Genomic DNA, 57671 nt, shown 5'->3' on the forward strand with positions numbered 1-57671 from the left:
AAAATGAAGGTAAAAAGGCTAAAATTGATGAACTCGAGCCCTCGCTACGCCCCTCGCCTTCTCAAACAGAATCAATTTTTTAACGCCTTTTTATCTTCATTTTTTAACGCCACGAAAATGAGGTCGACTCCATTGGATGGTTGATGGTGTTTGGTATTTTGTTTCTAGTTGAGGTTGGTGGTTATTTATATGTTCTTTTCCTTGATGAAAAGAACCAAAAATCAAGACTGCATTTTCCTTGGCTAAAATGAAGGTAAAAAGGCTAAAATTGATGAACTCGAGCCCCCGCTTTACCCCTCGCCTTCTCAAACAGAATCAATTTTTTAACGCCTTTTTATCTTCATTTTTTAACGCCACGAAAATGAGGTCGACTCCATTGGGGGTTGTTGGTGTTTGGTTTTTAGTGTTTTGTTTTTAGTGTTTTGTTTTTAGTGTTTGGTGTCTAGTTGAGGGTTGGTGGTAAGTGGTTTGTTTATTTGTTCTTTTCCTTGATGAAAAGAACCAAAAATCAAGACTGCATTTTCTTTGGCTAAAATGAAGGTAAAAAGGCTAAAATTGATGAACTCGAGCCCTCGCTTTACCCCTCGCCTTCTCAAACAGAATCAATTTTTTAACGCCTTTTTATCTTCATTTTTTAACGCCACGAAAATGAGGCCGACTCCATTGGATGGTTGATGGTGTTTGGTTTTTAGTGTTTGGTGTCTAGTTGAGGGTTGGTGGTAAGTGGTTTGCTTATTTGTTCTTTTCCTTGATGAAAAGAACCAAAAATCAAGACTGCATTTTCTTTGGCTAAAATAAAGTTAAAAAGGCTAAAATTGATGAACTCGAGCCCTCGCTTTACCCCTCGCCTTCTCAAACAGAATCAATTTTTAACGCCTTTTTATCTTCATTTTTTAACGCCACGAAAATGAGGTCGACTCCATTGGATGGTTGATGGTGTTTGGTGTTTTGGTGTTTGGAGTTGGGTTGGAAGTGTTACTAAGAATGGGAAGATTGCATGAACAGTAAAAATTATTAAAATAAAAACCTCCTAAGGTTTCAAATCTTAGGAGGTTTACTGTAGGTTTTTTATCCGAATACTTTTTGTACCACTGCTGCTATGCGTACTCTGTCTTCATCCGTAAGGTTGGATCCCGATGGCAGGCACAATCCGTCGTCGAACAATTCTTCGGCTACTTTTCTGCCGTAATACGGACTGTCCGCAAAAACCGGTTGCAAATGCATGGGTTTCCACAAAGGTCTGGACTCAATGTTGTCTTCCAAGAATGCTAATCTCAAGTCTTCTCGGGTTTTCCCCGCAATTTCAGGATTGATGAGAATGGCGGACAACCAATGGTTGGAGAAATAGTTGTCGGTTGTTGGTTGATGGTTGTCGGTTTCAGACAGATTGGGTTCTGTGAAGACGGTAACTCCTTTGATATCTTTAAAAAGTTCTTGGTAAAAGGCATTCATCTTTCTTCTTGCTGCTACTCTATCGTTTAGAACTTCCATTTGTCCACGACCGATACCGGCAGAAATGTTGGACATTCTGTAGTTGTAGCCGATGTGTGAATGTTGGTAATGCGGCGCATTGTCTCGGGCTTGTGTGGAGAGAAAAACCGCTTGGTCTTTGTCCGCCTGAGTTTGGCACACCAAGGCACCGCCACCGGAAGTGGTAATGATTTTATTCCCGTTGAAGGAGAGCACTCCGAACTTACCGAAAGTACCGCAAGCCTTGCCTTTGTAGGTGGAGCCTAGAGCTTCGGCAGCATCTTCTATCAATGGAATGTTATATTTTTCGGCAACGGCAGTTACCTCATCAACTTTGAAAGGCATACCGTACAAATGCACAGCGACTATGGCTTTGGGCGTTTTTCCTTGGGCTATTCTGTCTTTTATTGCCTCTTCCAGAGCGATGGGACAGAGGTTCCAGGTTTCTTTTTCTGAATCTACAAAGACCGGCGTTGCCCCCAGATAAGCGATGGGATTGGCAGAAGCCGAGAAAGTCATGGATTGGCAGATGACCTCGTCACCGTGGGAAACGCCGCACTCGATAAGGGCAAGGTGGAGGGCAGCTGTACCGGCAGATAAAGCCGCTACTTTAACATCGGTTTTCAAGAATTTTTCCAAATCCTCTTCCAGTCCGTTCACATTTGGACCAAGTGGAGCCACCCAGTTTTCATCAAAAGCTTCGTGGATGTATTTCAGTTCATTTCCGCCCATGTGTGGGGAAGAAAGCCAAATTTTTGAGTTCATTTGTTATGTTTTTAGTTAAATCAAATTTAGCATTTTACATTCTTCCGAATCAATAAAACACCCTATTTATTTTCACATTTTTCTATCTCAATCACAGGTTCATTATATTTAATAATTTTACCAGGATTCCCCACTACAACCGCATAATCTGGCACATCTCTAATAATTACAGATCCTGCACCAATGGTACAATATTTACCTATAGTATGTCCTTGTGTAGAACAGCAACCAATCCCTAAAAAAGATCCCCTATCTACTCTCGTAAATCCGGCTATATTAACACCTGGAGATAATGTTGAGAATTTATTTATACAACAATTATGTCCAATAGAAACATTCATATTAATTGTAGTAAAATCACCTACCTCTGTTTCATAGTTTATACTTACTCCAGGATATATTATATTTCCTTGACCTATTTTAACTTTTTTACTAATCCAGGTATTATTATGAATAAAATTTGGGAAAAATATATTTGAAGTATTTGATATAGAATTATAAATCTTTTGTTTAATTATCGGATTTGCTATAGAAATTACAATACCTAAGCGTTCATATCTAGATGTAAATTTAGGTAAGTCATTTACAGTTCCTACTACTTTTATTCCCCAAAACTCTTTCCCTATTTTAGAAATATCATCATCTAAAATACCAATCACTTCATTGGAGCTACTAAATTGATCTATATTATTAATTATAAATCCTCCTACATTACCCCCTCCTATTATTAGAATTTTTTCTTTAATTTTTTCCATTAAAAGCTTCAGTTGTTACATGACCTTCTTTACTAATACCTTCTCTAATAAAAACTTTTTTAATTGTTAGAAAAAATATTTTTAAATCCAACATTAGACTAATATTATTTACATAATAAACATCTAATTCAAACTTTTTAGTCCATGAAATAGCATTACGACCATTAACTTGTGCCCAGCCTGTAATACCAGGGCGAACATGATGTCTTGTTTTTTGTACCTCGCTATATAGAGGTAAATAATATGTACGTAAAGGACGAGGCCCGATAATGGCCATATCCCCTTTCAAAACATTAATTAGTTGTGGAATTTCATCTAAGGATGTTTTACGAACAAACGAACCAATTGGTGTTAAACGATCGGCATCTGGTAAAAGTTTTCCATCAGCATCTTTTTTATCATTCATCGTTTTGAACTTAATGATATAAAATATTTTATCATTTAATCCTGGACGTTCTTGAAAAAAGAATGGTTTACCTTGATTTGCAAAATACAATCCGATTGTAACCACAATAAAAATAGGAGATAAACAAATTAATCCTACTAATGCTATTATAAAATCGAATAACCGTTTAAGATAGTTTTTATACATTTCAATTCGTTTACTTGTACTTCTCTAAAATATCTTTCATTCCTTTTTTAACAGGTAACTGCCATAAAGCTTTACACCAATTATGATTTCCTTCAATGAAATCTATTCCATCATTTGTGATTGCGATATCCCAACCAACTCCTCTATTTTGAGGATGTGCTAAAGCTATTTTTTCTGTTAATTCGACTACTTTATCCCACATTGGAATTTGAAAACCGATTAAAGAAATATTTGTAATTGGGTGATGTGTTTCGTCTTGCTTTGTAATATCGCTATAAATACCCGGTCCGTTTATTTTACCAGTTTCTATATCTATTGGACAAGCAATGTTTCCAGAAGCTAAATTATCTACATGGCTATTTACACTAATTCTTAAACGCGCACCAATAAAATCTACTCCACCTTGATTATTAATTATGGTAAACATACGTACTGTATTTAATCCTGTAGCTGAAATTTTATTAATTTCATCATGTTGTTGGATAAAAGCTTCGGCCATATCGTAACCTTTAGATTGCATATATGTAGCAAGATTATCTAACGTGTAATCTGATGTTTTAACAATTTCCACATCATATCCACATTGTCCTAAAGAATCTTTAAGCACCATTTTACCTGTTTTATTGTCTAAAACAGCTTTGGCTTCATCATTTTTATTTTTTATATCTTGTAGTTTACAAAAAGGATGAAAAATAAATTCTTTATAAGCGTCATAAAACTCTAACTTGTTTTCAAGAATTGAACGGGTTTCTTTTGGGTTTGTTTTTAAATCGAATTCGTATTTATATCCAGTTCCAACCCATTTAGATCTTTCCTCTTCATTTTTTTCAAAAAAACGAAAGATAAAATAGTCCATTATTCCTACATTATATTTATATGTAGAATTAATCATATCTAAAATGATATTAAATTTTGATTTCCCTGTTAATTTACAAGTGTAATTTAAGAACTTCGAAAATTTATTATAATCTAGTTCTTTTAAATAATAAAGAAAATATTTTGTTCTATTTATTGCCTGCATTGTATTAAATTTTAATTGCTTTAGAAAAAGCTTCTAAAGTTTTGTTTAAGTTTAATCTTTCTCTTATTTCTAATGATTTCTTACTGAAAAAGCTTCTCTCTTCATCATTATTAATTAACCTACTTAAAGCCATAGCCATTTCATCTACACCATCTACTGGAACTTTAATTCCGTTAGCGTTATTAATAATAAAATCTTCATCACCTCTCCATGGCATACAATCTGTAACAATACAAGGTAATCCAAGTGACATTACTTCTAGAAGAGCCATAGGGAAATTCTCTGTTTTAGAAGGCATAACATAAATTTTAGCCGTACTTAAGAAATCTGCTATGTTTTTTTGATTTCCAAGAAAAACCACTTTTTCTGTAATATTTAATTTTTCTACCAATTTAATAAGTTCAGCTTTTAAAGGTCCATCTCCTAAAAAATGTAATTCCCAATCCTTATTATCCGATTTTGCAAAAGCTTTAATTAATATATCTTGACCTTTTTCTGATGATAAACGCCCCATTGAGATAATAATATTTTTAGATTCTATTTTTTCATTCTTATCTAAAAATAAAACTGGATTTTCTACAATAGTAATTTTCTTCGCTTGCGGTACTTTTTTATTAATTACTTCTTTTGCAGCTTCTGATAAAACTAATATATTATCTGCTTTTTTATAAGCAATTTTATCTGCAAAAGCATAAGGTGATTGTTTTTTTCTTAGTGGATTTGAATGATCGAAAAAATACACCTTTTTAGTCCCCGTATTTACTGAAGCAAAATAAGAAAATGATGTAATCCACTCTCCATTCACAACTAAACGATCAAACTTATATTCTTTAAATACTTTACGTAAAAAAAGAAATGTGTTAATCGTATAAGATATTTTATTCCCTACACTCCTTATACTATCATTTTCAATTATTTTAATTTTAGAACTTACTTCGAATAATGGAATTATCTTATGTAAAACAATTATATAAACATCATTATTTGTATTCTCCGCTATAAGGTTTGCGTAAGTTGTTGCCACTCTTGCTATTCCACCATCTTGTAAACTATTTAAAACAAAACCTATTTTCATCTTTTTATGTATTTATTGTAAATAGTTATCATCGAATTTAAAGAATTTTTAATTTCAAATTCTTGAGCTTTAATATAGGCTGCTTCTCCCATTTTCAATCGTAAATTTTCATCTTGATATAACAGATTTACATATTCTATAAACTCTTCTAAGTTTCCTTGCTGAAACATGTAACCATTTTCTCCTTGAACAACCATTTCTTTATGCCCTCTATCATAACTAGCGATAATAGGAACTTTACAAAACATTTCTTCAGTCAACCCTAGACCTAACCCCTCATGTTTACTTGATGAGATTCCAATATCAGCAATAGCACTTAATAAATGTACATCTTTTCTAAAACCAAGAAATTTGATTGAACTATCAACTTCAAGTTCTTTAGATAATTGTTTCATTTTATCCAACAACTCTCCTTTACCTGCAAATAATACTTGTAAATTAGGTATAGTTTTCTGAAGTGATTGAATTGAACGAATTACAAACTCATGATTTTTTCGTGGAATAAATTCTGCTACATAAAGTAATACAAATTTATCTGGATCTAATCCTAGCTCTATTCGCTTTTCACTCTTTTCTTCTTTATTTAAAGGTTTAAAACGTGATGAATCTACTCCAATTCCTTTTATATGGTATGAATCCTTATGCAACATTTTATTATTTACATAACCATAATCTTCTTTATTTATAGTAATAATTGCATCGGTAAATTTACTTAAAGCATATTCAGCACTATAATACATTAACCAACGAGAAAGAGGAGCTCCTTTATAAAAATGGAACCCATGAGCAGTATATAGAACTTTTGCACCTTTTGCTCTTGCAGTTCTTGCAGCTAACCGAGTTAGCATGCTTGGAATTGGGGTATGGCAGTGTATAATATTATAGTTCCCGTTATCAATAATTTTTTTAAGTGATTTATAATTAGACAATAGTTTTTTGTTTGTTATAGATCTTGGAAAATCTAAACAAAAAGTATTTGCAACACCCTCAAATTTTATATTCCCTCTATTTTCTACTACAATATCTACTTGTACTCCATTATCTACCAACCACTTTAAATATGGTTTATGAAAAGTAGCCAAATGAATATCGCTTGTAGCTATATACAATAACTTATTCATAATCTTTCTTTAAAGTTTTCAAATTAGTTGAAAATTTTTCTTTCTCATATATTTCAGCTTCTAAACCTCTGCTTTTTATTAATTCCCTATGATTTACAAAAAATATTTTAATATTAATATAAAACCATTTCATAATTGATAAAATAAATATTTTAAAACCTGAGAACGGATAATCATATAAGATATACATACCTCTTAGAGCTTCACTTAAATAGCCATCTAATATTTTTTTTGAATTAACTGATGTAAATTCTGAATAATAATATAAAATTTCATTAGTTACATAATACTTATTATTATTAATATATCTTGTAAAATAGTCAGTGTCTTCAGCGTATTTTAATTTACTATTATACTTTATTGTTTTAGCTTTAGGTAATCTAATCATTGAAGGAGCTCTTGCAGGATAAAAATGCATTGAAATTTTATACATTTCAGGTCCAATTTTTTTATTTCCTTTTACAGTAATTAAATCAAAATTATCATCATAACATCCCATTCCACAACTTACTAAATCAACCTGAGGATAATCATTAAATATTTGAAGCTGTTTTTTCAACTTTTCTACATGATAAAAATCATCAGCATCTAAAAATGTTAGATATTCACCTTCAACTAAATCCAAAGCAATCTGTCTAGCTTTTGAACGTCCTTGATTCATTTCCAAATGAATAATAATAAATCTAGAATCATCTAAATTATCTAATATATCTTTTGTAGAATCTGTTGATCCATCATTTATAATATAACATTTCCAGTTTTTATAAGATTGTAACTTTAATGACTCTAAAGCTAGTAAAATTGTCTTTTCACCATTAAACACAGGCATAATAACTGATACTAATGGATTATTATTTTTAACCATGTTATTTATTTAAAAGATTATCTATTTGTAATAAAATTTTTGATTCATCATAATCATATACTCGGTTAGTTGCATTTTTTACATAATAATCTCTCAGTTTTTGACTATTTATCATTTTTTCAATTTTATTAGATAAATCTTCAACAGTATGATCTGATAATAAAGCATATTCTCCATTATCAGAAATTTCAATAGCACCACTATTACGAGTAGAAACAATTGGTATCTTTAATATCATTGCTTCTATTAAAACTGTAGGTAAAGCTTCTGAAGAAGAGGATAAAATAAATATATCACTTGATTTCAAATAAGGATAAGGGTTAGCTACAAATCCATTAAGCTTTATATAATCACTTAAACCTTTACTATTAATTTGATTTTGAAGATCATTCTTTAAAGGTCCATCTCCAAAGATTTGTAATTCTAAATTATTTATTTTTGAAATTAATATATGAATAGCATCTATTAATTTTCTAAACTCTTTAACTTCTACTAATCTTCCTATTGCGATTAATTTAACATGCTTTTTATCGTTTACAATATCGTTTACAATTACATTTGACTTTTCTAAAATAGAGTTCGAATCAAATATATTAGATATAATTACTCTATTAGAAACATCACCGAATAATTGTTCAAATTCAAGCTTAGATTGTTTACTTACAAAAACTATATTGTCTAATATATTATATCTATTTTTAACTAGTTTTTTATTATATTCTTTTTTATAAACATTTTCTAATCCTTTTTGACTTTTATAACATGAATGTACCCAAGTAATTTTCTTTTTTAATCTGTTATTTAACATCAATAACACATCTGTTAATAAACCATCTGAAAAACAAATACCAACATCATATTCATTTTTAATTTTATGTAAAGCTATTCTCTTTAATAAAAAAGATATTCTAAGTTTTCTTTGTAGAAAAGTAAATACTCTTGCTAAAAATGAGTTATTAAATATACTTATAACTTTAACACCTTTTGGGACCTCAGTTAAATATTCACCATAATAACCAAATAAACATATGGTTATATCATATTTATTATAATCTATCTTTTTTAAAAGATTTATTAAAACTCTTTCTGCTCCACCAATAGACAAAGATGGTATTAAAAATAAAATCCGTTTTCTCATAAATCAACCATATTTATAAGTATGCCTAGTTCGTTTGTTGACTTAAAAACGACATCTGGATGTAACCTTTTAACTTCCGTTATTAAGTTTTTTAATAACATTAAGTTATTCTTTCTATTGTCTTCGTTAAGACTACCCATAAAGTTTAAACGGTGCATTGATATTACTGCTGGTTTATTCCATTTAAACGCTACATTAATCCTCTTTAACGCATCTGCCACCCAATTAAATTTTGGATTTAAACTAGGTTCAAAAAATACATTTCGTGTAATGTAAGTTTGGTTTAATCTATTTTGTTTTCCAAAAAGATTAATTTTTTTTCTATAAAAATCATCCTTTGGTATATTTTGTACAATTACACCTTGAATATATTTTACATTATTTTCACTTAATCGTTCTTCTATATTATCATTCCAAATATATCGAGGAGCAATAAAAGATTCAGATTTAAAACCAAAAAATTTTTCAAACATTAAAGTTGCTTCATCTATAGATTGGAGCATCTGATGCTCGTCGTTCATATTTCTATAATGATAAGCCGAAAGAAAACTTTGTTTATTGGTTGAAAACAATTTTGTAGGATGGCCGTAAACCTCATTATCAAATGCAAAAAGTGTTTCTTTATCCCCTTCTTTTAATTTATCTAACCATAAATTAACTTGTAGATGTTCTCTTCCATGCAATTGAGGTATAAACAAATTATTATTTTTTCCTTGTAAAAAAGTATTAAATGTATCTTGATTGTTTAATCGTTTATAAGTCGCTGTAAAATCTTCGTAAAAATACTTTTGATAATTAGAGGATTTAATTTTTTCAAAATCAGGGTTAGCAACAATTGTATTCGCTGTAATTTTTAAAGGATTATTATTTTTATCTCTCAAAGAAAATAACAAATCATAAATAGCTTCTAAATCATTATTTGTTTCGAGATTATCAAATCTATTGTATGGACATTTATCAACTGATATTCCATTATTTAATAAATTAGTATAAGCTTGACTTGAGGACATACGAATGCTACCCCAATCATCAGATTCTATGACAAGAACTTTTTGATTAATTTTTTTGCCAAGAATATTTTGAGCATTAATTGATGCGTTATTTATAACACTTTTTATCATAAAATATTATTTAAAAACATCTCTAATTGGTACAAATTCTACATCGGGCCATTTAGAAACAATCGCATCTAACAATTCTTTTAAGTTTTTCAATCCTTTATCTCGGTTCGAAACATCTTTACTTCCTACAAAGTTTACACGATGCGAACTAATAATTGCAGGTTTATTATATTTAAAAGCAACTGCAATTGCATTTAAAGCATTAGTAACAGCATTAGGACCATCATTTGGTTCAAACATTACATTTCGTGTGATGTATTTTTGACCTAAATTATTTGTTTGACCTAAATAATGGAATTTTTTTGATTTAGCTCCAGTATAATTTGGCATCATACGAGATCGTGCCATATCAATATATTTAATACCTACAGAATTTAAATCACTATGCATATCATCATGATGAATTAAAGCAGAAGGTGTAAATAATACAGAACGATAACCAAACAATTTTTCAAATAAATCTAATCCATCTTTTGTTATACTATTTAATTCGTCTATATGATTCTGTTCAATTAAATCATAAGCAGCCATATAATCATAATTTTGCTTAATCTTAGGATTAACCCCAATTGAATTATGATTAAAAGCTTTTAAAATATTTTCATCTTTATTTCTCAAATAGTTCATCCAAAAACGTACATTTAAATGTTCACGTCCATGAAATTCAGGTACAAATATTCCTTCTTGTATTCCTTGTTTCCAAAGGTTTTTTATCTCATTACCATCTTCTCTTTTATCCAGTGTTTGATAAAAATTTTCGTAAAAGTAACTTTTAAAACCACTTTCTTTAATTGCTTTAAAATCAGGATTAGCTACCACAGTTACTGGTGTAAAAATTGCTGCGTGCCCATTTTTATCTTTTACTGATTTTAGAACTTTAAAAAGCATTTCAAGATCTTCCTTAGAAGCTATGTCATCAAATTTATTAAAACGATTATCTGCAACTGTATTGTCATTTTTTTCTAATTCTGCTAAAGCTTCAGAAGAAGCAATACGAATTGTTCCATAATCATCTACTAAAAAAGCAACTAACTTTCTGTTCGTTTTATATCCTTGAAAATTTATAATAAAATCTTTAATTGACTTAAGCATAGTTTATTTTTTTATTAGATTAACAAATTGATTTGCAACATTTTTTATATCAAAACGATCTAAATCATTTATATTAAGTTGATTAATAAAATTATAATCCAGAAATTCATTGACTAATTTTTCATCAACATTTCCTTTTTTAACATTTAAGATTGGACGATCAGCAATTTTATAATCAATTAATTTACTTGGTGATTGAACTGTTTCAGCATTATCTATATTTACCAAAAAGTCGGCTTTAGAAAGCTCTAGCATTAACTCTTCTCTAGGTATATAATCTCTAATTTCAATTTTACTTCCTAATGTTTTTAAATAAGGTTCAATTAATCCGGTTGTATTTGTGTAAATAATAAATTTAAAATCTTTATTTACTTTTGTTAAATATTCTAAAAAAGGTTGTGGATCTCTATATCCTGGAATAAAACCACCTGCATAAATAAAAGTTGGGACCTCATTTTTTTGATACTCGGATTTGTTAATATTAAAATCAAATCCTTGAGGAATGATATTCATTTTATGATGAAATTCTGCAAAATAACCTTTTTTACCTTCTTCAATCGGAATTGTGATTTTATCCATTTTAGAAAAAACCCATTTTTCAACAAATTTAAAATGGAATAGTTTTTTAAATGAATCTGAAGTATCGCCGTAATAAGGATCACCACAATCTGCTATCCAAGTTTTAGCAATGTTTTTCCAATCAGAAGCAGCAACTCCCCAATGAATTGGATAAGGAACTGCAATACTTATAAGCGCATCATATTGTTTATTTTCCTTGTTAATATAATCCTTAACTAAACCAGTTAATTCAACCGCTGGGTATTCAGCAACTAACTGCATAGTTCTTCTTAATCCCCTTTTTATTTTAGATGAAATTCCACCCCCTTGAATAGAAATTTCTTTCCATTTTAAATCAGGTAAATATTTAAATTCTACATTAAATTCTTTGGAAAACTCTGCATGTTTAGAATTATGTAATGTAACTACTGTTACTTCATTTCCTTGACGAACTAATTCTTTTGCTAATTCTGTAGCTCGAAATGATCGAGGATTAATTAAAGGAAAAAAATGAGATGATATTAATAGTATTTTCATGTTAATAAATAAATAATGAAACAATTGGATTGTTTATAAAATGATGGATATTAAATGTATGGATGCCTATAACTCTAAAATTATAAAAAGTATAAATTAATATTATTGGGACTGTGTATATTATATAATTTGAGAATTTGAATTTTTTATATTCTTGCACAAAATAAAACATTACGCCATACAGTATAAAATCAGCAATAACTAAATATCTCCCACCTGATGGCATTTGGCTTAATATATTTGCAAAGCTACCTAAAAGCAAGTAAAAAAGAAATAAACGAAACATTATATCTTTATTAAACTCTTGCTTATTGATGTATAAAATATTTGTAAAAAAAAGAATAATACCGATTCTTACTGTTTTAGATATTTGATAGTAGATACTATAATCATCTAACCTTTCGTTTACGACTTCTACATAAGCTTCTGATGTATAAGAATTTAATTTGCTAGATAAAAAACTTGGTGCGTAATTATTTATTGATGTACGAACTACTTCCATATCTAACTCTGCCAAAAAAAAAGTAAATAAAAAAAACAGAAATAATGGATATAATGGAATTTTTATACTTTTGAATAGGAAAACAATTAACACTGGTAACAATAAACCTAAATGCATAAAACAAGCCATTATTAAAAATAAATAGCCTTTTATTTTTTTTAAAACTAATAAATTAAATGTAGCATAAATAAATATATGAGCCGCACACCAAAAACGCATACCGTTTATATTCCATATACCAATTTGTACAATTAACAGTATTAATATAGCTAAAGCTTGGAGTGAAATTTTACCTTTTGTTTTATCGATAAAAAACCAAATATTTCTGGAAAAGAAAAAACCAAACAATATCCCATACATTAATAATAAATAATGATAATCTCTGGTCGTTTGACTCACTAAATAGGAAGTAAGTGGTTCTATAACATCTAATGTTGTTGAACCTTCGCTATATAAAGATCTTATAAATTCTGGTATGGAATAAACTTGATCTGTGTATGAGTTAAATTTATTGATATAAGCATTAATATCTGCACCTTCGTTTGGAGCAGAAAAATGATAGGCATAAAATGCTGTAAAAGCACACACAACATTTTTAGCCCATTTTTCTCTGTAATTATTAATTGCTATAATTAAAGAAAGAATAGGTAAAAACAAGAAGGTGATGTATCCAAAAGAGGAGTGGACTTTTTTGTGCATCTTTAAAATCTATTAAATTTAATCTTATTTAATAAAGGGTTTATAATTTCCATATAATCTATCTTTATAATTCTTACATATACATAATACGTAATTAAGTAAAATAATCCTGTCAAGAATATCAGAACAAATAAATTTTCAACATTAAAAAATAATAACAATAAAAACTTAATGCCAAAAATTAAAACGAAAGATGGTATAATTATTTTTAATGATAATTTTATTGGAAACAAATCAATCAATTTAACATTAAAATAAGATGCAATAAAACTCATCATGATTACAATTCTTCCAATTTGACAAAAAACTGAAGTCGCTGTAACTAAATAAGGCGAATCAAATAAAGTCACAACAAGCCACTCTAATCCAACAAGAATAAAGGCACCATACATATGCACATTAAAATAAAATTTTTCTCCTCCAATAGATAATAATAAAGGCCCATATGCAATAACAGTGAAAAAATTAACAATTAATTTAATTTGAAAATATGTCCCTGAATCGGCATACTTTTCCCCATACAATATAACCATGATTGAAGAAGCGAAACAAAAACAAAATACAACTAATGGATAAATGATTTTTACTGTTTTACTTAGTACAGACTGCCAAAGTAAAAGTACTTCGGCTTTAGAGTCTTTCCCTTTCTCAAAAACGTGTTTTGAGAAAATAGGTGCAAGCACTGTAGAAGTTGAAGCTATGATCATTCCAACGAATGGCAATTCTAAAGAACCATTCGCAAAATCTGCAAAAACCTCACTTCCAAAATATCTACTAATAAAAAACTGATCTGAAGAAGTAATTATGATCCCCCAGATACTTGCTCCCATAATTGGAATTGTATATTTAAATATTTCTTTATAGGTTACGACAGATTTTTCTTTACCGTAGTTTTTTATTGGATTATTTTTTAAAAACAACGCTACTAAAAAACATAAGAAAGACGAAATAGTAAATCCAATAATAGCCGTATTAATTGTCCCTTTAAATAAAATAACTGGTAAAACTACTGCAGCTAACATAAAAAACTGGGAACAAGTTTTATAAACTGCTAAAAGTTGGGTTTTTTTATATGTTGCCAAAATACCTTCTACTCCCATTGTAGGTAATAGAAATAAAGGAACTAAAGAAAAGTATTTTATAGGTACAACTAATTCGTTATTTTTTAAAACAGATGCAAATAAATCTGCCCCAAAAAAGAAACAAGCTGACATGATTAATCCCATGCCCATTAAAATTAAATTTAATTTAGAAATTAAATCTTTAGCTTGTCCTTTTGTAACTCTGGGTAAAAAATAACTGAATGCTTTAGGTAATCCTAAAGTAAAAACAACTAATAAAGAACTATAAACATACATTACTTGTTTATAAGTACCATAGTCATTTTTATTAAAATAACGACTTAAAAGCATTGAACTTACAATTGTAAACCCAAATGCGGATAAACTACCTAATAAAACCCAAAAAGCTTGTACTGTATTACTACTGGATTTATTTTCCATAATTATTTAATCACTCCACAAAAATCTAATACAATTTGATTTTCGTTGAATTCTAAATTTTTAAATTCTTCATGTGCTACTAACAATACAACAATATCTGCTTTAGTTATAGCTTCTTTATATTCTGTTAGTTTAAAAATTTTATGTTCATGTACATTTGGTTCAACAATAAATAAATCGGAATTACCGGCTTCTTGAATAATACGTTCTGCAATATAAATAGCAGGAGATTCGCGTAAATCATCAATATTTGGTTTAAAAGCCAATCCCATAATAGCAATTGATGGTTGACGACCGTGTTTTAATTCGAACTCTAAACGAGCCGATTTTACTTTTTCTGCACACCAAAAAGGTTTATAATTATTCGTTAAACGCGCTTGAGCAATCATTCGAGATTCCATCGGATAATCTGCAGTAATAAAATACGGATCTACAGCAATACAATGTCCACCAACACCACAACCTGGTTGTAAAATATTTACACGCGGGTGTTTGTTTGCTAAATGGATTAACTCCCAAACATTGATTCCGGCTTTATCACAAATTAATGATAATTCGTTAGCAAAAGCAATTTGTACATCACGCGAAGAGTTTTCGGTTAATTTACACATCTCTGCGGTACGCGCATTTGTAGGATGTAATTCACCTTTAACAAATTGAGCATAAAACTCGATTGCTTTTTTTGTAGAAGTTTCATCAACTCCACCAATTACACGATCGTTATGTACTAATTCGTACATTACATTTCCTGGTAAAACACGCTCTGGACAATATGCTAAATAAATTTTATCTTTTAATTCTGGACGAACTGTAAAAATTAAATCCATCATTTTTTCTGTAGTACCTACAGGTGATGTAGATTCTATAATGTATAAATCTCCCTCTTTTAATAAAGGAATAATACCTTCTGTTGCTGCTTGTACATAAGAGATATCTGGTTCGTGATTCCCTTTAAATGGAGTTGGAACAACAATTAAATACGTATCCGCTGCTACAGCTTTTGTAGCTGCTTTTAAAAATCCGTTTGCTACGGCATTTGCAACAGATTTATCTAAATCAGGTTCTACAATATGAATTTTACCTTGATTAATTGTATCTACCACGTGCTGAGAGATATCAACACCTAAAACTGGTATTTTATTTTCTGCTATTAAAGCAGAAGTTGGTAAACCGATATATCCTAAACCTATTGTTACTACTTTTGGATTCATTTTTTTATTTAGTTATTATTATCTAGTTATTTTATAGTGCCTTTATAAACTCTGCAATTCTTTCACAAGCTTTTCCATCTCCATAAGGATTATGTAATTCACTCATAGAGTTATATTTTTCGTGATTATTTAATAAAAGGTTCGCTTCACTAATAATTTTATTCTTATCAGTCCCTACTAAAATAACTGTACCTGCTTCCACAGCTTCTGGACGTTCTGTAGTATCTCTCATTACTAAAACAGGTTTCCCTAACGATGGAGCTTCTTCTTGCACTCCTCCTGAATCTGTAATAATCATGTACGATTGTGTCATTAACCATACAAATGCAGGATATGCTAATGGATCTATTAATTTAATATTATCAACTGCTGCTAAAATTTCGTTAACAGGTTTTTGAACATTTGGATTTAAATGAACAGGATAAATAATCTGAACATCATCAGTATGTGTTTCAGCAATTTCTTTTAATGCTTCACAAATATTTATAAATCCTTGTCCATGATTTTCACGACGATGTCCTGTTACTAAAATTAATTTTTTAGTTGAATCAACTATATTTTTTAATGCTTCTATTTCACTATTATCTATTTCTTTTACACGAGAAGAACTATCTAATAAAGCATCAATAACCGTATTACCAGTAATTACAATATCCTCTTCTTTAATATTTTCTTTAATTAAATTATCGAATGATTGTTGTGTTGGAGCAAAGTGATAATCAGCTAATCTACCTGTTAATTGTCTGTTCATTTCTTCAGGAAATGGAGACCATTTGTTATGTGTTCTCAATCCAGCTTCGATATGACAAACTTTTGCTCCTGAATAAAATGCAGCTAAAGCAGCTATAGAAGATGTTGATGTGTCTCCATGCACATAAACATAATCAGGTTTAAAGTCATCTAATATTGGCTTTAAATCTGTAATTATATCAGCTGTTAGCGTATATAAGTTTTGGTTTGGCTTCATCAGATTTAAATCATAATCAGGTTTTATTTCAAAAAAATCTAATACCTGATCTAACATTTCTCTGTGCTGAGCTGTTACACAAACTTTAGTTTCAAATTCTGTATTTTTTTGAAATTCTTTTACCAATGGAGCCATTTTAATAGCTTCTGGCCTTGTTCCAAAAATTATTAAGTGTTTAGTTTTCATTTTGTGTTTTTAATCGTTACCAAATAAATCGCGTGTATATACTTTGTTTTTAACATCAATTAAATCATCTGTCATTCTATTAGATATAATTACATCACATTCTTGTTTAAACTTATCTAAATCTTTCATAACAGTAGAACCGAAAAATGTTTCTTCATCTAAAACTGGTTCATAAACAACAACTTCAATTCCTTTTGCTTTGATACGCTTCATGATTCCTTGGATTGCTGATGCTCGGAAATTATCAGATCCTGATTTCATTATCAAACGATAAATCCCTACTATTTTAGGTTCTTTTTCAATTATTGAATTCGCTATAAAATCTTTTCGCGTTCGATTTGAATCAACTATTGCTTTGATTAAATTATTTGGTACTGTATCGTAATTCGCTAATAATTGTTTTGTATCTTTTGGTAAACAATAGCCTCCGTATCCAAATGATGGATTATTGTAATGAGAACCAATACGTGGATCTAACCCTACTCCTTGAATTATCTGTTTACTATCTAAATTATAAGTCTGCGCATAACTATCTAACTCATTGAAATATGCAACACGAAGAGCTAAATAGGTATTAGAAAACAATTTTATTGCTTCGGCTTCTGTTGAATTGGTAAACAAGGTTGGTATATCAGTTTTTATCGCTCCTTCTTTTAAAAGATTTGCAAATTGTTCGGCTCTTTCGCTTATTTCTCCAACGATGATTCGAGAAGGATATAAATTATCGTATAATGCTTTTCCTTCTCGTAAAAATTCAGGAGAAAAAATTACATTTTCAATTCCTAAATCTTCTTTTATTTTTTGTGTAAAACCAACTGGAACGGTTGATTTAATAATCGCAATTGCTTTTGGATTTATAGTTTTTATGTCTTTTAATACAACTTCTACACTTGTTGTATTGAAGTAATTTGTAGATGGATCGTAATCTGTAGGGGTTGCTACAATTACAAAATCAGCATTTTTATAAGCTTCTACTTTATCTAATGTTGCTTTAAAATTTAAAGATTTATTGGATAAAAAATCATTAATTTCAGTATCTTCAATCGGAGATTGTTTATTATTTAACAACGCAATTTTTTCTGGAACAATATCCAACGCAATTACTTCGTTATTTTGTGCCAAAAGCATCGCATTTGATAAACCGACATAGCCTGTTCCTACAACTGTTATTTTCATTATTACAATCTATTATCAGCTTCAGCTAAAATCCCCTTTACATCATAAATAATTCCACCTTCTTTTAGGTATTGAGATAAATCTAAAGTTGTAAATTCTTTGTGTGCTACTGTTAGGATGATGGCATCAAATTGGTTTTCGGCTGTTGGTTGTTGGTTGTCGGTGGTTAATGACTGGTGACTGGTGATGCCGTATTCGTGCATCACTTCTGCCGGATTGGCCCAAGGGTCAAAAGTGCTTACCTCCAAACCATAATCTTCCAATGCTTTGATGACATCTACGGCTTTGGTATTGCGTACATCAGGGCAATTTTCTTTGAAAGTAATCCCCAAATTCAAGATTTTGGCTCCATTGACATGGATGTTTTTCTTGATCATGGTTTTCACGACTTGAGAGGCTACATATTCGCCCATAGAGTCGTTCAATCTTCTACCGGCCAAAATAATTTCCGGATGATAGCCGTGTTCTTGTGCTTTTTGTGCCAAATAATAAGGATCCACACCGATGCAATGTCCACCTACCAATCCTGGTTTGAACGGAAGGAAGTTCCATTTGGTTCCGGCCGCTTCCAATACCGCATGGGTATCGATATCCAAAATATTAAAAATTTTAGCCAATTCATTCACAAAAGCAATGTTAATGTCGCGTTGAGAATTTTCAATTACCTTGGCAGCTTCGGCTACTTTAATGGTCGGTGCCAAATGCGTACCGGCAATGATGACTGATTTGTACAAATCGTTTACAACTTCTCCAATCTCCGGTGTAGAACCCGAAGTTACTTTCAGTATTTTTTCGACCGTATGCTCTTTATCGCCCGGATTGATGCGCTCTGGAGAATAGCCTGCAAAGAAATCTTCGTTAAATTTAAGGCCAGATACACGTTCTAATACAGGAATACATTCTTCTTCAGTTACTCCTGGATAAACCGTGGATTCATAAATCACGATGTCTCCCTTTTTTAGGACTTTTCCTACGGTTTCAGAAGATTTATATAGTGGCGTCAAATCGGGTCTGTTGTTTTTATCGACCGGAGTAGGAACGGTAACAATGTAATAATTACAATCTTTAATATCCTCCAAATTATTACTTACAAAAAGTCCGTTTTCTGAATTATTTTCAGATTTTAATACCGCTTGAAGAATATCATCCTCAACTTCCAAGGTAGAATCTTTCCCTTGTCTTAATTCGCTAATTCTACTTTGGTTAATATCAAAACCAACAACATTATATTTGGTAGCAAACAACCTAGCTAGTGGCAATCCTACATAACCTAAGCCAATGATGGCGATTTTATGACTTGGAGTCTGAGTTTCTTGATGTATATTTTTTGTTTCCATAATTATTTTTGATAAGTTTTTTTATTTTTTGTGTTGGTTAGACGGTTAGACAGTTAGATGGTTAGAATGATAAATAATCCCAATTACTTCCTAACTTTCTAACTTCTTAACTTCTTAACTTCCTCACAACATCTCCTTATGTTCCCAATACCATTTCACGGCTTCTTTTAAACCGCTTTTAATAGGATGAGTCGGTTCATAGCCCAGCATTTGTTTTGCTTTGTCCACCGAAGCCAATGAGTGTGGAATGTCGCCTACTCTATTGGGTCCGTATTTAATTTCAATATTAGAAATCCTGTGGTCGTATTCCGCTAAAAATTCTTTTAAATATTCAGCCAATTGGTTCAGATTGGTTCTATCGCCCACTGCGGTGTTATAAACGGTATTGACCGCTTCGGGATTTTCTGTTAGCATCGCCAATTCATTCATCTGAATGACATTGTCGATATAAGTGAAATCTCTGGAGTTTTCGCCGGTTCCGTTGATGGTTGGGCTTTCATTCTGAATGAACAATTTGGTAAACAACGGAATAACTGCTGCATAAGCCCCTTGAGTATTCTGTCTTCTTCCAAAAACATTAAAATACCTGAGTCCGATGCACGACAAACCATAGGTTTTTGCAAAAACATCGGCATACAATTCATTGACATATTTGGTTACTGCATAAGGAGAAAGAGGCTTCCCAATTACATCTTCCACCTTTGGTAAAGATTCAGAGTCTCCGTAAGTAGAGGAAGAAGCGGCATACACAAATCGTTTGATGTTTTGGTCTCTTGAAGCCGTTAGCATGTTTAAAAATCCGCTTACATTGACTTCATTGGAAGTGATTGGATCTTTAATGGATCTAGGAACCGAGCCTAATGCCGCTTGATGCAAGACAAAATCCATACCTGCACACGCTTTTTGGCAAGTCTCCAAATTTCGGATATCACCTTCTATTAATTCATAGTTTTTGTTGGCTAAAAATTCTTCTACATTGTGCTTGTAGCCTGTAGAAAAATTATCCAAACATCTTACAAAATAACCTTTATTTAAAAAATACTCGGTAAGATTGGAACCAATAAATCCGGCTCCTCCGGTAATTAATATTCGTTTCATAGTTTAGTTTTTAGTTTTAGTTTAAATCCTCAATATATTAATCCCCCCCAAACAAATCTCTGGTAAACACTTTCTCTTTCACTTCTTCCAATTCTGGAGCGTTGCGGTTGGAGATGATGACATCGCATTCCTGTTTGAAGGCTTGCAAATCCTTCATCACTCTGGAGCCAAAAAAGGTTGCGTCTTCCAGTACCGGTTCATAGACCACCACCTCTATCCCTTTGGCTTTTATTCTTTTCATGATGCCTTGTATCGCCGAGGCACGGAAGTTGTCGGATCCGGATTTCATGATCAATCGGTAAACGCCTACTTTTTTAGGATTTTTGGCGATGATGGTATCGGCAATAAAATCTTTTCGGGTACGGTTGGCATCCACAATGGCTTGTATGATGTTGTTGGGTACCGCATCGTAATTCGCCAAGAGCTGTTTGGTATCTTTTGGCAGGCAATATCCACCGTAACCAAAAGAAGGATTGTTGTAATGCGAACCAATTCTTGGATCCAGTCCTACGCCTTCTATGATTTGTTTGCTGTCCAAATTATGGATTTGCGCATAGGAATCCAACTCGTTGAAGTACGCCACACGCATCGCCAAATAGGTGTTGGAGAACAACTTGATGGCTTCGGCTTCCGTAGAGTTGGTGAACAAGGTAGGCACCTCTTGTTTGATGGCGCCTTGTTGCAAGAGCTGTGCAAAGATTTTTGCCCTTTCGCTTTGCTCACCAATGATGATCCTGGACGGATAAAGATTGTCGTACAAGGCTTTGCCCTCTCTGAGAAATTCCGGAGAGAACATGATATTTTGAACCCCGGTTCTTTCCTTCAAATCTTGGGTAAAGCCCACCGGTACGGTCGATTTGATGATGATGACCGCCTGTGGATTGTGGTTTTGCACTTCCTGCACCACGGCTTCCACAGATTGGGTGTTGAAATAATTGGTTTTGGGATCGTAGTCCGTAGGGGTAGCCACAATGACAAAGTCGGAATTTTTATAGGCTACTTCTTTATCTAAAGTCGCTTTGAAATTAAGCTTCTTGGATTGTAAAAATTCGGAAATTTCTTTGTCCTCGATGGGAGAAATTCCTTTGTTCAGCATTTCTACTTTTACTGGAATGATGTCTAAGGCTACGACCTCGTTATGCTGTGCGAGAAGCATCGCATTGGAGAGTCCTACATATCCGGTTCCTACAACGGTTATTTTCATTTAGTTTTTTTCGATTTGAGTATTTTACCAAAGGCCTAAAAAGCCTTTCTTTTTGTTTTTTTCGTGCAGGTGTCCATATCCATATCCATATCCATATCCATATCCATAACCTTTGGAGTAGTCTATCCCGTTGATGATGACGGCAAGGTTGTTGAGTTTATGGGATTCGTAGGATTCTTCCAATACGGCAAGCATTCTCTTGTCCATGTGGTTGACACGGGTGAGATAGAGCGTAAGGTCTGCATGTTTTGCAATGATCTGCGCATCGCCCACCAAAGAAACCGGAGGGGCATCTAAGATGATGTAATCGTACTGGGACTTCCATTGGTTGATCAGTTGCTCCAATCGATCGGTCATCAACAATTCGGCAGGATTGGGTGGTATGCTCCCGGAGTGGAGAATGTCGAACCCGTATTTGGCTGTGCTCTTGATAATCGTTTGAGACAGATCCAATTGTTCATCGGCCAAGAGATTGGACAAGCCCGACTGGGATTTGTACGCATCCAAATCCATGTACGCCAATAGTTTTGGAGATCTAAAATCGGCACCTATCAGTAAAACTTTCTTTTTGGATAGGGAAATAATCTGCGCTAGATTGATGGACGCAAATGTCTTGCCCTCTCCGGGAATGGCAGAGGTTAGCAATATGGTTTTGCAGCCTTCGACCTGTGGCATCATGAACTGCAGATTCCCACGCAATATCCTGAACGATTCGGCTACTGAAGAGTGGTCGTTGTTGGAAATGACATAGTTGGGTACTTCTGCCAAAGGAATATCTCCCAAGATGGGTCCTTTGTATATTTTTTTGATGTCGTGTCTGCTTTTTACTTTATTATCCAGCATAAAGAGCAGATACAGAATGGAGACCGGAATGACCAACCCCAAGATGAACGCTCCAAGGTAGATGATGTTTTTCTTAGGACTTACGGGGATGCCGTTGCTGTACGCCAGATCCACAATTTTTATGGCATCTACTTTTGCCGATGCCTTAATCTCGGCTTCTTCTCTTTTCTCTAACAAGAAAAGGTAGATGGCTTCGACAATTTGCTGTTGTCTGGCAATTTTTTTGAAACCCAATTCTTGCTGAGGCATCTTGTTGAGCTTGGAAGTCAACTCCCCTTTTTTTGCCTCTACGGCTGACAATCTTGTCTGAAGTGTAGATTGGAACAGTCTCAGGTTATTTTTTACAGAAGATTTTACATCTCTAATGTTCTCATTTAGAGCCTGCATGACAGGATTGGCGTCCTTCATGGACTTGCTAAGGTCTTGTTTTTCCAGTACCAATTGGTTGTAGCTGTCGATCCCGGAATTGAGGCTAACATCTTCCAGACCTACATTGGCCGGCAAGAGCACATCTTTGGAACGGCTAAGGTTGGCCATCATTTGGTTTGCAATTTGAAGCTGAGCGGTTAGGGAAACCACATCTTTGTCCACTTGGAAGGCATTGGTCATGTACATCCCGCCTTCGGCTTGCAGGTCGTTGACTTTATTGCTTGTTTTGAAACTTTCCATGGACTTGTCCACACCGGAAAGGTCGTTGGAAATGATCTTCAAACGGTTGTTGATAAAGTCAGCCGTAGCTTTGGAAATTACATTTTTATCTTCCTGCAAATCGGTGTTGTACACATCGATCAGGGTATTGATGGTGCTTTCGGCTTTTTTGACATCGTTGCTCACCAAAGAGAGGTTGACCACTTTGGACTTGCCGTCTTTTTCGGCTTCCACCTGAAGCCGGTTTCTCAATTTATCCGCTGCAAAATTAATGGACTGAAAATGAACCTCAAAAGCTTGAGCGCCTGAGAATTTTTTAGGATTTTTATTGATGACGAAGAGTCCAAAGTCGGATTTCACCGGTGTTCCGTAGGTGTATTTTCCTTCTTGAACGAAGGATTTGTCTAAAATCTCATAGCCTTCCTTACTCAACTTCAAAAATAGAGAACCTTTCAGTTTTTCATCGTGAAAAACATTTGGATTTTGAAATGAAAACACAACAGGGCTTTCGGATTTAGAAACCTCTGAAGTATTGATCCTTCCTTTGTTGATGTACTGTACATTAAGCTCATTTTTTTCCACGACTTTGGTCATCAATCTTCTGGACTTTAGAATCTTGGATTGATCCGTAACCATGGCGTTGTCTTTGGAACCGAAGCTGACTGCATCTTTAATGGCCTCCAATTCTGGAGAAGCTGCATCTTTGTCCTTCAACAAGATCTGTGCAGAAACATTGTACTGTTTTGTGGCGTATCTTAAATATAAAAACGCTAAAGATAAACACAGGAAAATGGATAACAAAAACCATTTCCAATAGGCGATGTATTTTTCTAAAAGTTCTCTTAAATTAATGGTTTCCTCTTCTTGTTCGGTGTTGTATTGAGAAAAATTCTGATTGTCCATGAAAAAAATTAACGGGTGATGATGGCGATTAACGAAACGGCAATACTGATGGCCCCAATCCAAATGGAATAGTTGACCACGGAGTTTTGTACCTGAGCTCTATTCGGTTCTACATAGACCAAGTCATTTTGTTGCAGGTAGTACGCAGGAGAATCCAAGACTTCTTTTTTGGTAAGGTCCAAAGTATAAGTCGTTTTTTGTCCGTTTTTTTCACGGATCACCAAGACATTTTCTCTTTTCCCCTGTATGCTAAGATCTCCAGCCATGGCGATGGCTTCTAGAACGGTTACCCTTTCGGTGGGCAGCGTAAAGTTACCCGGTCTTGCAACTTCTCCCAAAACGGAGACTCTGAAATTGGTAAAGTTGATGTTAACTCCAGGATCTACGATGTACTTGTTGAGTTTTTCTTTGATTTCGTCGGTTGCTTGTTGACGGGTTAGTCCAGCCAATTGAAGTTTCCCGAGTATTGGAAAATCGATGCTTCCGTCTTGCTGTACGGTATAATTTTTAGCAGTACTTGCAGTTGCGGCACCCGTTTGTGACAATTGGTTAAAAGGCGCTGCAGCCTTCATGTCCACAGCGGTCACATTGATCGCCAAGATATCGTCTGCCTGAATTTTAGGAATGTTGTTTTCGTAAAGGGTGTTGAGATTTGCATCTCCCTGAAAATACACAATATTTTTTTTGGAAGCGCAAGAAAAAAGCACGAAAAGTATAGAAAAACCGAGGAAAATCGGCTTCAATGCTGGTCGTTTCATGAGTTTAATTTATTAGTTTAATTTGAAGTCAGGCAAAAATACGGTTTTCTATTGAAAACACGGTATTAGGAATGTTAAATTTAAAAAAATGTTTGATTTAGTGAATGTCCTTCGGTAGTTGACGGAACTTTGATGAAGGGATGGAGTGATGGAGTGATGGGGTGATGGAGTGATGAAGGGAAGGAGTGATGGAGGGAAGCAATTGACCAAATATAAAAAAACGAGCTGAAGACTTAGTTTCCGCTCATTTTTACGACGACTTTTACAGTCTTCAACAAGGTTTCTACATCTAAAAATATGGACATGTTCTTGATGTAGTAAAGGTCGTATTCTAATTTTTTCAGATTGTCTTTGGGCGTTGCTTTGGGCAAATGCACCTGAGCCCAACCGGTAACTCCGGGTTTTATGATGTGCCTAAGATCAAAGTAGGCATTTTCGTCGTTGGCCATTCTTACAAACTCTGGTCTTTCCGGCCGTGGTCCTATTAAAGACATATCGCCTTTTAGAATGTTAAGGATCTGCGGCAGCTCGTCGATCTTGGTCAGCCTGAGCCATTTACCAATTTTCAACACTCGGGAATCTTTGGCTTCTGTATAACCGCCGCTGTGTTTCAGCTTCATGGTTCTGAGCTTATAGATGTTAAAAGGTTTGGAGTTTTTCCCTACTCGCTCTTGTACAAAAAAGACTTTTCCCGGTGAGGAAATCCAAATAAGCACAGCTCCTAAAAGAATGAGTGGCAAAGCAAAAGGGATAAGAAGAATGGAAATGAGCAAATCGATGAATCTTTTGAGAAAAAGATATCCGGTTTTATTTCCCAAAGACAGGGTTTCATCGGCCAAATAGGTATTGGTATTGTATTTGACCAAAGGAACTCTTTGGTTGACTAATTCGTAAAAGTCGTGGATTTCGAAAACCTTAACGCCCATGAATTTCGAAGCGACCAACTCGTGGGTAAGCTGTTGGGATATGGAGCGCACACTGGATGCTTCAACAATAATGTACTGTATATTATTGTCCTTACAAAAGTCGGTATTTAATTCTTCTTCAACAGAATCAAAATGAAATGCTTTGTAATTTTTATCGAACTTTTTACCGTCGAACAATTTTTTAGAAATATCGTTGACATTGATAAAAAGACAATTAATTTTTCCCGTTCTGAATCTACCCTCCACTTTCATGTTTACTAAGGTTGCAAAGTAAATAAAAATTTCATAATAAAGAATACAAGTTCATATATTTTTTATACATTTCTTGGATATCGAATGATTTTTCATAAGTTAATCTCGCATTTTTAGAAAATTTAAGATATTTTTCATCGTTATTAACCGTTTGATGAATGGCATCAAGAAAATCTTCTTTGGTATTTTGTACCGCAAAACCGTTTTCGCCGTCTAAAATTTCGGTGATGCCCCCCACGGCTGACGCCACCACAGGAACTCCGTAACAAAGGGCTTCCAATATGGACATGGGCAAACCTTCGTAATTGGAAGGCAGCATAAAAACATCGGCATATTTTAGATATTGATGCGCATCGGGAGCTTCGCCCATGCAAAAAACATTTTCAGGCGCATCCTTTACAACTTCCCGATTTCCTATCCAGACAAATTTGAAACGAGGATCGTATGAAAAAGCTTGAGCCACTTCACAAAAAAGATCGAAGCGTTTAGGAGCAGACAGCCTTGCAATACAGAGTATAATTTTGGCTCCGACTGTTTTATTTTTTGTTAAAAAATCCGTTATATCCGGTCTTTGGTCTTTAATTTCCGTTCTTGTAAAATCGGAAATGGCGTTGTAGATGCACGATACATTTTGCGTGATGCCTTCGGCCTTCATGCCTTCAACATCGTACTTGCTGACCCCGACAATTTGTGCACATTTGTTTTGGCAAAACTTTTCTACGGGTAAAAATTTTCTAAACGCCACACGAATGGAATCGAAACCGTGAACGGTATAGACGATCTTGGACGATGGAAAAACCAACCTTCCCAAAGCGCCAATTTTGGAGGAATGAAGGTGGATTACATCCGGCTTGTGCAGGCGATGGGCTTTTTTCAGCGCTGCCATCACTTTCACTTCTTTGATGGGAGATATGGCTCTTTGGAGACTCTTGATGCGGATCTGCCCTACCCTTTTGTCCAACAAATCCCACATGGGACCTTGAAGTTCTGAAAGCACAAAAACCTCATGCCCGTCTAGTACCAAGCGGTTCACCAAATTAAGCACCACCGATTGTGCTCCGCCCAAATCGGCTAATGTTATGACATGGAAAATTTTCATTGAAGTTTTAATCCCGCTTTCGATTGTACGGTTTCTTTAAATTTCTGATTTTTCTGAACATCATTAATGTTCACTTTATTAAAAAGTATATTGATTCGGTGTTTTTCTGGTGTGGTCCAAAAACTTGCCTCTCGATTGTTCAACCATTGCGTGTTTTCGACTTTAATGGTTCCTTTGGCATCAAATTTATTTTTTTGATCGCCTTGGTTTAGAGAAGTTAGAAATGCATGATTGGATCCCTGATCAATATGTCCGTCAATGGTCAGGCCTATACTTTTTGCTGCTGAATCGGTATTTACATTTAGTGCATTCATGTTCACGGCAATACCGGCTTGCTTGTTGTTGTAGGTGTAGATGTTTTTTAAATTCACATTCTCAATAACATCTTTGTACCAGCTGGGTTCTACATCGACACCGGCTTCGGGGTCATGACCGAAAGTGTTGGATATAAAAAGTTGTTCTACCCACACATTTTTTCCGGAGGTTATCGACAGTCCGTTTCTTCTTGCCGAATCGATCCACCCTCCTTTCACTTGGATGTTTTCTGAAAATCCGCCGTCTTCCGAACCTATGAACAAGCCGTCGCCAAAGGTATTTTTAATCCTAAGATTTGTAATTTTTATATTTTTTGAATTGAGAATGCAAATACCGGCAGACCATTGTCCTTCTTGTTGGATGCGTGCAAATTTGCTCCCTTCGATTTGTGGATTGATCAATACTACATTTTCAACATTATAAATTTTCAAAACATCATCCAATTTTTTCATGGCGGGACCTTGAAAAATAAGCCAAGCATTTTTAGGGAAATATACCGTTTGGTTGGATTTTAATTTCAATCCATTTTTATTAATCAATACCGGGAAGTTGGGCATCATGACTTTGTCGTAACCATCGATGGCCTTTTGCAAATATTGGGTATAATCTACATTCCCTTTTACCGAATAATTTTTGGGCAATGCTTTGGTCAGATCGTAATAGCCCTTCACTTTTTGAGAAGAAACTTTCCAATATTTCGACACCAAAGATGTGGGTACGGTTTGGTATTGGTGGTTAGATTGCGACTTGAAACAGGATTGAAACACCGAAAAAATCAAGCACAGTACGAAAATGAATTTCAGATTATACTTTTCCATGGATAAGGTCTTCAATTTTTAAATTGTCTAGTGGAATTGCATTTCTATTTTGAATCATCAAACCTTCTTTACCCACCAAGTCCATTAAAAAATATACGGCTTGAGCGGCAAAATAGCGCAATGCAAATTTAATAAAAATAGGGCTGTAGCCGTGTTTCTTCAAGGCATACAGTACTCCTTTATTTCCTTTTACATATTTCTTCCAATATTTGTTACCAAACTCTCTGTAAAACAACAAAGGCTCTGATAATTTCATGAATTTGGATTGCTGAAACTGACTGAGCCACAATTCAGCATCTTCAATTCTTTCTGCTTGTACATCGTAAGGATGTTTTCTGAACCATTCGGTTTTTGCCATAACGGTTGGGTGCCAAAATGTTCGTACCGGGACGACTTTCTCTGTACTTATTTCATCACGAATGCCGTTGACCGCATCGTTTTCGTCTATGGAATAAATATTGGTTCCCAAAACATCAATAGTAGGATCTTGAAGCAAGGCTTGCAACTGTTTGGCAATTCTTTCGGGATGCATGATGTCATCGGCATCCATGCGGGCCAGATATTCGGTTTCGACCAAAGATGGAATTTGGTTAAGTCTGAAACCTAAATTTTTATTCATTCCGTCTGAATACACCTTAATTCTAGGATCTTTTTCTGCATATTTATTCGCAATACCCAAAGATCCGTCGGTAGATCCATCGTCCATTAACAACAGGACAAAATCTTTATGGGTTTGCCAAAGAACAGACTCTATGGCCTGTGCCAAATAGGTTTGAGCATTGTAAAAAGGTATGGCAATGGTTACCGCTGTCATGATTGATAATACATAGATTGGAAAATTACAAAAATTATGGCTAGGAACAATACGGAAACTATTGAAGTTCGGTACTGTCCGTTTTCTGCAAAAGCAGGTGCCAATAAAAAGGGGATAAACATCCAAGACATGACTCCCCAACGATCGGAAAAAGGCAATTGGAACATCATAAAAAACATCATACTCAGCGCCATATAAGTCTTGAATAAGACATCATAGTTTTCTTGCTTTTGTCCATACTTTCGAATGAGAAAAAAGATGAGCAAAAACAGGGTATTAAAAATAACAAACTGAGGTTTGAAACCGATGCTAAATTCTTTATCGAAAGATCCGTCGATGTATTTGGACTTTCTATCTCCTGCAAAAACATCACCCAAAACCGGCCCTAAGGAGAGTAAACTTACCTTAAAATACGCCAAAACAACAAATACAAAGTACAGTACGGTATAATATTTTATTGGCAATTTCCTAAAGACATTCACCAAAATTAATACGACAATAATAGCAATACTGGTTACATGGAATCCTACAGAGCAGAGAGCCGCCAACAGCCACAGTGCAACATTTCTAGGATTACGAAGATATAAAGCCACAGCCAAAAGCAAAAATGCCAACGAAACTCCTTGCCGAACAATATTGACCCCTAAACTTTGAAAACTGTACAAACTAACAAAGGAAAACAACACAAACAAGACATTGTATTGGAATTTTCTAGAAAAAACAAGACTTGCCAAATACAAGACCAACAAATACAATGCGGATAGAGAGAAAATATAATATCGGGGATCGTTAGACCAACCGTGTACAAAAGCCATGAACCATTTGACCAAAATCTCAGTACCAAAATCAATCTTTTTATAATAGGTGTATTGATATTTGTACATCAAAGTATCGGTACCTACTTTGTAATCCCGCAGTCCAAAAAGAATGACAATAGCGGTCATAAAAAATACAGAAACCAAAACCCCTAAAGTTTGTGCTTGCTTTCTGCGCACATCGACCTTCAATGCAAACAACAATGCAAAGAATACGAAAAATGCATACATTAAAAAATATGTAAAATTAAATTCTTTCATAATTTTTAGCGTTCACCACTCTGGGTTATTCCATTATTTTTCTTTTGAAAATAATCACAAATGTAATAAAGTAAAGGATAAACAAAAACATATAGGCCATAGCAGCGCCATCGACTCCAAAACGATCGACCAAAAAATAAGTGAGAACGATCTGGACAACAATGGCCAATACATCAATAACAATAACCGTCCACACTTTGGCTCTTGCCACCAAAGCAAAGCTGAGAATCTGAGCACAAACCTTAAAAAAATCGCCAATCAATTGATATTGAAACAAACTCTGAGCCGGCAAGAAGCTTTCATCGGCCAAAAGTATAATCATCCAATATTTGAAAATAAATATCGCCAACAGCAAAACCACCACGATCGGTACGATCATTTTATAAACCGATTTTATCTCGCTCACGATGGATTCATACGATTTTAACGAGGATATTTTGGGAATGAAATAAGTGGTAACCGTAAGAGAAAAAAACATGAGACTTGCACCAGAAATCCTGAGTACCAACTCATAAAGCCCGGCTGAAGACAAACTTACTTTGTCGATAATGATGTTCCGAATCACGATCGCCGACCATGGGAAAAATGCATACGAAACGATTCCCAACAAGCCAAAATGCGCTAGACTTTTGAGGTGTGGGATTTGAATTTTCTGCATGAAATGGTCTTTCTTAAACCATTCTTTTTTTCTTAGGACAAACAAGACCACCAAAAGTGAAAATACAGGAGCCAAAACCACCGAGAGTAAAGCGCCGGTTATCCCATAAAGATAAATAAATACCAATGACAATGCTAGAGTTATGACATTGGATATGATGTTGAGCCGATTGGTTAGTTTGTATTGTCTAAAACCATTGACCACAGAAATCAACAAATTATTGACCACATACAGCAAAAGCGAAACTCCAAAAACATAAAATACAATTTCGTACTGTTCCGAGTCGAATATCCAAACTGAAAAGGTTTTGGGCAGTATCAATAAAAATAATCCTATCGTTGATGACAATATTAACGACACCTGAAAGCATGTCGAAATAATCGATTTTAAATCGTGTTGATTTTGGTGTGTTGAATATTCTGAAATATACTTGATCAACCCCTGACTGAATGCACCACCTCCAAAAACCAAAACGATGAGTACAAAACTGTAGAGCTGTCCAAAAAGTGCCATACCCTCGGTACCCAACTTCAAAGCGATGAATTTCCCAATAATCAAGGTCGTTAGGATCTTAATCACGGAAGCAATGGCAGAATAGAAACTTGCCGAAACAAATTCCTTTCCTTTCAGTTTGGCCAAAATACCTTGAAGATTCATTAGCGACAAAGCTCGATTTTAGGATCTAAAAATCTTTTGCCACCATTTCTTTTCAGAAGCATGATATCCGTAACCTAGGGTATTTCCATAGCCGAAATTTCGCTTTTGAACATCGTTCAAAACAAAATTTACATTGTTCAATCGTTTGGCCTCCACAGAATGGTTGGCAAATTCGATAAACGATCTTTCGGATTTTTCGGAACGCGTCATGTACAAAGTTGCATCGGCAATATCCGAAATAATGAAGGTGTCCGTCACCAACATCAACGGCGCACAATCGATGATGAGATAGTCGTATTGGTCTTTTACCTGATCAATCAATTGACTGTATCTACCATTTTCCAACAGCGTGGTCGGATTTGGCGGAATGGTTCCGGAATAAATAATATCGCAATACTTAGAAAAAGGACTCGGATGCATGATACTTTCTACCGAATCGACATTCTCTGAAAGATACTCGGACAGACCGGGAGCCGAAAACTTGCTCGGGTCGTAGCGTTGCAACTGAGGATTTCGGATGTCCGAACCGATCAACAAAACTTTTCTTTTTGGTGACCCCAAAGCTATGGCCAAATTGGATGACACAAAGGTTTTCCCTTCTCCTTTTGATGAGGAAGTGATCATGATGATCCTACCTTTATCTTTTTTCGGTAATATAAAATTAAGATTGGTCACCAGAATCCTAAACGCTTCAGCCATGGGCGACACATCGTTCATCTGAATAAGCGGTTGGGCTTTACGATCCAAACGAGGGATCTCACTGATGATTGGGATGTTGGACATCTTCTCGATGTCGTGCTTGGTTTCAATACTGTTGTTGAACAATTCTTTGAGATAGATGAAAGTAAATGGCAATAACAATCCAAGAACTAACGAAGCCAAAAGAATGATCATTTTCTTAGGTGATTCCGGCTTTTTTAAGGTGTAGGCTTGATCGATTACCCTAGCCTTATCCGATGTCATGGCCAAAGAAATGGCGGATTCTTCTCTTTTTTGTAAAAGCAAAAGATAAAGACCTTCCTTGATCTGTTGTTGTCGTTCTATGGTTCGGAATAATTTTTCCTGAGTTGGGAATTTATTTATTTTGGAATCAAAACTTCCTTGTTGCGAAATGATTTGAGCCCTGGACATATTCAAGGCTGAAATGTGTTTAGCCAAACCTTCTTTCACAGAATTGCGCATTTGTTTAATTTGAGCTTCCACCTCTATCACCAAAGGGTTTTCTTCGGTTGCATTTTCCAACAATTTATTTCTTTGCAAGACCAAAGAGTTGTACACTTCTATATTCTTACTGGCGGCAACATTGTCCAGACCTACATTGGCCGGTAGGGTCTGTCCCAGTCCTTGTTTGTTAAGAAATCCTAGAAGCATCTGGCTCATCTGAAGTTGGTTTTCCAAATTCAATTCTTTAGCCGTAGCTTCGGTGCTTAGTTGCAGATTGAGTTTAGCTTCAGTAGGGATATCAACAATTTCGTTGGATTTTTTAAATCGTTCTCTTTCGTTTTCTACATCGCCTAATTCTTTGGAAATGATGGAAATCCTCTCATCGATAAAATCTTTTGTTCTTTTGGACTCGGTATTCTTATCGGTAATCGCATCCAGATTGTAGTATTTCACCAAAGTATTAAGAAATTCTTTAGATTTCTCCCTATTTTCACCTACCAACACCAGATTGATCACCGTAGCATCTTTATCGGCCAAATCCACAGTCAGTTGTTTTTGAAAACCTTCTACAGCATCGGCAAAAGTTTGATATCTGAATTTGAATTCGTTATCGTTTCTAAACTTCAAAAATTTAGGCTTTTGATAAGCTTTATTTTTCTGAATGATGATGTTGGCAAAAGGTAGAGAAATGGTTTTATCAAACTCAGACTTAATTTTCCCAGATAATTCAGGAGAAGAAATCACCAATTGATTTCCATTGATTTCCACTTCAATTTGTTCTTTAGGAAATTTTTCAACTTCTTTTTCAGCAAGTACATGCACCGTAAAAGGACTGGTTTTTTGGTACAACTCGCTGTCGTAATACTTACCAATGCTGAACACCGGAATTTGCACCCCCAAATCTTTCACAACATCGCCGATGAGTTTTTTGGTACGGAAAACTTCCAATTCGTTTTCGATGCTGTTGGTTCCCATCCCGCTAAAACCGGCTAAATTTTGCAAGACCCCAAAATCTCCAGAAGCCGAAGACATTTTTTTGGCATCTTTGATAAGGACTTTGGTTTCGGATTTGTAAACCGGAGCGGTTATTTTGATGTACACCAAACTCAACGCCAAAAACATTGCAACGCAAAAAGCAAATGTTTTCCATTTGCTGATGTAAGGTTTCAAAATATCGCTAAGATTGGTCTCTTTTTTTATTTTTCCTGCTTCTTGATTCATTCTGATCAATTAATATCTTTCAATTGTATTTTTCTAAAGTTCATGGACTAAAAAGTCTCTTCCGATTATTTTCTAACAAAAAGAGCCAACAACCCCAAAGCTACGGATGCCACAGAGATCCAAACGGTGGTTTGTGGACCAAAAGCCGAGGCGTTCTGTCTAGTTTTGTTGGCAGGAACCACAATGATGTCGTTTTGTTTTAAAAAATAATACGGCGAATTGATAAACTCCGATTTGGAGATATCGATGGTGTGACTGACCGGCGTACCGTCGGTATTCCTAAGTACCATAATTTTATTTCGCTCGCCGTAGATGGTCAAATCTCCCGCCATGGCTATGGCTTCTAAGACATTGATGTTTTGCCCATCCGGTACGGTAAAACGACCGGCTTTATTGACTTCTCCCAAAACGGAGATTTTAAAATTAACCAATCGAACACTTACCGAAGGTTCTTTGATGTATTTTTTCAATCGATCCTGAAGTTCATTTTTCAATTGCTCTGTGGATTTATTTTCCGTACGGATCAATCCCAGTTCTGGAAATTGTATGCTGTTGTCTGCACCTACCGTATAGGTGGGCCCAGAAAAAGGCACCTGAGTCTGTGTAGGAACATTGGAGCTCGGTGTCGAATACAAAGGATTTTCGGACGAGGAATAATTTTGGTTAAATGGTTTGGCTACATTGTTGTCTTTTGCAGAAACCAAAATCATCAGATGATCCCCCGGCTGAATGGTAAAAACCGAATTTTCTTTGGAAGAAGCCAAGGCAACCTGCTGAATATCTTCCATATAATTGATATTTGTTTTTGACTTACAAGAAGTCAGCACCACTAAAATAGTAGAAATTAAAAACAAATAGGATTTTTTCTTCATAATCATTAAAAAAATTGAAGCACAAATATAATATATCTAAATTAATCCAACGATTGATAAACAGAATTATTGCTCTTAAATTCAGGAACTATTAATTTTAAATGTTTCACCACTTCCATTTTGTCTCTTCGCATGGCCGCTTTTATAACCTTTCTGGTCATGTCATCGATGTCTTGGAAGCCTCTACAAGGATCTTTAGAGATCAAAATTTGCTTGTGATTGGTTGGCAATGTCGTCGTATCGTCGCTCAGCAATTCTTCGTACAGCTTTTCTCCGGGTCTTAGTCCTGTAAAGGTAATGGGAATATCCAGATGCGGTTCCAACCCGTATAATTTAATCATTCTGGTCGCTAAGTCTAAAATTTTCACCGGTTTGCCCATATCAAAAACATAGATTTCGCCTCCATTCCCCATTGCTCCAGCTTGCAACACCAATTCGCAAGCCTCGGGTATGGTCATAAAATATCGTACAATTTCCGGATGCGTGATGGTTACCGGTCCACCATTTTCTATTTGCATTCTAAAATGCGGAATTACAGATCCGTTGGATCCCAAAACATTTCCAAAACGGGTGGTGATGAACTTGGTATCGTTGCAATCTTCATTTTGCAAAGCTTGTACGAACAGCTCGGCCACTCTTTTGGAAGCCCCCATCACATTGGTCGGATTCACGGCTTTGTCTGTCGATACCATAACGAAACGATCTACCTTGTATTTGCATGCATACGAAGCCAATAATTTGGTTCCGTGTATATTAACGAAAATGGATTCGTGTGGATTTTCCTCAATCATCGGAACATGTTTGTAGGCCGCTGCGTGATAAACTACATCAAATTTGTATTCGGAGAACAACTCTTCCATACGGTAGCCGTTGGAAATATCCGCCAATACAAATTTGCAATTCAAATTGGGAAAAAATTGTCTGATCTCCAGTTCTAAAGAATACAAAGGGGTTTCGGCTTGATCCAAAATCAATAAAAAGGAAGGATTGTGTTTGGCTACTTGCCTTACAATTTCACTCCCGATAGATCCCGCACCACCGGTGACCAAAATTCTTTTGTTCGCAAGTTGTTCTTCTACCACTTGGTGTCCAATAGCTATGGACTTTCTATTCAGTAAATCTTCAATTTGAATTTTCTGAATTCCTCCTACCAAATCTTTATCTCTTAATTTCTGTATGGATGGGGCTTTTAATACTTTAATGTTCAGATCCATTAAAAAATTTACCCAAGCATTGATTTCTTGACGGGACAGGTTTTCTTTAATCAACAAAACGGCTTCTAATTGTTGGTTTTCAACAAAATCTTTAGACAAACATTTTTTTGAGAATATATTTTTCCCTAATATTTTAGGAGCTCCATTTTCTTTTTTGTTCACCAAGAATCCCATCACTTCATAAGGACTGTTTGGACTGGTTATGATGGCCTTGGCAAAAGAAATGGCATCGTCATCGGTACCAAGGATCATAATCTTTTTCAAATATTTGGTTCTGTTGATATCGTTGATCAGTTTATACAATCCTCGAATGAACAGTCTAAATAAAAATAAAAAACCAAAGGCAACAGCGGAATACACCACCAATATCGGATTTCTTATGATGAATGAAGTAAATTTATACTGGTATAAATAATTGATGATTACCAATACAATCCCTGAAAACAGCATGACCAAAAAGAGTCTGAATAAATCGAAAAAAGTCGAGTGTCGTATGACGCCAGAAAAGCTACGAAACACCAGCATAAATACCACATTGACTCCAATTACTAATGATGCTTTCGTTGTAAAATCCACCATTGAAGTGGGTCTAACATGAAGCATACCCAAGATAAAGTAAGTGAGATTGAATGCAAAAATTAAGATCAATACATCCACCAATAAGATGAACCATCTTGGCGAATACCGGTTGTTGCTAAATTGTACGACCCAGGAAACAAAGTCTCTGAGTTTGCAATTGTTTTTAAAATTCATGTTTTATGGTTATCTTTTAGTTTCTATTTTCTTACGAAATGAAAGGTTTAAAATAGTGCTCAGCGCAATCCCAGTACTACTTTCAGTGAAATGTCATATTCACAATCCTTTAATCAATCGTTTAGACCTACAAATATAAAATATTTCAACCCCCTTTCCAAGATGGGTATTGTATTTTTTTTAAGATTATTTAAGATTCATTAACAGTTCATATTCAAAACCTCTCGACAACAAATACTTTACGGTTTTCATTTTTTTCTGATATTCTTTCAAACCTGATAGTTTGGAATAGTAAGTCTGATACTGTTTTTCCATTTCGTTTTCATAATCGGCATCGTCAATTTCATTCCAACATTTGGAAATTAATTTTTCGTTAATTTTTTTTTGTAAAAGGTTTAATTTTATCTTAACCCTACCCCAACCTTTCATGTAAAATTTGCCCCGAATATAGCTTCTCACAAAGCGTTCTTCGTTCAGGAAATTCTCTTGGATGAGATAGAGTAAAATCTCTTCTTTAGCCTCCGGTATCAGTACAAATTCACGCATCTTTTGCTCCACTTCTTCATGGCAGCGATCTTGATAAACGCAGTAGTTCGCCATTTTTTGTTTGATTTCCAGAAAAGTATAGACTTTTTTATCCATTGTTTTCAATTTCTATTCAGTGAAACAAAATTGCTGTTCTTTATTTTTTACAATCTTTCCGCAAAGATAAGACTCTAACAAAGTCCACGCAATTTGCATTTAAAGACAAGCAAAAAAAAACAGGTTTCGAAATTTGAATTCGAAACCTGAAATTATTTGTTTTAAATGGAATTAAAAGCTGAACAAAGGCCTACCTTCCATCATCGCATTCACCTTCTTACGAACATCTGCCAATACCGCATCGTTATTGATGTTATCCACAACATTCGAAATAAGTTCGGCAATGTTGTCCATTTCGTTTTCCACAAGACCTCTGGTAGTTATGGCAGCCGTACCCAAACGGATCCCCGAAGTGGTGAAGGCCGATTTGTCATCAAAAGGAACCATATTTTTATTACAAGTGATATCGGCTTTTACCAAAGCTTTTTCAGTTTCTTTACCGTTCACATTTTTATTTCTAAGATCGATCAGCATCAAGTGATTGTCGGTACCGCCGCTCACAATCTCGAAACCTCTATCCACCATGGATTTGGCCAAGGCTTGGGTGTTAGCAACCACTTGTTTGGCATAAATTCCGAAATTATCCGTCAATGCTTCACCGTAGGCAACCGCTTTGGCTCCGATCACATGCTCTAAAGGTCCACCTTGAATACCCGGAAAAACTGCAGAATCCAATACGGCTGACATCATTTTCAATTCGCCTTTTGGAGTTTTGTGTCCGTAGGTATTTTCAAAATCTTTGCCCATCATGATCATCCCACCTCTCGGCCCACGCAGGGTTTTGTGCGTGGTCGTTGTAACCACATGACAATGTTCAAACGGAGAATTTAACAATCCTTTCGCAATAAGACCTGCCGGGTGTGCGATATCTGCCCAAAGTGTCGCTCCTACTTCGTCGGCTACTTCACGGAATTTTTTATAATCCAAATCGCGGGAATATGCAGAATAACCGGCGATAATCATTTTTGGTTTTTCACGAAGGGCCACTTCACGCATTTGTTCGTAATCGATCCTTCCGGTTTCTCTATCGACACCGTAAGAACAAACTTGATACTGTATTCCTGAGAAATTCACACCCGATCCGTGGGTAAGGTGACCGCCCATGGAAAGATCCATTCCCATGATTTTGTCTCCCGGCTTCAAAACGGCCAAATAAATGGCTGCATTGGCTTGAGAACCGGAATGCGGCTGAACATTCACATAATCGACACCGAATAATTTTTTAGCTCTTTCGATGGCTAGGGTTTCCACCTCGTCCACCACTTCGCAACCTCCATAATATCTTCTTCCTGGATAGCCTTCAGCATATTTGTTGGTTAAAACGGAGCCCATCGCTGCCATCACCTCATTGGAAACGAAGTTTTCCGAAGCAATAAGTTCAATTCCGTGAGATTGTCTTTGTCTTTCTTTCTCGATCAGTTCGAATACAATATCTTGTGTCATTGTTAATTGTTTTAAAATTTTGAAAGGGCAATTTAAGATTATTTCGCCACATGACAAAAGAAATGCATGCACAAAAGTCATCTAAAACGCATGACTTTCGACCATAAAAAAACTCAGCCTAAGCCGAGTTCCTATTTATTCTTTTCAAAAAAATTAAGCTTCACAAGAAGAGCAGGTCACAAAATTGACCATCAATTCTTTGGAAACCGAAGAACTTCTTTGGTAATACAATGTTTTCACGCCCTTTTTCCATGCTTCAATCATCAGATAATTGACATCTTTTACCGGCATGGTGGACGGAATTTGCAAGTTCAAGGATTGAGTTTGATCGATATATTGCTGTCTTTGAGCTGCTTGGGAGATAATTTCCATTGGCGAAATCTCTCTAAATGTCTTGAACACTGCTTTTTCCTCGTCAGACAATTCGGTCATGTGTTGTACAGAACCGTGGTTCAGCATGATGGTTCTCCAAGTTTCTTCGTTGTCCAATCCTTTTTCTTCCAACAATTTCGCAAGATATTTATTCTTACGCATAAAGTTTCCTTTTGCCAAACCTGCTTTGTAATAATTGGATGCGAAAGGTTCGATTCCTGGGGAAGTTTGTCCCAAAATTGCCGAGCTGGAAGTGGTTGGAGCAATCGCCATCAGGGTGGTATTTCTCATTCCGTAGCCTTTCAGCAACTCGGGTTCACCGTAAATATTTGCAAGTTCTCTGGACGCTTGTTCGGCCTGTTCCTTGATCTGTCTGAAAGCTCTAGCATTGAACTGAGTCGCTTCGAAACTCTCGAAAGGGATCATATTTTTTTGTAAATACGAATGGTATCCTAAAACGCCCAAACCTAAAGCTCTGTGTCTGATGGCAAAGTTTCTGGCGCCTTGCAAGTAGAAATTACCTTCGGTTTTTTCGATAAATTCCGATAGTACGGCATCCAAGAAATAGATGGCCAATTTCACCGCGTTGGTATCTTTCCATTCGTCGTACAACTCCAAGTTCATGGAAGACAAACAGCAGATGAAACTTTCTTCCAAGGTGGATGGCAGCATAATTTCCGAGCAAAGATTGCTGGCATTAATGGTCATTCCGTGGTCTTTATAGACTTGAGGTTTGTTTCTATTCACATTATCCGTGAAGAAAATGTAAGGCAATCCTTTTTGTTGGCGACTCTCCAACACTCTCGCCCAAATTTTTCTTTTTTCGGTATCGCCTTCAATCATGTCTTGCATCCAATAATCCGGCACACAAACCCCTGTAAACAAGTTTTGGATCGGACTTCCGATGTCTTTTATGGATAAAAATTCTTCGATATCTCCGTGGTCAATATCCAAATATGCTGCAAAAGCGCCTCTTCTCACACCACCTTGCGAAACCACATCCATAGCGGTATCAAACAGCTTCATGAAAGATACGGCTCCTGAAGATTTCCCGTTATCCGTAACGGCAGTACCACGGTTTCTAAGTTCGCCAAAATATCCGGAAGTACCGCCACCAATTTTGGTTTGCATAATGACTTCTCCCATTTTTCCGGTAATCCCTTCGATACTGTCCGGGACATGAACATTAAAACAAGAAATTGGCAACCCCCTTTGTGTCCCCATATTAGCCCAAACGGGTGATGAAAAAGAAATCCATCCTTTCACAATCATTTCCTTGAAGGCCGGTTGCAACTCGGGCTTGTACAATCTTTTAGCTGCCGATGTGGTAATTCTGTCTATGGCTCCTTCAACGGTTTCGCCTTTTAACAGATACCCTCTGTTGAGCATTTGTTCGGACTCTTCGTTGAGCCACCATATATTTAGATTTTCTTCCATTCTTATTTTTCTTTTCAACTGTTATATTTCCTAAACAAACGACTAGGACACTTGTAATTCTTTATTTTCAACCCATTCAAACTTCTTGGTTCTTTCCAATTCGCCGACCTTCACTTTGTTGATGTGCGTAAAGGTTAGTTGATGATCTTTTTCGGAAAACTGCAAGGCCTTTTTTATGCAATAATCAATTTTGTAACCTACTGCAATACACACGCGGTGTTCTCCTACTTTTGCCATGGCCATATAAATGTATTGGCCAAGCTTAAAATTTTCTGATTGGATGTAATCGATTTCAGATTTAATATCTTGTGTCATTTGGGTAAAGGGTGTTGGTATTCGATGTTTAGAAAAGGTCGTTGGCGGTGATGCTCTTGTCGTGTTTGGTATAATCAACAGGTCTTTTTGCAAAGAAATCGTCCATGGAATTGGCAAAAACTTCTTCTTCAAACCAAACCATAGGCTTGTATTCTTCAGCCGTAACATTGTATCTCAAATTCATACCGATTTTCTTTAAACTATCGTCCACACGGAATTTCATGAAATTCAGGAGATTTTCTTTGGTAGCATGGTCAATTTCTCCCAATTCAAAAATCCAATCCAAGATTTCGGCTTCCAATTCTACCGATTGGTCCACCAAAGTATAAATATCATCAATGTCCGAATCCGTCAATAAATCGGGTTGTTCTTCTCTAATTTTATTAATTAGATAAATTCCTGCATTGGCATGAATTTGCTCGTCAACAGAAGTCCACGCAATGATGTTGGAAACATTTTTCATAAATCCTTTGAAACGGGTGAACGAAAGGATGATGGCAAATTGGGAGAATAAAGAAACATTTTCTATCAAAATACTAAACAACAGCAAGGACGATACATACTCTTTTTCTGTGGTTGCATTGGCATGTTTCAGAACATTCGAAAGGAAATCAATTCTTTTTTTAATTGCTGGAATTTCTACCACTTTTGTGAACTCGTCGTTGTATCCCAAAACTTCTAACAATCGAGAATATGCTTCGGAATGGCGGAACTCGCATTCGGCAAAAGTAGCTCCCAAACCGTTAAGTTCAGGTTTTGGCATGTGATTATACAGGTTTCCCCAAAAAGTTTTTACCGAAACTTCGATTTGAGCAATGGCTAAAAGTGCATTTTTGATGGCATTTTTTTCATGAGGCTCCAATTGTGAATGGAAGTCTTGTATATCGGCTGTAAAATCGATTTCGGAATGTACCCAAAAGGATTTGTTGATCGCTTCAATAAATTGTAATACCTCAGGGTATTCAAAAGGTTTGTAGTTGACTCTTTTCTCAAAAATTCCCATATCTAATGCATTTTTAGAATTAATACTTGTGGTTAAAAAACTTTATTTCACTGAAAAACAATACGATGAAATAAAATTTGACAATAAAAAATTGGATTTTTTCTACCCGAATGGATATGGACAAAAGTAAAAAAGAAAAGCCTATTTTGAAAGTTGAAACAGGTAATAAATATAAAAATCGACCTAAAAGTTTTCCACAAAAATACAGGAAGCAGACAATCAATAAGATAGCGCATCAACCCTGCGTTAGAAGGCTATTTTGAAGAATTTAGGATTAAACAATAGCCAATAACAAATTAATAAATAAAACATTACACTTAAACAATAGAACTTAAACCAATATTTAATTTAAGAAAGCGAATCCCATTCGTTCAGAAATTGCTCTAAAAAAGAGTGCATAAATTGATGCCTTTTTTCGGCCAATTCTTTGGCTTTTTCAGTATTCATCAGGTCTTTGAGCAACAACAATTTTTCGTAGAAATGATTGATGGTGGTTCCGTCAGACTTTTTGTACTCTTCCTTTGTCATGTTTAACTTTGGCGGCATATCCGGGTGGTGCATCAAATTGTTTTTGAAACCTCCGAAATGAAAAGTTCTTGCGATACCAATAGCTCCAATGGCATCCAACCGATCGGCATCTTGCACAATTTTCAATTCGATGGGGATTGTCTTTGGCAATGATCCTCTGTTTTTGAACGACAGGTGCTTGATGACAAACAAAACCTGCTCAATACAATCTTTTGGAACGCCAATAGAAGTTAAAAAGTCATTGGAAATGGACAGAGCCAAAGTTTCATCACCCTGATGAAACTTTGGCTCTGCGATATCATGAAGTAGGGCTGCAAGCTGCACCACTACCAAGTTGCACTGTTCAGTTTTAGCAATAATTTCGGACAGTTTGTACACCCTTTCAATATGAAACCAATCGTGACCGGCTTCAGCATTTTCCAACTTTAGTTTTACAAATGCTTTCGTTTGGGCAACCCACTGATCTTCCATCAATTATGCCATTTGAGGATGGATGCCCCAAGCATTCATATTGGAAAGTTGGAAATCCAATTTATATTTTTCCGGAATCGTTTCTTCATTTAACATTGCTCCTAACTTGATGGAAGGGAAGATTTCCTCGTAAGTTAACATTTGGTTCAATGAAATTCTTCTGTAGATGTGGGATCTGGTAAGGTTTTTCATATCATCTAATCCTGAAGCCCCAAGCATTTCTACAAAATTTTCTATAGTCCCTTTGTGATAATTGGCAACACGAACTTTTTTATCATCGACCACCAATCCGACAGTCAATTTAGGATCTTGAGTTGCAATTCCGGTAGGACACTTGTTGGTGTTGCACAACAAAGCTTGGATACAACCCAAAGCCATCATCATGGCTCTTGCCGAGTTACAAGTATCTGCACCTAGAGCTAGGGCACGAGCAACATGGAATGCCGAAGTAATTTTTCCTGAAGCGATAATTTTAATGTGCTGACGAATATTAAGACCGTTCAAAATATTATGAACAAAATCCAATCCGTCCAACATTGGTGCACCTAAATAATTAGAAAACTCTTGTGGAGCTGCACCTGTACCACCTTCACCACCATCAACGGTAATAAAATCCGGATAGATATCCAAATGGATCATCGCTTTACAAATGGAGATAAATTCGCTCTTATGACCGATACACAATTTAAAACCAACAGGCTTCCCTCCGGACAATTCTCTTAATTTACCAATGAACTGAATCATCTCAATTGGAGTACTGAAAGCCGAGTGATACGGTGGAGAAGCAATGGTTGTATGCGGTTTTACATGTCGAATTTTAGCAATTTCTTCTGTATTTTTAGAAGCCGGCAAGATTCCTCCATGACCCGGTTTGGCTCCTTGAGAAATTTTCAGCTCAATCATTTTCACATTTGCTATTTTAGATTTCTCAGCAAAAAGTTCAGGATTGAAGTTTCCGTGTTCGTCACGGCACCCGAAGTAACCGGTACCGATTTGCCAGATGATATCTCCACCTTGTTTTAAGTGGAAATCCGAAAGTCCACCTTCTCCAGAGTTGTGGGCAAAGCCACCGATTTTAGCACCTCCATTCAGAGCTTCAATCGCTTGGGAACTAAGAGATCCGTAACTCATTGCAGAAACATTTAAGATGGATGCTGAATAGGGTTGTTTGCAATCTTTATTTCCGAACATCACTCTTGGGTTGTGGTTAAGAGATGCAAAAGCTTTAGGAGCCACAGAATGACACATCCACTCATAACCTTCGGCATAAACATCAAGCTGAGTTCCAAACGGAATGGTTTCTAATTCTTTTTTGGCTCTTTGGTAAATGGTCGAACGATCCACACGATTGATGGGTCTTCCGTCGATATCCGATTCGATAAAATATTGATACAATTTTGGTCTTAGCTCTTCAAGCACATATCTCATTCTACCGAACAATGGATAAATCCTTTTGATGGCGTGCTTGTTTTGATACATATCTTGGTATCCCATTAGGGTAAATACCAACAAAACTGCTAAAACGACAAACCAATTGGCACTGATAAAAATTCCAAGTGCTATAGTGATTAAAATTAATACACTAGAAACGATAACAAACTGTTTACGCATGATGGATGTTTTTCAATTTTTACTTTCAGGTTACTTTTTAAAAAACGCAAATTTATGAATTATTTCAATACAAAACCTATACATTTTGCACCGTCTAAAACATTCAGAACAACAAGTCATACAAAATCTTATACCACATTGATTCTCCGCAACATAAAGACTAATCCATTTCTTCTAAAATTGATTTCAGAACCTGTGCTTGATTAAATTTTTCGTCTTTTGCTCCAAATAACAGACATAATAATCCCTTTTTAGAAAAATCGTTGAGCCGTTTCAGCTCCTCGACTTTGTCTTTCAATTCATTTCTGTACCTATCAGAAAATTCCTGAAAGCGTTCTGGATCGTGGTTAAACCATTTTCTAAGTTCGGTACTTGGTGCGAGATCTTTGTCCCATTCATCCAAATGCGCTTCCTCTTTAGAAATGCCTCTTGGCCAAAGCCTATCGATCAAAATTCTGTATCCATCGTCTTTTGAGGCCGGTAGATAAATTCTTTTTAAAATGATATTTCCCATACAAAAGTGTTTTATGAATTTAAATTGGTCAAATTTGGTTTTTCTGCTACAACGGCAATGGCGATCAAGTTTTTAGAATATTTTCTAAAAACTCTTTTCATTTCCATTACATGCTGCCTGGTGTTGGGCTGAGTCAGCAATCTGAATACGATTTTTATGAGTCCCAGCACACCTTCATCGGCAATCAATCGTTTGGGTTCCAGCAACAGCATAGGAGATTTTATGACCTTTACAATACGAAAACCGCTCTGTTCCAATAACTCTACCCATTCGGTTTGAGTCAAGGGTCTTGCATTCACCCTACCGGCTTTTGACAAATCTTTGAGCATATTTTTTTTGAAATCAAGCCCCAAATCTTCAGGCTCTAGACCCAATTCATGAATTGCATATCGACCTCCAGGTGCAAGTATCCGAAAAGCTTCAGAAATAATTTCAGTTTTTCTATGATCGACTTGCATGGTCAACATGGCCTCTCCAACTACTGCATTTGCTGATTGATTTTCTAACCCCGTATAAGCAGCAGATGACTGTAAAAATTTACAATAATCCTGAGGAAATTTTTGTTTCAATTCGGAAATGGTTTGAGCCTCGATATCTATTCCAAAATAAGAAAAAGGTGCTTGAGACAACAACAGCTGTGTTGTAAAACCTTTTCCTGGAGCAAATTCGACCACCTTTGTCCGGTTAGAAATATCAAGAGCCTCTATTAGTTTTTCGGTAAGTTCCTTACCTCCGGGGCGCAACACTTTCTTCCCCAATTTGGACAATACCCAAAATCCCTTTTCTGAACTCATAATTTAGGTTAAATTTTAGAATTATACGAGCATCTAACTCGAAAGTTAAGTCGAAAAATCGAAGTACGAAGTTAGTAAGAATTGCAATTTAAAGACCCATTTGTCCATTTATAAAAATCAACAATAAAGATAGGCAAAAACAATATTTGCAAAAAAATTCTTAAATCCCGACCATTATTGCAGGATCCACGACATCGGTATCTGCCACAACAACAGATTGTAGGACCTGAAAAAATTGACATGCCCGATCGTTTTTTGTGGAGAATCTGAAACTTTAAGTTCTTGAAATTCAACTTTCAACCGAGGGTAAGTTTCTGAAATTAGAGATTTCATGCCTTTCATGGTGACCCAATGATCGTCCTGTGCATAGAGGAACAATGTGGGCTGATCCAAAGTTTTTGAAACATCAATGCGGTTGTTTTTCAGTAAAAAATTGGTAGATTCTTTGTGCAAAATCAAAGTTCGCCAATCAAAAGCACAGCCTGCCGGCAGACTTTCGCCCAAACCCAAATAATGAGCAGGAAAATAATTGAATAAATGCGTTAAAAAAGGCTGTACCACACCAAATCCCAAGGCTGCTGAACAGCGAACTTTCCAATTCAGATTACCAATGTGCGCCTTTTGCGTGGCTATAAAAATGTATTTTTTAAAAATGGTAGACTGAGGATTCATCCCCATGATAAGCGCGCCAACAGAATGCCCCAAGCAATACTTTTCGAAGTCAGCAAACTCGAGTTGCAACCAATCTGTAATGGCTTCAAAATCTACAGATCCCCACATTCTCATGCTGGCTGAAAAGCCCTTCATTTTTTCGGGTTTGGACAATCCTATCCCGCGGTAGTCGTATGTGATGACCGTGAAACCTTGTTTGGAAAAATAATCCGCAAAAGCAAAATACATCTGCTGTTTTACTCCTGTCGCCGAATTGATTAACAACAATTTCCGAATGGAAAGTTCGGGATGAAAAACATGAAGCGTTAATGGATAACCATCTCTAGCATGGACAATTATTTTTTCCACGGTGCATAGATTTACACAAGATCCTTCAAATAGGGCAAACCGGTTTGCGCACCTCTTTTTTGTGCGACTTTCATGGCCGAAAAATTACCAAAATCTACGGCTTCTTCAACGGAATTGCCATGACACAAAGCCACTGAAAACCCGGATGTAAAAGCATCGCCCATACCCATATTGTACTGCAGTGGTAGCTGAGAATTACGCTGATTTTTCATAACACTTCCATTGAAATAAGTGGTTGAATTGTCTTCGTCTCGAATAAATAATTTATTGGGATATTTTTTCAAAATGGAATCCGAACTTTCGGTTCCAAAAATCTTAGAAATTTCATTTGATTTGCAGATGATGAAATCCAATTGATCCATCATCTCACTTGGCAAATGACAAGCCGGAGCAGCGTAGATTCCTACTTTTTTATCGTATTTTTTAGCTAAGGAAACCACAAACTCATTCACTTCCAAAGGCACTTCTAACTGCAAAAGCACCAAATCGCAAGTTTGAAAATATTTTTCAGCTTCTAAAATATGGCTGTTGGTCAAAGAATAATTGGCTGCCGGAACCACAATAATGCTGTGTCGTCCCATATCACTCGCCACATACGCTTTACCTGTCTCTTCGTCTTCAATTTCGGACACAAAACCTATATTCACATCTTCTTCCACCAAATGCCTCATAATTTGTTGACCTGAGGGATCCATCCCTACGCAACCCATCAAATAAGAACTTGCACCCAATCGAGAGACTCCAACTGCCTCATTGGCACCTTTGCCGCCAAAGAAAGTTTCTGAATTGGAAGCAATTACCGTCTCGTTAAACCCGGGAACCTTGTCCACATACAAAACCAAATCTATAGCACAACTTCCAACCACGATGATTTTGGGTTGATGAGAAGAAATATTCATTTTCAAATAAATTTATACAAACTTAATTTATTTTTTCTTGAAAAAAAACATTAGCCTTCGCCAATTTCTATTAGCTCCATAATAATTTTCACAGGTCTATCTTGGGCATCAAATCCGATGTAAGAAGCGAAAAAGCCCTCAGTTTCGCCTATTTCAAATGCAAAAATGGAATTGTGCAAGCTTGGGTTGGGCTTCAAAAAGGCATAATTCCTTATCATTTTTTCGCCTTCAAAAAAAGCGTTATGAAAAAATTCTTCATAAATTCCTAAGAAATCATCTTGCTTTTCTTGGAATAATTTTTCTTCCAATGCATTCAGTTCATTCTGGGTTTCAGCATCCATGAAGCTTCCCATGCCGGATGCAACGGGAAAACCAAAGATCTCTCCTTTTTTCAAATCTTTTAAATTTTGACCTTCCGTTACGGCCATTTGCCACGACTGGCACACTTCATCCGAAAACACCACTTCGACATAAGCAATGCCGTGAGAGTCTTTTTCTTGATGAACAATTACATGATGATCGCCTTTTGGGAAATTGACGGTGAACGGTTTCATGTCGTTAGTCAGCAAAGGATCGCATGCCAACAACTGTCCGGTTGGCAGGTGCAATTTTCCTGCATCGAAGCTTTCAATCAATGGGTTTTCAACAAAATTTTTGCTGAATAGTTTTTTTATATTGTCTAAATGATTCATTTTTTTATAAATTTTTCCAGCTGCATTATCAATAATTGAGAATTAAAAAGAGCCATATAAATGGCTCTTAAAAAGACTATAAAGATTGAAGTTTTTCTTTTAAAAGTACGATTTTGTCCTGAGCATCTTTTTGTTTTTTGCGCTCATTTTCTACAATTTCGGGTTTGGCATTCGCAACAAATTTCTCGTTGGAAAGTTTCTTTTCTACCGACACCAAGAATCCCTGAAGGTAGGCAATTTCTTCTTCGGTTTTCTTTTTTTCTTCTTCCAAATCCAAGTTTTCACTCAGCGGAATGGCAACCTCCACAGCTCCTACCAAGAAAGAATAAGTAGACTTATCGGTTTTCTCACCAAATGCAATTTTGGAAATTGTTCCTAATTTTTCAATTACCGCTTGATTTTCAAAAATCGCAGCATTGGTATAAACTTCTACAGCCTCTCTTGGAGAAATTCCTTTGCTTTGTCTGTAATTTCTAATTCCGGAGATGACTTCTTTGGCAAAATCAAAATTGGACAAAGTAACAGCATCAAAAGCATCGGCGGTTTTTTGTTGTGCAACGATAAGGGCTTCTTCTGTAGATCTTTCAGAAATATTTTGCCACAATTCTTCGGTTAGGAAAGGCATGAAAGGATGCAACAGTTTCATCAGTTCTTCAAAATAAACGATGGTTTTGTTGTACACTTCTTGGGAAATACCTTCACCATAATTGGGCTTGATGGCTTCTAGATACCATGCACAGAAATCGTCCCAAATCAATTTATACACCAAATGCAAAGCATCAGAAATTCTGAACTTTTCAAATTGATCTTTTATTTCTACAATGGTTTTATCCAACTGATTTCCGAACCAAGAAATCGCTTGATTTTCTGCTTCGGTTGCTGGCTTGTCCACTTTTTGCCAACCTTGTATCAATCGGAAAGCATTCCATATTTTGGTGGCAAAATTTCGTCCTTGAACCATCAGTTCTTCATCAAAAAGAAGATCGTTACCCGCTGAAGAGCTCAACATAATCCCTACTCTAACGCCATCGGCACCGTATTTTTCTATCAGTTCCAAAGGATCTGGAGAGTTCCCCAAAGATTTGGACATTTTTCTTCTCTGTTTGTCCCTTACAATTCCTGTGAAATATACATTTTTGAACGGTACTTTTCCTTTAAATTCTAATCCTGCCATGATCATTCTGGCCACCCAAAAGAAAATAATATCCGGTCCGGTCACCAAATCCGATGTTGGGAAATAGTAATCAAAATCTTTTTGATCTTCATCCTCATTCATCCCATCAAAAACAGACATTGGCCACAACCATGAAGAGAACCAAGTATCCAAAGCGTCTTCATCTTGTTTCAGGTGGTCTGTTGTTAACAGTGGGTTATTCGTTTTTACTTTGGCAAGTTCAAGTGCTTTTTCAACAGTTTCGGCAACGACAAAGTCATTCTCGCCTTCACCATAATAGTACGCAGGGATCTGTTGTCCCCACCACAATTGTCGAGAAATATTCCAGTCGCGGATGTTTTCCATCCAATATTTGTAGGTATTTTTGAATTTTTCGGGGTGAAATTTCACCTCATCGTTCATCACTACATCCAGAGCAGGCTTGGCAATTTCTGACATTTTCAGGAACCATTGTACAGAAACTTTAGGTTCGATAACGGCTCCTGTTCTTTCGGAAGTTCCTACTTTATTAACATAATCTTCAGCTTTTAGCAAAAGATTTTTTTCTTCTAATTCTTTGGCTATTTGTTTTCTAACCTCAAATCTATTTTTCCCTTGATAATGGAGGCCGTGTTCGTTCAAATTGGCATCATCGTCCAAACTATCGATCATCGGAAGATTGTGTTTTTGTCCGATTTCGTAGTCGTTGATGTCGTGTGCAGGTGTTATTTTAAGAGCTCCGGTACCGAATTCTACATCCACATAATCGTCTTCGATAATGGGGACAACGCGGTTCACGATGGGTACAACCACCTTTTTACCTTTTAGGTGCGCATATTTTTCATCACTTGGATTCACACAAATGGCCACATCGCCAAAAATAGTTTCGGGACGGGTTGTGGCAACGGTAAGATATTCTTCCGAACCTTCGATTTGGTATTTTAAGAAATATAATTTTCCGTTTTGTTCTTTGAAAATCACCTCCTCATCGGAGATGTTGGTTTTGGCTTCAGGATCCCAATTGACCATTCTGTATCCACGGTAGATAAGTCCCTTATTGTACAGATCCACAAAAGATTTGATGACTTGTGCTGATAATTTGGGTTCAAGAGTAAAGCGGGTTCTGTCCCAATCGCAAGAGCAACCCAGTTTTTTCAGTTGCTCCAAAATGGTCCCGCCGTATTGTTCGGTCCAGTCCCAAGCGTGTTTTAAGAAACCTTCTCTGCCAATTTCATCCTTGGAAATTCCTTCGGCTTTTAGTTTTGCTACTACTTTGGCTTCTGTAGCAATTGAGGCATGGTCTGTACCCGGTACCCAACAAGCGTTGTAACCGATCATTCTGGCTCTGCGCACCAAGACATCTTGCAAAGTGTTGTTCAGCATATGCCCCATGTGTAGGATCCCAGTTACATTGGGTGGTGGTATCACAATGGTGTACGGTGGTTTCTGATTGGGTTCTGAATGAAAATAGCGGTTTTCCAACCAATATTGGTACCATTTTTGTTCAGTAGCTTGTGGATTATATTTTTCGGATATAGACATGAAAAATTAAATAAAAATTAAAATATCTGCAAAAATAAGCCAAACTAAAAAAATTAAACGAATAAATTGAAATAATTTTTAACTTTGCTCGTCAAACATTAATTAACAATTTAAAAATCTAAAAAGAATATGAAAAAATTATTAGCTGGATTTGCAATGATGGGTGCTGTTGCTTTTGCATCTGCACAAACAATTGTAGTAGATAGAGAAACTTATGACTACGGAACCGTTAAAACAGGATCTGATGGACATCGTTATTTTGCAGTAAAAAATACGGGCAAAAAACCTCTAATCTTATCCAATGTAAAGGCTTCTTGTGGATGTACAACTCCGGAATGGAGCAAAGATCCGATCTTACCTGGGAAAACAGCTCTTATCAAAGTAGGATACAACACGGCTTCCAACGGTTTCTTTAAAAAGAACATTGAAGTTTTCTCTAACGACCCAGAAAAAAGCAGAATTACCCTAAACATAACAGGTACGGTAGATCCAAATGCAAAAGATATTGCAAAAGTAGAACCTTATACTGAAAAAGAATTGAAGCACATCTTCAAAAAGAGAGAAGCCGAATTGAAAAATGCTAAATAATATTTAATAAAAAAGAGTAGAAATTTCTACTCTTTTTTTATTCCATAAACTCCAATTTTGGAATTAAGTATTTGTATAAATTTAACAAAAAAGCAAGAAAATCTATAAGCCGGATTTTGTACTTCAAAAAAGAAGTGCTTGTTATTTATCTGGCCGCACGGTTACCCGTACGATCTAGCTGCTTACCCCTCGTCAACGGACGAGCTGCCCTTAACTGACGATATACTTAGCATTGCACCGCATAGAGTTTACCTGGTTTCACTACAGCCGAACTGTACTTGCTTTCTGTTGCACTTGTCCTCGTATCGCTACGGAAGGCCGTTAGCCTTTATGCTGCTCTGTGGTGTCCGGACTTTCCTACCCTTTCCTAAGAAAAGATCAACAAGCCGATTTTCTTGCGCTTGCAAAAGTAAGTTTTTTTCTAAGTCGAAAATTTATTTTTTACAAAAAATCCGTCGTTCTCGCTTCAAATTTATTATCTTCGTTTTTATAAACGAAAAAAAATTGTCTTCAAAGGAAAAAGAATTTGCACAACTCATCAAGAACAATCAGGGACTGATCATAAAAGTATCCCGATTGTACACCAACACTCTGGAAGACGAGCAAGACCTTTTCCAAGAAATTGTATTGCAGTTGTGGCGAAGCTATGGCAGCTACAAGGGTGAAGCAAAAATATCTACTTGGATGTATCGTGTGGCTCTGAACACCGCCATCACCCTTTTCAGAAAGAAAACCAAATCCCCGGCAACGGACGAACTGGCCGACTTGCATTATAAAAACTTTGTCGAAAACGATGACGAGAAAGAACAACAAGTTTCTTTACTCTACAAAGTCATCAAGATGTTGCCCAATATCGAAAGGGCAATTGTCACCATGTATTTGGATGATCTCCCGTACAAAGAAATTGCAGAAAACTTAGGGATTACCGAGGTTAATGCTCGAGTGAAAATGAACAGATTGAAAAAAACTTTAAAAGAACTGATGGAAAAACATGGCTGATTTCGACATCGATAACTTTAAAAAAGATTGGCAAGCGCAAGATAAAAAACGCTTGTACAACAGTTCAGAAATATTAGAAATACTGAACCATAAATCCAAAAATTATGTAAAATATATTTTCTGGATAAGCCTTGCTGAATTTATACTTTTCAGTGGTATTACTTTATACTACGCTATCTGGGGCGAAGGCGGCGAGTCCCTACTCAATATTACAAAAAAAATAGGACTGAACGATACCAACATCATGAAAGCCAATATTGCGCATTTGGACTTCGGAATGAAAATTCTTAATCTGTTGATTACTGGATATTTCGTGATTTTGTTCTACAAAAATTACAAAAAAATCTCGGTGCAGTCCAACATCAAACAGTTTATCATTCAGATTTTAGAATTTAAGAAAACAGTTCGATATTTCATCTTAACCAATATTGTTATTTTGGTGATTTTTAACTTGTTAATTTCCATCATCATTTTCAACAACATCCAATCCCAAGATCTTCATCTACAATCCTACAATTGGTGGATGCTCATTTTATCCATTGTTTTCACCACTTTATTCAGCATTTTATTAATCTATATTTATTATAAAGTTTTATATGGAATTATCCTAAAAAAACTGAGTAAAAACCTGGATCAACTTAAAGAAATCGACCAACAAAACGAAGAAAAATAGCATTTATATAAAATCAAAAAAGAAAGGCTGATGAAATAAAAATCCATCAGCCTTTCTTTTTACTTTTCCATTAGAAAAATGGATTGTGTTTTTTTTCAAAACCAACGGTTGTTGTCTGCCCATGTCCGGAATAAACTTCGGTTTCATCAGGGAGTACAAACAATTTTTGCCTAACACTCGTCAACAATTGTTCGTGATTGCCTTTGTAAAGATCGGTTCTGCCGATGCTTCCTTGAAACAAAACATCACCAGAAATCACAAAATTTTGCAGGGCGCAATGATACGCCAGAGAGCCCGGCGAATGTCCCGGCACAAAATAAACATCCAAACGATCCGTATCCAAAGTCAAAGTTTCGCCTTCATTGATAAAAGATAAATCGCCCACAAAAGGCTGGAAATCAAACCCAAATTGCCTTGCCGACATGGGATTTCTGTCCAAAATTTCTTTTTCTATTTCGTGCAATATTACCGGGACTTTGTAGGTATCAAAAGCCCATTGCAAACCCAAAACATGATCGATATGCGCATGAGTCAGCAGGATATTCTTTATGTTTAATCCTTTTTCTTGGATGAATTTTTCCAAAACTTGAGTTTCCTGTGGACTAAAGTTTCCCGGATCGATTAGAAAAGCATATTTATTTTCGTTGTATAGAATGTAGGTGTTTTCCGAAAACGGATTAAAAGAAAACGATTGAATATTTAACATAAATTAAGGTTAAGGTTAAGGTTAAAAATTATATATTTGATGAAAATCTCAGTATGAAAAGCACTACCTCATTCATAATAAGCGTTTTACTGTTTTGTTATTTTTCTTTTTTAATATTAATGAGCTACACTCATTTTTACAGTACTTTTTTTAATGTTATCGCTGAAATCATTACACTTCCTTTGATTTTGCTTACTGTAATATTTTTTATTCTCTCACTTACAAAATGCATACAGAAAAATAAAAAATTCATTGTCCCACTCATCATCAACAGTATAACTTTAATTCTCATGATTGCATTTTCGATCTTGCAAAGTTAAAGAATGAGGAACATTCGTTTATTGATTGTTTATTAAATCTAAAAATTGTTGCTCGTCCAAAATGGTAATCGTTCCGATGTCTTGGGCTTTTTTCAGTTTACTTCCTGCCTTTTCGCCCACCACCAAATAATTTAGGTTTTTGGACACCGCCGAAATATTTTTTCCACCGTGGTTTTCCACCATTTCCTCGGCTTGTTCTCTGGTAAAAAGCGACAATTTTCCCGTAAATAAAAAGGTTTTTCCGATCAACACTTCACTTAAAAGTTCTTGTTCAACCTCTCCTTTTTCCAACTGAACACCGTAGGATTTTAACCGTTGTACGATGTTCCAATTTTCATCATTGGACAAGAAATTCACGATGCTTTCTGCGATTTTTTCGCCAATATCTTCCACTGCAACCAAATCTTCAACCGTTGCCGATTTCAACAAATCGATAGAGGCAAAATTCTTGGCTAATTTTTTGGCAACGGTTTCTCCTACATGTTTGATACCGATCCCAAACAAGACCTTTTCATACGGAACCTCTTTGGATTTTTCCACCGCATCAATAATGTTTTGGGCAGACTTTTCTGCCATTCTTTCCAAAGGCAAAAGTGCTTCTTTTTTTAAAGAATAAAAATCTGCATAATTCTCCACCAAGCCTTCTCTGTACAATTGTTCAATGGTTTCACTTCCAAGATTCTCGATATTCAGAGCTTTTCTGGAAACAAAATGGATCATTTTCCCAACCACTTGCGGGGCACAATGCAATTCGTTAGGACAATAATGAGCCGCTTGATCTTCTAATTTCACAAGCCGGGTTCCGCATTCGGGACATTGCGAGGCATAGGAAATCGGTTGAGATTGTGGATTTCTTTTTTCCAAATTGACACCGACAATTTTTGGGATTATCTCACCACCTTTTTCCACAAAAACAAAGTCGCCTTCGTGTAAATCCAATTTTTTTATGATGTCTTCGTTGTGCAGCGAAGCTCTTTTCACAATGGTCCCGGCCAACAAAACCGGCGAAAGATTGGCTACCGGAGTTATTGCTCCGGTCCTTCCAACTTGGTAGGTCACTTTCTCCAGAAGGGTTTCCACTTTTTCTGCTTTAAATTTGTAAGCCATGGCCCATCTTGGAGATTTGGCGGTGTAGCCCAATTCTTTCTGTTGCTGCAGCGAGTTCACTTTTATCACAATTCCATCGATATCAAAATCCAAACTGTGGCGTTTTTTGTCCCAATACTGGATAAAACTTTGAACTTCATCAAGTGTTGAGCACAATTTAGCATGATCTTCAGACACCTTGAAGCCCCATTTTTTTGCGTGTTCCAACAAATTCCAATGGGTTTTTGCCGGTAAATTTTCATTGATGAATTGATACAAAACTGCCGTGAGATTTCTTTTTCTAACCTCGGTTGAATCTTGAAGTTTCAGACTTCCACTGGCCGTATTTCGGGGATTCATAAAAGGGTCTAATCCTTCAGCTTCGCGACTTTTATTGATTTGGTCAAAGGATTTTCTGTCCAAATAAATTTCACCACGCATAAAAAATCGTTCCGGATAATCGCCTTTCAATTGAAGCGGCACCGATGAAATGGTTCTTACATTGGCGGTAATCTCATCGCCCTGAAAACCATCACCTCGGGTAACGGCTTGGGTCAATTTTCCGTTTTCGTAAAGTATCGAAATGGATGCACCGTCGTATTTTAATTCGCAGACAAATTCAACTTTTTCGCCTTCCAAGGATTTTTCAATTCGTTTTTCCCAATTGGCAAGGTCTTCAAAATCATAAGAATTGTCCAAAGAATACATTCTAAAATCGTGCTGTACGGTTGGGAATTTTTTTGTAATCCCACCTCCGACACGATGTGTTGGCGAATTGGGATCGTCGTATTGAGGATGTGTTTTCTCCAAATTCTGAAGCTCCAAAAGTTTGGCATCAAATTCGAAATCGGAAACCAAAGATTCATCCAATTCATAATAATTTTTATTGTAAAAATTAATTTCATTTCTGAGCTTTTCTATCTGTTCTTGGATATTTTCTGGCATGGCAAAATACTTTTTCACAAATGTAGGAATTTAGGATTTAGTTTATAAAATTCCCAATTAATTTATGTCCACAAACCCACCTCCATCTTCTAAAAAAACAACTAAAGACCTTTTTTCGATGGCATTAAAACATCAACAAAAAGTTACCTTAAAAATTATGAAAACCATAAAAATAAAATTTTTCAAAAGCCATAAAAACCACGATAAAAACCGAATAAATTAGGTAAAATACTGCTTGAAGTTGTAGTTTTACAGTCTAAAATCATTTACCATGCAAATTTACGAAGCCATATCCATAGGATTGTACATGCTCCTGATGTTGGGAATTGGGGTCTATTCTTATAAAAAATCCACAGCCAATTCCGAGGAATTTCTCATTGGTGGCCGAAAACTGGGTGCTGCCGTTACTGCACTTTCTGCCGGAGCTGCAGACATGAGTGGCTGGCTCTTGATGGGACTTCCCGGCGCCATGTATTTCACAGGACTTTCTAGTGCTTGGATCGCGATTGGACTTACCGTTGGTGCTTTTATGAACTATGTTTTGGTAGCACCACGACTAAGAATTTATACGGAAATTGCACAAAATGCCATCACGCTTCCTGTATTTTTTGAGAACCGATACAAAGACAAAAAACATCTGTTAAAGCTCACTTCGTCCATCTTCATCTTGGTATTTTTCACTTTGTACACCTCTGCCGGAATGGTTTCTGGCGGAAAGTTATTTGAATCGGCTTTCGGTTTGGACTACCTCACCGGAGTTTTTGCCACGGGATTGGTGGTGGTTCTCTACACTTTTCTGGGCGGATTTTTAGCCGTAAGTCTTACCGATTTTGTACAAGGCACCATCATGGTTTTGGCTTTGGTTATCGTTCCATTGGTTGCTATTTTTGAAATTGGAGGTGTTGGCGAGAGCATTTCAATCATCGAAAACAAAG

The 57671-nt window shown here is 35.7% G+C and carries 49 protein-coding genes and 1 other RNA gene (1 of these 50 running past the window's edge); 4 read left to right on the plus strand and 46 right to left on the minus strand.

Features of this window, described 5'->3' with window-relative positions; genetic code table 11:
- Positions 1-1068: 1068 nt before the first annotated feature.
- From EIY84_RS02015 to EIY84_RS02225, 43 genes are all read right to left on the minus strand, one after another.
- Positions 1069-2235: an aminotransferase class I/II-fold pyridoxal phosphate-dependent enzyme gene (locus EIY84_RS02015; RefSeq protein WP_124639991.1), complete on the minus strand. Its 1167-nt coding sequence runs from the start codon at positions 2233-2235 to the stop codon at positions 1069-1071.
- Between the two features lie 62 nt (positions 2236-2297).
- Positions 2298-2990 (minus strand): NeuD/PglB/VioB family sugar acetyltransferase, encoded by a 693-nt coding sequence (locus tag EIY84_RS02020; RefSeq protein ID WP_124639993.1) that lies wholly within the window; start codon positions 2988-2990, stop codon positions 2298-2300.
- On the minus strand, positions 2977-3582 hold the full coding sequence (locus EIY84_RS02025; protein ID WP_124639995.1) for a sugar transferase: 606 nt from the start codon (positions 3580-3582) through the stop codon (positions 2977-2979). Before EIY84_RS02025 ends, EIY84_RS02020 begins: the two co-directional genes overlap by 14 nt.
- A 10-nt stretch (positions 3583-3592) precedes the next feature.
- Positions 3593-4603: a sugar-transfer associated ATP-grasp domain-containing protein gene (locus tag EIY84_RS02030; protein ID WP_124639997.1), complete on the minus strand. Its 1011-nt coding sequence runs from the start codon at positions 4601-4603 to the stop codon at positions 3593-3595.
- A 4-nt stretch (positions 4604-4607) separates the two neighbouring features.
- Positions 4608-5678 carry a glycosyltransferase gene (locus EIY84_RS02035; protein WP_124639999.1) on the minus strand — a complete coding sequence of 357 codons (1071 nt, stop codon included), beginning with the start codon at positions 5676-5678 and terminating at the stop codon, positions 4608-4610.
- Positions 5675-6799: a glycosyltransferase family 4 protein gene (locus EIY84_RS02040; RefSeq protein WP_124640001.1), complete on the minus strand. Its 1125-nt coding sequence runs from the start codon at positions 6797-6799 to the stop codon at positions 5675-5677. Before EIY84_RS02040 ends, EIY84_RS02035 begins: the two co-directional genes overlap by 4 nt.
- The gene (locus EIY84_RS02045) at positions 6792-7664 is read right to left on the minus strand and encodes a glycosyltransferase family 2 protein (protein ID WP_124640003.1); all 873 of its coding nucleotides are present in this window, start codon (positions 7662-7664) and stop codon (positions 6792-6794) included. Before EIY84_RS02045 ends, EIY84_RS02040 begins: the two co-directional genes overlap by 8 nt.
- Before the next feature lies 1 nt (position 7665).
- Positions 7666-8802 carry a glycosyltransferase gene (locus EIY84_RS02050; RefSeq protein WP_124640005.1) on the minus strand — a complete coding sequence of 379 codons (1137 nt, stop codon included), beginning with the start codon at positions 8800-8802 and terminating at the stop codon, positions 7666-7668.
- A complete protein-coding gene (locus tag EIY84_RS02055; protein ID WP_124640007.1) occupies positions 8799-9923 on the minus strand; it encodes a hypothetical protein in 1125 nt (374 codons plus the stop codon). The genes EIY84_RS02050 and EIY84_RS02055 overlap by 4 nt, the downstream gene beginning before the upstream one ends.
- A gap of 6 nt (positions 9924-9929) precedes the next feature.
- Positions 9930-11015: a polysaccharide (de)acetylase gene (locus tag EIY84_RS02060; RefSeq protein ID WP_124640010.1), complete on the minus strand. Its 1086-nt coding sequence runs from the start codon at positions 11013-11015 to the stop codon at positions 9930-9932.
- Between the two features lie 3 nt (positions 11016-11018).
- Positions 11019-12110 carry a glycosyltransferase family protein gene (locus EIY84_RS02065; RefSeq protein WP_124640013.1) on the minus strand — a complete coding sequence of 364 codons (1092 nt, stop codon included), beginning with the start codon at positions 12108-12110 and terminating at the stop codon, positions 11019-11021.
- A 1-nt stretch (position 12111) separates the two neighbouring features.
- The gene (locus tag EIY84_RS02070; protein ID WP_124640015.1) at positions 12112-13311 is read right to left on the minus strand and encodes an EpsG family protein; all 1200 of its coding nucleotides are present in this window, start codon (positions 13309-13311) and stop codon (positions 12112-12114) included.
- 2 nt (positions 13312-13313) lie between these two features.
- Positions 13314-14813: an oligosaccharide flippase family protein gene (locus EIY84_RS02075; RefSeq protein WP_124640017.1), complete on the minus strand. Its 1500-nt coding sequence runs from the start codon at positions 14811-14813 to the stop codon at positions 13314-13316.
- Positions 14814-14815: 2 nt separating this feature from the next.
- Positions 14816-16024, minus strand: a complete 1209-nt coding sequence (wecC, locus tag EIY84_RS02080) for a UDP-N-acetyl-D-mannosamine dehydrogenase (RefSeq protein WP_124640019.1) — start codon at positions 16022-16024, stop codon at positions 14816-14818.
- A 31-nt stretch (positions 16025-16055) separates the two neighbouring features.
- Positions 16056-17177, minus strand: coding sequence for a non-hydrolyzing UDP-N-acetylglucosamine 2-epimerase (wecB, locus tag EIY84_RS02085; RefSeq protein ID WP_124640021.1), 1122 nt, complete (start codon positions 17175-17177; stop codon positions 16056-16058).
- A 9-nt stretch (positions 17178-17186) separates the two neighbouring features.
- Positions 17187-18353, minus strand: coding sequence for a nucleotide sugar dehydrogenase (locus EIY84_RS02090; protein WP_124640023.1), 1167 nt, complete (start codon positions 18351-18353; stop codon positions 17187-17189).
- A gap of 2 nt (positions 18354-18355) precedes the next feature.
- On the minus strand, positions 18356-19690 hold the full coding sequence (locus tag EIY84_RS02095) for a nucleotide sugar dehydrogenase (protein ID WP_124640025.1): 1335 nt from the start codon (positions 19688-19690) through the stop codon (positions 18356-18358).
- 123 nt (positions 19691-19813) lie between these two features.
- A complete protein-coding gene (locus EIY84_RS02100; RefSeq protein ID WP_124640027.1) occupies positions 19814-20788 on the minus strand; it encodes an SDR family oxidoreductase in 975 nt (324 codons plus the stop codon).
- Positions 20789-20825: 37 nt separating this feature from the next.
- On the minus strand, positions 20826-21992 hold the full coding sequence (locus tag EIY84_RS02105; protein ID WP_124640029.1) for a nucleotide sugar dehydrogenase: 1167 nt from the start codon (positions 21990-21992) through the stop codon (positions 20826-20828).
- 24 nt (positions 21993-22016) lie between these two features.
- Positions 22017-24386, minus strand: a complete 2370-nt coding sequence (locus EIY84_RS02110; protein WP_124640031.1) for a GumC family protein — start codon at positions 24384-24386, stop codon at positions 22017-22019.
- 8 nt (positions 24387-24394) lie between these two features.
- Positions 24395-25144: a polysaccharide biosynthesis/export family protein gene (locus EIY84_RS02115; RefSeq protein ID WP_124640033.1), complete on the minus strand. Its 750-nt coding sequence runs from the start codon at positions 25142-25144 to the stop codon at positions 24395-24397.
- Positions 25145-25377: 233 nt separating this feature from the next.
- Entirely contained in the window at positions 25378-26322 is a 945-nt protein-coding gene (locus EIY84_RS02120; protein WP_124640035.1) for a sugar transferase, read from the minus strand.
- A 31-nt stretch (positions 26323-26353) separates the two neighbouring features.
- A complete protein-coding gene (locus EIY84_RS02125) occupies positions 26354-27421 on the minus strand; it encodes a glycosyltransferase (RefSeq protein ID WP_124640037.1) in 1068 nt (355 codons plus the stop codon).
- Positions 27418-28554 (minus strand): right-handed parallel beta-helix repeat-containing protein, encoded by a 1137-nt coding sequence (locus EIY84_RS02130; RefSeq protein ID WP_124640039.1) that lies wholly within the window; start codon positions 28552-28554, stop codon positions 27418-27420. The genes EIY84_RS02125 and EIY84_RS02130 overlap by 4 nt, the downstream gene beginning before the upstream one ends.
- A complete protein-coding gene (locus EIY84_RS02135) occupies positions 28541-29368 on the minus strand; it encodes a glycosyltransferase family 2 protein (protein WP_124640041.1) in 828 nt (275 codons plus the stop codon). The genes EIY84_RS02130 and EIY84_RS02135 overlap by 14 nt, the downstream gene beginning before the upstream one ends.
- Positions 29365-30444, minus strand: a complete 1080-nt coding sequence (locus EIY84_RS02140; protein WP_124640043.1) for an EpsG family protein — start codon at positions 30442-30444, stop codon at positions 29365-29367. Before EIY84_RS02140 ends, EIY84_RS02135 begins: the two co-directional genes overlap by 4 nt.
- 25 nt (positions 30445-30469) lie before the next feature.
- On the minus strand, positions 30470-31759 hold the full coding sequence (locus tag EIY84_RS02145; protein ID WP_124640045.1) for an O-antigen translocase: 1290 nt from the start codon (positions 31757-31759) through the stop codon (positions 30470-30472).
- Between the two features lie 18 nt (positions 31760-31777).
- Positions 31778-34144 (minus strand): GumC family protein, encoded by a 2367-nt coding sequence (locus tag EIY84_RS02150; protein ID WP_124640047.1) that lies wholly within the window; start codon positions 34142-34144, stop codon positions 31778-31780.
- A gap of 65 nt (positions 34145-34209) precedes the next feature.
- Complete coding sequence (locus EIY84_RS02155) at positions 34210-35016, minus strand: polysaccharide biosynthesis/export family protein (RefSeq protein ID WP_164472000.1); 807 nt, start codon at positions 35014-35016, stop codon at positions 34210-34212.
- A 41-nt stretch (positions 35017-35057) separates the two neighbouring features.
- Entirely contained in the window at positions 35058-36983 is a 1926-nt protein-coding gene (locus EIY84_RS02160) for a polysaccharide biosynthesis protein (RefSeq protein ID WP_124640051.1), read from the minus strand.
- A 186-nt stretch (positions 36984-37169) separates the two neighbouring features.
- On the minus strand, positions 37170-37625 hold the full coding sequence (locus EIY84_RS02165) for a regulatory protein RecX (RefSeq protein WP_187477618.1): 456 nt from the start codon (positions 37623-37625) through the stop codon (positions 37170-37172).
- 171 nt (positions 37626-37796) lie between these two features.
- Positions 37797-39068: a serine hydroxymethyltransferase gene (gene glyA / locus EIY84_RS02170; RefSeq protein ID WP_124640053.1), complete on the minus strand. Its 1272-nt coding sequence runs from the start codon at positions 39066-39068 to the stop codon at positions 37797-37799.
- Between the two features lie 153 nt (positions 39069-39221).
- Positions 39222-40877, minus strand: a complete 1656-nt coding sequence (locus EIY84_RS02175; protein WP_124640218.1) for a ribonucleoside-diphosphate reductase subunit alpha — start codon at positions 40875-40877, stop codon at positions 39222-39224.
- A 42-nt stretch (positions 40878-40919) separates the two neighbouring features.
- A complete protein-coding gene (locus EIY84_RS02180; RefSeq protein ID WP_124640055.1) occupies positions 40920-41192 on the minus strand; it encodes a hypothetical protein in 273 nt (90 codons plus the stop codon).
- Positions 41193-41220: 28 nt separating this feature from the next.
- The gene (locus EIY84_RS02185) at positions 41221-42195 is read right to left on the minus strand and encodes a ribonucleotide-diphosphate reductase subunit beta (protein WP_124640057.1); all 975 of its coding nucleotides are present in this window, start codon (positions 42193-42195) and stop codon (positions 41221-41223) included.
- A gap of 348 nt (positions 42196-42543) precedes the next feature.
- Positions 42544-43194, minus strand: coding sequence for an HD domain-containing protein (locus EIY84_RS02190; RefSeq protein WP_124640059.1), 651 nt, complete (start codon positions 43192-43194; stop codon positions 42544-42546).
- A 3-nt stretch (positions 43195-43197) separates the two neighbouring features.
- Positions 43198-44805 (minus strand): FMN-binding glutamate synthase family protein, encoded by a 1608-nt coding sequence (locus EIY84_RS02195; RefSeq protein WP_124640061.1) that lies wholly within the window; start codon positions 44803-44805, stop codon positions 43198-43200.
- Positions 44806-44965: 160 nt separating this feature from the next.
- The gene (locus EIY84_RS02200) at positions 44966-45319 is read right to left on the minus strand and encodes a DUF488 domain-containing protein (RefSeq protein WP_124640063.1); all 354 of its coding nucleotides are present in this window, start codon (positions 45317-45319) and stop codon (positions 44966-44968) included.
- 11 nt (positions 45320-45330) lie between these two features.
- On the minus strand, positions 45331-46113 hold the full coding sequence (locus tag EIY84_RS02205) for a class I SAM-dependent methyltransferase (RefSeq protein WP_124640065.1): 783 nt from the start codon (positions 46111-46113) through the stop codon (positions 45331-45333).
- Between the two features lie 174 nt (positions 46114-46287).
- Positions 46288-47133, minus strand: coding sequence for an alpha/beta hydrolase family protein (locus EIY84_RS02210; RefSeq protein WP_124640067.1), 846 nt, complete (start codon positions 47131-47133; stop codon positions 46288-46290).
- An 11-nt stretch (positions 47134-47144) separates the two neighbouring features.
- Positions 47145-48032, minus strand: coding sequence for a ribokinase (locus EIY84_RS02215; protein WP_124640069.1), 888 nt, complete (start codon positions 48030-48032; stop codon positions 47145-47147).
- A 50-nt stretch (positions 48033-48082) separates the two neighbouring features.
- The gene (locus tag EIY84_RS02220; RefSeq protein WP_124640071.1) at positions 48083-48724 is read right to left on the minus strand and encodes a DUF4241 domain-containing protein; all 642 of its coding nucleotides are present in this window, start codon (positions 48722-48724) and stop codon (positions 48083-48085) included.
- A 76-nt stretch (positions 48725-48800) separates the two neighbouring features.
- Positions 48801-51419 (minus strand): valine--tRNA ligase, encoded by a 2619-nt coding sequence (locus tag EIY84_RS02225; protein ID WP_124640073.1) that lies wholly within the window; start codon positions 51417-51419, stop codon positions 48801-48803.
- A gap of 129 nt (positions 51420-51548) precedes the next feature.
- On the opposite strand from EIY84_RS02225, the gene EIY84_RS02230 reads away from it, so the two are divergent.
- A complete protein-coding gene (locus EIY84_RS02230) occupies positions 51549-52007 on the plus strand; it encodes a DUF1573 domain-containing protein (RefSeq protein ID WP_124640076.1) in 459 nt (152 codons plus the stop codon).
- A gap of 89 nt (positions 52008-52096) precedes the next feature.
- Here EIY84_RS02230 and rnpB read toward each other — a convergent pair.
- An RNA gene (rnpB, locus tag EIY84_RS02235) (RNase P RNA component class A) lies at positions 52097-52405 on the minus strand.
- 106 nt (positions 52406-52511) lie between these two features.
- Here rnpB and EIY84_RS02240 point away from each other — a divergent pair.
- Both EIY84_RS02240 and EIY84_RS02245 read left to right on the plus strand, forming a co-directional pair.
- A complete protein-coding gene (locus EIY84_RS02240; RefSeq protein ID WP_124640078.1) occupies positions 52512-53006 on the plus strand; it encodes an RNA polymerase sigma factor in 495 nt (164 codons plus the stop codon).
- A complete protein-coding gene (locus tag EIY84_RS02245; RefSeq protein WP_124640080.1) occupies positions 52999-53679 on the plus strand; it encodes a beta-carotene 15,15'-monooxygenase in 681 nt (226 codons plus the stop codon). Before EIY84_RS02240 ends, EIY84_RS02245 begins: the two co-directional genes overlap by 8 nt.
- A 70-nt stretch (positions 53680-53749) precedes the next feature.
- On the opposite strand, the gene EIY84_RS02250 is transcribed toward EIY84_RS02245, so the two are convergent.
- The gene (locus EIY84_RS02250; RefSeq protein WP_124640082.1) at positions 53750-54385 is read right to left on the minus strand and encodes an MBL fold metallo-hydrolase; all 636 of its coding nucleotides are present in this window, start codon (positions 54383-54385) and stop codon (positions 53750-53752) included.
- 338 nt (positions 54386-54723) lie between these two features.
- Positions 54724-56736 carry an NAD-dependent DNA ligase LigA gene (gene ligA / locus EIY84_RS02255; protein ID WP_124640220.1) on the minus strand — a complete coding sequence of 671 codons (2013 nt, stop codon included), beginning with the start codon at positions 56734-56736 and terminating at the stop codon, positions 54724-54726.
- A 271-nt stretch (positions 56737-57007) separates the two neighbouring features.
- Here ligA and putP point away from each other — a divergent pair, with 271 nt between their 5' ends.
- Positions 57008-57671: the 5' end (the start) of a sodium/proline symporter PutP gene (gene putP, locus EIY84_RS02260; protein WP_124640084.1), read on the plus strand. 836 nt of this gene lie beyond the right edge of the window; only the first 664 of its 1500 coding nucleotides appear in the window; its start codon is at positions 57008-57010; its stop codon lies off the right edge, out of view.

The organism is Amniculibacterium aquaticum, assembly GCF_003852705.1.
Classification (GTDB): Bacteria; Bacteroidota; Bacteroidia; order Flavobacteriales; family Weeksellaceae; genus Amniculibacterium; species Amniculibacterium aquaticum.

Excerpts from the sequence above, each read along its gene's own strand:
- EIY84_RS02020 (WP_124639993.1), bottom strand. The coding sequence starts at position 2,990 with ATGGAAAAAATTAAAGAAAAAATTCTAATAATAGGAGGGGGTAATGTA.
- EIY84_RS02100 (WP_124640027.1), bottom strand. The coding sequence starts at position 20,788 with ATGAAACGAATATTAATTACCGGAGGAGCCGGATTTATTGGTTCCAAT.
- EIY84_RS02205 (WP_124640065.1), bottom strand. The coding sequence starts at position 46,113 with ATGAGTTCAGAAAAGGGATTTTGGGTATTGTCCAAATTGGGGAAGAAA.
- EIY84_RS02245 (WP_124640080.1), top strand. The coding sequence starts at position 52,999 with ATGGCTGATTTCGACATCGATAACTTTAAAAAAGATTGGCAAGCGCAA.
- EIY84_RS02090 (WP_124640023.1), bottom strand. The coding sequence starts at position 18,353 with ATGAAAATAACAGTTGTAGGAACAGGCTATGTCGGTTTATCAAATGCG.
- EIY84_RS02215 (WP_124640069.1), bottom strand. The coding sequence starts at position 48,032 with ATGAATATTTCTTCTCATCAACCCAAAATCATCGTGGTTGGAAGTTGT.
- EIY84_RS02130 (WP_124640039.1), bottom strand. The coding sequence starts at position 28,554 with ATGGAAAAGTATAATCTGAAATTCATTTTCGTACTGTGCTTGATTTTT.
- wecB (WP_124640021.1), bottom strand. The coding sequence starts at position 17,177 with ATGAAAACTAAACACTTAATAATTTTTGGAACAAGGCCAGAAGCTATT.
- EIY84_RS02060 (WP_124640010.1), bottom strand. The coding sequence starts at position 11,015 with ATGCTTAAGTCAATTAAAGATTTTATTATAAATTTTCAAGGATATAAA.
- EIY84_RS02155 (WP_164472000.1), bottom strand. The coding sequence starts at position 35,016 with ATGAAGAAAAAATCCTATTTGTTTTTAATTTCTACTATTTTAGTGGTG.
- EIY84_RS02045 (WP_124640003.1), bottom strand. The coding sequence starts at position 7,664 with ATGGTTAAAAATAATAATCCATTAGTATCAGTTATTATGCCTGTGTTT.
- EIY84_RS02110 (WP_124640031.1), bottom strand. The coding sequence starts at position 24,386 with ATGGACAATCAGAATTTTTCTCAATACAACACCGAACAAGAAGAGGAA.
- EIY84_RS02115 (WP_124640033.1), bottom strand. The coding sequence starts at position 25,144 with ATGAAACGACCAGCATTGAAGCCGATTTTCCTCGGTTTTTCTATACTT.
- EIY84_RS02025 (WP_124639995.1), bottom strand. The coding sequence starts at position 3,582 with ATGTATAAAAACTATCTTAAACGGTTATTCGATTTTATAATAGCATTA.
- EIY84_RS02070 (WP_124640015.1), bottom strand. The coding sequence starts at position 13,311 with ATGCACAAAAAAGTCCACTCCTCTTTTGGATACATCACCTTCTTGTTT.
- EIY84_RS02250 (WP_124640082.1), bottom strand. The coding sequence starts at position 54,385 with ATGTTAAATATTCAATCGTTTTCTTTTAATCCGTTTTCGGAAAACACC.
- EIY84_RS02140 (WP_124640043.1), bottom strand. The coding sequence starts at position 30,444 with ATGAAAGAATTTAATTTTACATATTTTTTAATGTATGCATTTTTCGTA.
- EIY84_RS02190 (WP_124640059.1), bottom strand. The coding sequence starts at position 43,194 with ATGGAAGATCAGTGGGTTGCCCAAACGAAAGCATTTGTAAAACTAAAG.
- EIY84_RS02175 (WP_124640218.1), bottom strand. The coding sequence starts at position 40,877 with ATGGAAGAAAATCTAAATATATGGTGGCTCAACGAAGAGTCCGAACAA.
- EIY84_RS02105 (WP_124640029.1), bottom strand. The coding sequence starts at position 21,992 with ATGAAAATAACCGTTGTAGGAACCGGATATGTAGGACTCTCCAATGCG.
- EIY84_RS02055 (WP_124640007.1), bottom strand. The coding sequence starts at position 9,923 with ATGATAAAAAGTGTTATAAATAACGCATCAATTAATGCTCAAAATATT.
- EIY84_RS02230 (WP_124640076.1), top strand. The coding sequence starts at position 51,549 with ATGAAAAAATTATTAGCTGGATTTGCAATGATGGGTGCTGTTGCTTTT.
- EIY84_RS02220 (WP_124640071.1), bottom strand. The coding sequence starts at position 48,724 with ATGAATCATTTAGACAATATAAAAAAACTATTCAGCAAAAATTTTGTT.
- EIY84_RS02160 (WP_124640051.1), bottom strand. The coding sequence starts at position 36,983 with ATGAATTTTAAAAACAATTGCAAACTCAGAGACTTTGTTTCCTGGGTC.
- EIY84_RS02150 (WP_124640047.1), bottom strand. The coding sequence starts at position 34,144 with ATGAATCAAGAAGCAGGAAAAATAAAAAAAGAGACCAATCTTAGCGAT.
- EIY84_RS02065 (WP_124640013.1), bottom strand. The coding sequence starts at position 12,110 with ATGAAAATACTATTAATATCATCTCATTTTTTTCCTTTAATTAATCCT.
- EIY84_RS02075 (WP_124640017.1), bottom strand. The coding sequence starts at position 14,813 with ATGGAAAATAAATCCAGTAGTAATACAGTACAAGCTTTTTGGGTTTTA.
- EIY84_RS02165 (WP_187477618.1), bottom strand. The coding sequence starts at position 37,625 with ATGGATAAAAAAGTCTATACTTTTCTGGAAATCAAACAAAAAATGGCG.
- EIY84_RS02185 (WP_124640057.1), bottom strand. The coding sequence starts at position 42,195 with ATGGGAATTTTTGAGAAAAGAGTCAACTACAAACCTTTTGAATACCCT.
- EIY84_RS02035 (WP_124639999.1), bottom strand. The coding sequence starts at position 5,678 with ATGAAAATAGGTTTTGTTTTAAATAGTTTACAAGATGGTGGAATAGCA.
- EIY84_RS02030 (WP_124639997.1), bottom strand. The coding sequence starts at position 4,603 with ATGCAGGCAATAAATAGAACAAAATATTTTCTTTATTATTTAAAAGAA.
- EIY84_RS02180 (WP_124640055.1), bottom strand. The coding sequence starts at position 41,192 with ATGACACAAGATATTAAATCTGAAATCGATTACATCCAATCAGAAAAT.
- ligA (WP_124640220.1), bottom strand. The coding sequence starts at position 56,736 with ATGCCAGAAAATATCCAAGAACAGATAGAAAAGCTCAGAAATGAAATT.
- EIY84_RS02015 (WP_124639991.1), bottom strand. The coding sequence starts at position 2,235 with ATGAACTCAAAAATTTGGCTTTCTTCCCCACACATGGGCGGAAATGAA.
- EIY84_RS02125 (WP_124640037.1), bottom strand. The coding sequence starts at position 27,421 with ATGAAAATTTTCCATGTCATAACATTAGCCGATTTGGGCGGAGCACAA.
- EIY84_RS02040 (WP_124640001.1), bottom strand. The coding sequence starts at position 6,799 with ATGAATAAGTTATTGTATATAGCTACAAGCGATATTCATTTGGCTACT.
- EIY84_RS02050 (WP_124640005.1), bottom strand. The coding sequence starts at position 8,802 with ATGAGAAAACGGATTTTATTTTTAATACCATCTTTGTCTATTGGTGGA.
- EIY84_RS02135 (WP_124640041.1), bottom strand. The coding sequence starts at position 29,368 with ATGACAGCGGTAACCATTGCCATACCTTTTTACAATGCTCAAACCTAT.
- EIY84_RS02195 (WP_124640061.1), bottom strand. The coding sequence starts at position 44,805 with ATGCGTAAACAGTTTGTTATCGTTTCTAGTGTATTAATTTTAATCACT.
- EIY84_RS02095 (WP_124640025.1), bottom strand. The coding sequence starts at position 19,690 with ATGGAAACAAAAAATATACATCAAGAAACTCAGACTCCAAGTCATAAA.
- EIY84_RS02120 (WP_124640035.1), bottom strand. The coding sequence starts at position 26,322 with ATGAAAGTGGAGGGTAGATTCAGAACGGGAAAAATTAATTGTCTTTTT.
- wecC (WP_124640019.1), bottom strand. The coding sequence starts at position 16,024 with ATGAATCCAAAAGTAGTAACAATAGGTTTAGGATATATCGGTTTACCA.
- EIY84_RS02225 (WP_124640073.1), bottom strand. The coding sequence starts at position 51,419 with ATGTCTATATCCGAAAAATATAATCCACAAGCTACTGAACAAAAATGG.
- glyA (WP_124640053.1), bottom strand. The coding sequence starts at position 39,068 with ATGACACAAGATATTGTATTCGAACTGATCGAGAAAGAAAGACAAAGA.
- EIY84_RS02145 (WP_124640045.1), bottom strand. The coding sequence starts at position 31,759 with ATGAATCTTCAAGGTATTTTGGCCAAACTGAAAGGAAAGGAATTTGTT.
- EIY84_RS02200 (WP_124640063.1), bottom strand. The coding sequence starts at position 45,319 with ATGGGAAATATCATTTTAAAAAGAATTTATCTACCGGCCTCAAAAGAC.